Source organism: Nonomuraea sp. NPDC049028, assembly GCF_043197735.1.
Classification (GTDB): Bacteria; Actinomycetota; Actinomycetes; order Streptosporangiales; family Streptosporangiaceae; genus Nonomuraea.
In genome coordinates, this window is sequence record NZ_JBICTR010000007.1 from 500,292 (window position 1) to 555,425 (window position 55,134).

General features: G+C 70.5%; 55 protein-coding genes (2 of these 55 running past the window's edge). 37 read left to right on the forward strand and 18 right to left on the reverse strand.

Going from position 1 to position 55,134, the window contains the following annotated elements:
* Together ACGFJ2_RS29585 and ACGFJ2_RS29590 are read left to right on the forward strand one after the other, a co-directional pair.
* Positions 1–2,327: the 3' portion of an FtsX-like permease family protein gene (locus ACGFJ2_RS29585; RefSeq protein ID WP_393473675.1), read on the forward strand. 1,003 nt of this gene lie to the left of the window's left edge; only the last 2,327 of its 3,330 coding nucleotides appear in the window; its start codon lies off the left edge, out of view; it ends in the stop codon at positions 2,325–2,327.
* A 5-nt stretch (positions 2,328–2,332) separates the two neighbouring features.
* Positions 2,333–5,206 (forward strand): FtsX-like permease family protein, encoded by a 2,874-nt coding sequence (locus ACGFJ2_RS29590; RefSeq protein WP_393473678.1) that lies wholly within the window; start codon positions 2,333–2,335, stop codon positions 5,204–5,206.
* 68 nt (positions 5,207–5,274) lie between these two features.
* Here ACGFJ2_RS29590 and ACGFJ2_RS29595 read toward each other — a convergent pair whose 3' ends face one another.
* From ACGFJ2_RS29595 to ACGFJ2_RS29605, 3 genes are all read right to left on the reverse strand, one after another.
* A complete protein-coding gene (locus ACGFJ2_RS29595) occupies positions 5,275–6,147 on the reverse strand; it encodes an SDR family NAD(P)-dependent oxidoreductase (protein WP_393473682.1) in 873 nt (290 codons plus the stop codon).
* A 99-nt stretch (positions 6,148–6,246) separates the two neighbouring features.
* Positions 6,247–6,828 carry a TetR/AcrR family transcriptional regulator gene (locus ACGFJ2_RS29600; RefSeq protein ID WP_393473685.1) on the reverse strand — a complete coding sequence of 194 codons (582 nt, stop codon included), beginning with the start codon at positions 6,826–6,828 and terminating at the stop codon, positions 6,247–6,249.
* A gap of 28 nt (positions 6,829–6,856) precedes the next feature.
* Positions 6,857–7,498, reverse strand: coding sequence for a TetR/AcrR family transcriptional regulator (locus tag ACGFJ2_RS29605; protein WP_393473688.1), 642 nt, complete (start codon positions 7,496–7,498; stop codon positions 6,857–6,859).
* Between the two features lie 241 nt (positions 7,499–7,739).
* Between ACGFJ2_RS29605 and ACGFJ2_RS29610 the strand changes: the two genes are divergently transcribed.
* The 3 genes from ACGFJ2_RS29610 to ACGFJ2_RS29620 are packed head-to-tail and all read left to right on the forward strand — an operon-like array spanning position 7,740 to position 10,394.
* Positions 7,740–8,312, forward strand: coding sequence for an RNA polymerase sigma factor (locus ACGFJ2_RS29610; RefSeq protein WP_357654898.1), 573 nt, complete (start codon positions 7,740–7,742; stop codon positions 8,310–8,312).
* Positions 8,305–9,492, forward strand: a complete 1,188-nt coding sequence (locus tag ACGFJ2_RS29615; protein ID WP_393473691.1) for a CU044_5270 family protein — start codon at positions 8,305–8,307, stop codon at positions 9,490–9,492. Before ACGFJ2_RS29610 ends, ACGFJ2_RS29615 begins: the two co-directional genes overlap by 8 nt.
* Positions 9,493–9,512: 20 nt before the next feature.
* Positions 9,513–10,394, forward strand: coding sequence for a CDP-alcohol phosphatidyltransferase family protein (locus ACGFJ2_RS29620; RefSeq protein ID WP_393473694.1), 882 nt, complete (start codon positions 9,513–9,515; stop codon positions 10,392–10,394).
* A 317-nt stretch (positions 10,395–10,711) separates the two neighbouring features.
* Here the strand turns inward: ACGFJ2_RS29620 and ACGFJ2_RS29625 are convergent, their stop codons facing one another.
* Positions 10,712–11,746, reverse strand: a complete 1,035-nt coding sequence (locus ACGFJ2_RS29625; protein ID WP_393473697.1) for a hypothetical protein — start codon at positions 11,744–11,746, stop codon at positions 10,712–10,714.
* A gap of 146 nt (positions 11,747–11,892) precedes the next feature.
* The gene (locus tag ACGFJ2_RS29630; RefSeq protein ID WP_393473700.1) at positions 11,893–12,825 is read right to left on the reverse strand and encodes an NBR1-Ig-like domain-containing protein; all 933 of its coding nucleotides are present in this window, start codon (positions 12,823–12,825) and stop codon (positions 11,893–11,895) included.
* A gap of 425 nt (positions 12,826–13,250) precedes the next feature.
* Between ACGFJ2_RS29630 and ACGFJ2_RS29635 the strand changes: the two genes are divergently transcribed.
* Together ACGFJ2_RS29635 and ACGFJ2_RS29640 are read left to right on the forward strand one after the other, a co-directional pair.
* Positions 13,251–13,595 carry a hypothetical protein gene (locus ACGFJ2_RS29635; protein ID WP_357954786.1) on the forward strand — a complete coding sequence of 115 codons (345 nt, stop codon included), beginning with the start codon at positions 13,251–13,253 and terminating at the stop codon, positions 13,593–13,595.
* A 159-nt stretch (positions 13,596–13,754) separates the two neighbouring features.
* Positions 13,755–14,474 carry a DUF2306 domain-containing protein gene (locus ACGFJ2_RS29640; RefSeq protein WP_393473705.1) on the forward strand — a complete coding sequence of 240 codons (720 nt, stop codon included), beginning with the start codon at positions 13,755–13,757 and terminating at the stop codon, positions 14,472–14,474.
* On the opposite strand, the gene ACGFJ2_RS29645 is transcribed toward ACGFJ2_RS29640, so the two are convergent.
* From ACGFJ2_RS29645 to ACGFJ2_RS29655, 3 genes are all read right to left on the reverse strand, one after another.
* Positions 14,464–15,120, reverse strand: coding sequence for a response regulator transcription factor (locus tag ACGFJ2_RS29645; RefSeq protein ID WP_357954790.1), 657 nt, complete (start codon positions 15,118–15,120; stop codon positions 14,464–14,466). The two genes, ACGFJ2_RS29640 and ACGFJ2_RS29645, sit on opposite strands and share 11 nt — an antisense overlap.
* Positions 15,117–16,256 (reverse strand): sensor histidine kinase, encoded by a 1,140-nt coding sequence (locus tag ACGFJ2_RS29650; protein ID WP_393473709.1) that lies wholly within the window; start codon positions 16,254–16,256, stop codon positions 15,117–15,119. The genes ACGFJ2_RS29645 and ACGFJ2_RS29650 overlap by 4 nt, the downstream gene beginning before the upstream one ends.
* Positions 16,257–16,361: 105 nt before the next feature.
* The gene (locus ACGFJ2_RS29655; RefSeq protein WP_357954794.1) at positions 16,362–16,928 is read right to left on the reverse strand and encodes a helix-turn-helix domain-containing protein; all 567 of its coding nucleotides are present in this window, start codon (positions 16,926–16,928) and stop codon (positions 16,362–16,364) included.
* 80 nt (positions 16,929–17,008) lie between these two features.
* Here ACGFJ2_RS29655 and ACGFJ2_RS29660 point away from each other — a divergent pair, with 80 nt between their 5' ends.
* The gene (locus tag ACGFJ2_RS29660; RefSeq protein WP_393473713.1) at positions 17,009–18,439 is read left to right on the forward strand and encodes an alpha/beta hydrolase family protein; all 1,431 of its coding nucleotides are present in this window, start codon (positions 17,009–17,011) and stop codon (positions 18,437–18,439) included.
* Here ACGFJ2_RS29660 and ACGFJ2_RS29665 read toward each other — a convergent pair.
* From ACGFJ2_RS29665 to ACGFJ2_RS29675, 3 genes are all read right to left on the reverse strand, one after another.
* On the reverse strand, positions 18,415–19,725 hold the full coding sequence (locus tag ACGFJ2_RS29665) for a hypothetical protein (RefSeq protein WP_393473716.1): 1,311 nt from the start codon (positions 19,723–19,725) through the stop codon (positions 18,415–18,417). The genes ACGFJ2_RS29660 and ACGFJ2_RS29665 overlap by 25 nt on opposite strands.
* A 130-nt stretch (positions 19,726–19,855) precedes the next feature.
* The gene (locus tag ACGFJ2_RS29670; RefSeq protein ID WP_393473719.1) at positions 19,856–21,958 is read right to left on the reverse strand and encodes a prolyl oligopeptidase family serine peptidase; all 2,103 of its coding nucleotides are present in this window, start codon (positions 21,956–21,958) and stop codon (positions 19,856–19,858) included.
* 115 nt (positions 21,959–22,073) lie between these two features.
* Positions 22,074–23,018 carry an SDR family NAD(P)-dependent oxidoreductase gene (locus ACGFJ2_RS29675; RefSeq protein WP_393473722.1) on the reverse strand — a complete coding sequence of 315 codons (945 nt, stop codon included), beginning with the start codon at positions 23,016–23,018 and terminating at the stop codon, positions 22,074–22,076.
* Between the two features lie 141 nt (positions 23,019–23,159).
* Here ACGFJ2_RS29675 and ACGFJ2_RS29680 point away from each other — a divergent pair, with 141 nt between their 5' ends.
* Complete coding sequence (locus ACGFJ2_RS29680; protein WP_357954804.1) at positions 23,160–23,729, forward strand: helix-turn-helix domain-containing protein; 570 nt, start codon at positions 23,160–23,162, stop codon at positions 23,727–23,729.
* A gap of 7 nt (positions 23,730–23,736) precedes the next feature.
* Here ACGFJ2_RS29680 and ACGFJ2_RS29685 read toward each other — a convergent pair whose 3' ends face one another.
* Complete coding sequence (locus ACGFJ2_RS29685; protein ID WP_357955005.1) at positions 23,737–24,117, reverse strand: cupredoxin domain-containing protein; 381 nt, start codon at positions 24,115–24,117, stop codon at positions 23,737–23,739.
* A gap of 162 nt (positions 24,118–24,279) precedes the next feature.
* Here ACGFJ2_RS29685 and ACGFJ2_RS29690 point away from each other — a divergent pair, with 162 nt between their 5' ends.
* Positions 24,280–24,669 (forward strand): YybH family protein, encoded by a 390-nt coding sequence (locus tag ACGFJ2_RS29690; protein WP_393473727.1) that lies wholly within the window; start codon positions 24,280–24,282, stop codon positions 24,667–24,669.
* Positions 24,670–24,674: 5 nt separating this feature from the next.
* Here the strand turns inward: ACGFJ2_RS29690 and ACGFJ2_RS29695 are convergent, their stop codons facing one another.
* Together ACGFJ2_RS29695 and ACGFJ2_RS29700 are read right to left on the reverse strand one after the other, a co-directional pair.
* On the reverse strand, positions 24,675–25,253 hold the full coding sequence (locus ACGFJ2_RS29695; protein ID WP_393473730.1) for a TetR/AcrR family transcriptional regulator: 579 nt from the start codon (positions 25,251–25,253) through the stop codon (positions 24,675–24,677).
* A gap of 42 nt (positions 25,254–25,295) precedes the next feature.
* Positions 25,296–26,111: an SRPBCC family protein gene (locus ACGFJ2_RS29700; RefSeq protein WP_393473733.1), complete on the reverse strand. Its 816-nt coding sequence runs from the start codon at positions 26,109–26,111 to the stop codon at positions 25,296–25,298.
* A gap of 130 nt (positions 26,112–26,241) precedes the next feature.
* Between ACGFJ2_RS29700 and ACGFJ2_RS29705 the strand changes: the two genes are divergently transcribed.
* The 12 genes from ACGFJ2_RS29705 to rfbD all read left to right on the forward strand — a co-directional run bounded on the left by ACGFJ2_RS29705 (position 26,242) and on the right by rfbD (position 35,847).
* Positions 26,242–26,661 (forward strand): VOC family protein, encoded by a 420-nt coding sequence (locus ACGFJ2_RS29705; protein WP_357954812.1) that lies wholly within the window; start codon positions 26,242–26,244, stop codon positions 26,659–26,661.
* A gap of 54 nt (positions 26,662–26,715) precedes the next feature.
* On the forward strand, positions 26,716–27,075 hold the full coding sequence (locus ACGFJ2_RS29710; protein WP_357954814.1) for an MmcQ/YjbR family DNA-binding protein: 360 nt from the start codon (positions 26,716–26,718) through the stop codon (positions 27,073–27,075).
* A 49-nt stretch (positions 27,076–27,124) separates the two neighbouring features.
* Complete coding sequence (locus ACGFJ2_RS29715) at positions 27,125–27,607, forward strand: GNAT family protein (RefSeq protein WP_357955007.1); 483 nt, start codon at positions 27,125–27,127, stop codon at positions 27,605–27,607.
* Positions 27,608–27,771: 164 nt separating this feature from the next.
* Positions 27,772–28,149 carry a hypothetical protein gene (locus tag ACGFJ2_RS29720; RefSeq protein ID WP_357954816.1) on the forward strand — a complete coding sequence of 126 codons (378 nt, stop codon included), beginning with the start codon at positions 27,772–27,774 and terminating at the stop codon, positions 28,147–28,149.
* Positions 28,150–28,168: 19 nt separating this feature from the next.
* Complete coding sequence (locus ACGFJ2_RS29725; RefSeq protein ID WP_393473738.1) at positions 28,169–29,155, forward strand: DMT family transporter; 987 nt, start codon at positions 28,169–28,171, stop codon at positions 29,153–29,155.
* A gap of 18 nt (positions 29,156–29,173) precedes the next feature.
* Entirely contained in the window at positions 29,174–29,827 is a 654-nt protein-coding gene (locus tag ACGFJ2_RS29730; protein WP_393473741.1) for a GntR family transcriptional regulator, read from the forward strand.
* 116 nt (positions 29,828–29,943) lie between these two features.
* The gene (locus tag ACGFJ2_RS29735) at positions 29,944–30,294 is read left to right on the forward strand and encodes a hypothetical protein (protein ID WP_225298795.1); all 351 of its coding nucleotides are present in this window, start codon (positions 29,944–29,946) and stop codon (positions 30,292–30,294) included.
* 271 nt (positions 30,295–30,565) lie between these two features.
* The gene (locus ACGFJ2_RS29740) at positions 30,566–32,020 is read left to right on the forward strand and encodes a sugar transferase (protein WP_357954822.1); all 1,455 of its coding nucleotides are present in this window, start codon (positions 30,566–30,568) and stop codon (positions 32,018–32,020) included.
* A gap of 2 nt (positions 32,021–32,022) precedes the next feature.
* A complete protein-coding gene (locus ACGFJ2_RS29745; RefSeq protein WP_393473745.1) occupies positions 32,023–33,090 on the forward strand; it encodes a glucose-1-phosphate thymidylyltransferase in 1,068 nt (355 codons plus the stop codon).
* Positions 33,087–34,013, forward strand: coding sequence for a dTDP-glucose 4,6-dehydratase (gene rfbB / locus ACGFJ2_RS29750; protein ID WP_393473748.1), 927 nt, complete (start codon positions 33,087–33,089; stop codon positions 34,011–34,013). Before ACGFJ2_RS29745 ends, rfbB begins: the two co-directional genes overlap by 4 nt.
* Positions 34,010–34,954, forward strand: a complete 945-nt coding sequence (locus tag ACGFJ2_RS29755) for an endonuclease/exonuclease/phosphatase family protein (RefSeq protein ID WP_358180561.1) — start codon at positions 34,010–34,012, stop codon at positions 34,952–34,954. The genes rfbB and ACGFJ2_RS29755 overlap by 4 nt, the downstream gene beginning before the upstream one ends.
* Entirely contained in the window at positions 34,951–35,847 is an 897-nt protein-coding gene (rfbD, locus tag ACGFJ2_RS29760) for a dTDP-4-dehydrorhamnose reductase (RefSeq protein WP_393473753.1), read from the forward strand. Before ACGFJ2_RS29755 ends, rfbD begins: the two co-directional genes overlap by 4 nt.
* On the opposite strand, the gene ACGFJ2_RS29765 is transcribed toward rfbD, so the two are convergent.
* Complete coding sequence (locus ACGFJ2_RS29765) at positions 35,767–36,375, reverse strand: dTDP-4-dehydrorhamnose 3,5-epimerase (RefSeq protein WP_357954833.1); 609 nt, start codon at positions 36,373–36,375, stop codon at positions 35,767–35,769. The genes rfbD and ACGFJ2_RS29765 overlap by 81 nt on opposite strands.
* A 234-nt stretch (positions 36,376–36,609) precedes the next feature.
* On the opposite strand from ACGFJ2_RS29765, the gene ACGFJ2_RS29770 reads away from it, so the two are divergent.
* From ACGFJ2_RS29770 to ACGFJ2_RS29805, 8 genes are all read left to right on the forward strand, one after another.
* The gene (locus ACGFJ2_RS29770; protein WP_357954835.1) at positions 36,610–37,527 is read left to right on the forward strand and encodes a hypothetical protein; all 918 of its coding nucleotides are present in this window, start codon (positions 36,610–36,612) and stop codon (positions 37,525–37,527) included.
* A 61-nt stretch (positions 37,528–37,588) separates the two neighbouring features.
* Positions 37,589–38,806: a class I SAM-dependent methyltransferase gene (locus ACGFJ2_RS29775; protein ID WP_357954837.1), complete on the forward strand. Its 1,218-nt coding sequence runs from the start codon at positions 37,589–37,591 to the stop codon at positions 38,804–38,806.
* On the forward strand, positions 38,803–39,576 hold the full coding sequence (locus ACGFJ2_RS29780; RefSeq protein WP_393473757.1) for a sugar phosphate nucleotidyltransferase: 774 nt from the start codon (positions 38,803–38,805) through the stop codon (positions 39,574–39,576). The genes ACGFJ2_RS29775 and ACGFJ2_RS29780 overlap by 4 nt, the downstream gene beginning before the upstream one ends.
* Positions 39,573–40,223 (forward strand): PIG-L deacetylase family protein, encoded by a 651-nt coding sequence (locus ACGFJ2_RS29785; protein ID WP_357954841.1) that lies wholly within the window; start codon positions 39,573–39,575, stop codon positions 40,221–40,223. Before ACGFJ2_RS29780 ends, ACGFJ2_RS29785 begins: the two co-directional genes overlap by 4 nt.
* Positions 40,224–40,229: 6 nt before the next feature.
* Positions 40,230–41,252, forward strand: a complete 1,023-nt coding sequence (locus ACGFJ2_RS29790; protein ID WP_393473761.1) for an NAD-dependent epimerase/dehydratase family protein — start codon at positions 40,230–40,232, stop codon at positions 41,250–41,252.
* 17 nt (positions 41,253–41,269) lie between these two features.
* Positions 41,270–42,550 carry a DUF4910 domain-containing protein gene (locus ACGFJ2_RS29795; RefSeq protein ID WP_393473764.1) on the forward strand — a complete coding sequence of 427 codons (1,281 nt, stop codon included), beginning with the start codon at positions 41,270–41,272 and terminating at the stop codon, positions 42,548–42,550.
* Complete coding sequence (locus ACGFJ2_RS29800) at positions 42,547–43,518, forward strand: hypothetical protein (RefSeq protein WP_393473767.1); 972 nt, start codon at positions 42,547–42,549, stop codon at positions 43,516–43,518. The genes ACGFJ2_RS29795 and ACGFJ2_RS29800 overlap by 4 nt, the downstream gene beginning before the upstream one ends.
* Positions 43,511–44,974 (forward strand): oligosaccharide flippase family protein, encoded by a 1,464-nt coding sequence (locus ACGFJ2_RS29805; protein WP_393473770.1) that lies wholly within the window; start codon positions 43,511–43,513, stop codon positions 44,972–44,974. Before ACGFJ2_RS29800 ends, ACGFJ2_RS29805 begins: the two co-directional genes overlap by 8 nt.
* Here ACGFJ2_RS29805 and ACGFJ2_RS29810 read toward each other — a convergent pair.
* The gene (locus ACGFJ2_RS29810) at positions 44,943–45,911 is read right to left on the reverse strand and encodes a glycosyltransferase family 2 protein (RefSeq protein ID WP_393473773.1); all 969 of its coding nucleotides are present in this window, start codon (positions 45,909–45,911) and stop codon (positions 44,943–44,945) included. The two genes, ACGFJ2_RS29805 and ACGFJ2_RS29810, sit on opposite strands and share 32 nt — an antisense overlap.
* Positions 45,912–46,190: 279 nt before the next feature.
* Here ACGFJ2_RS29810 and ACGFJ2_RS29815 point away from each other — a divergent pair, with 279 nt between their 5' ends.
* Entirely contained in the window at positions 46,191–46,997 is an 807-nt protein-coding gene (locus ACGFJ2_RS29815; RefSeq protein ID WP_393473776.1) for a hypothetical protein, read from the forward strand.
* A 22-nt stretch (positions 46,998–47,019) separates the two neighbouring features.
* Here ACGFJ2_RS29815 and ACGFJ2_RS29820 read toward each other — a convergent pair whose 3' ends face one another.
* Positions 47,020–47,916: a DUF6492 family protein gene (locus tag ACGFJ2_RS29820; RefSeq protein WP_357954855.1), complete on the reverse strand. Its 897-nt coding sequence runs from the start codon at positions 47,914–47,916 to the stop codon at positions 47,020–47,022.
* 107 nt (positions 47,917–48,023) lie between these two features.
* Here ACGFJ2_RS29820 and ACGFJ2_RS29825 point away from each other — a divergent pair, with 107 nt between their 5' ends.
* Entirely contained in the window at positions 48,024–48,749 is a 726-nt protein-coding gene (locus ACGFJ2_RS29825; RefSeq protein WP_393473779.1) for a hypothetical protein, read from the forward strand.
* Between the two features lie 2 nt (positions 48,750–48,751).
* Positions 48,752–50,152: an O-antigen ligase family protein gene (locus ACGFJ2_RS29830; RefSeq protein WP_393473997.1), complete on the forward strand. Its 1,401-nt coding sequence runs from the start codon at positions 48,752–48,754 to the stop codon at positions 50,150–50,152.
* Here the strand turns inward: ACGFJ2_RS29830 and ACGFJ2_RS29835 are convergent.
* Positions 50,091–50,636, reverse strand: coding sequence for a dTDP-4-dehydrorhamnose 3,5-epimerase family protein (locus tag ACGFJ2_RS29835; RefSeq protein WP_393473782.1), 546 nt, complete (start codon positions 50,634–50,636; stop codon positions 50,091–50,093). The genes ACGFJ2_RS29830 and ACGFJ2_RS29835 overlap by 62 nt on opposite strands.
* A 107-nt stretch (positions 50,637–50,743) precedes the next feature.
* Here ACGFJ2_RS29835 and ACGFJ2_RS29840 point away from each other — a divergent pair, with 107 nt between their 5' ends.
* The 4 genes in view from ACGFJ2_RS29840 to ACGFJ2_RS29855 are tightly spaced (at most 20 nt apart) and all read left to right on the forward strand, a layout consistent with a single transcriptional unit that may run on beyond the window.
* Positions 50,744–51,565 (forward strand): WecB/TagA/CpsF family glycosyltransferase, encoded by an 822-nt coding sequence (locus ACGFJ2_RS29840; RefSeq protein ID WP_393473785.1) that lies wholly within the window; start codon positions 50,744–50,746, stop codon positions 51,563–51,565.
* A gap of 20 nt (positions 51,566–51,585) precedes the next feature.
* Positions 51,586–53,685 (forward strand): glycosyltransferase, encoded by a 2,100-nt coding sequence (locus ACGFJ2_RS29845; RefSeq protein ID WP_393473788.1) that lies wholly within the window; start codon positions 51,586–51,588, stop codon positions 53,683–53,685.
* A gap of 11 nt (positions 53,686–53,696) precedes the next feature.
* Positions 53,697–54,983, forward strand: coding sequence for a hypothetical protein (locus ACGFJ2_RS29850; RefSeq protein ID WP_393473791.1), 1,287 nt, complete (start codon positions 53,697–53,699; stop codon positions 54,981–54,983).
* Between the two features lie 11 nt (positions 54,984–54,994).
* Positions 54,995–55,134, forward strand: partial view of a hypothetical protein gene (locus ACGFJ2_RS29855; protein ID WP_393473793.1) — the 5' end (the start) only. Its footprint extends 1,156 nt past the window's final position; the window shows 140 of its 1,296 coding nt (coding positions 1–140); the start codon lies at positions 54,995–54,997; its stop codon lies off the right edge, out of view.

Below are 55,134 nucleotides of genomic sequence, written 5' to 3' on the forward strand. Positions count from 1 at the left end.
CGACCGCCCTCGCCCTCGCCGGGCGGCTCACCGCCGGCGTGCGCGCTGACGAGACCGCTCTGCTGTCGGCGCTGGGCGTCAGCCGCGGGCAGTTCGCCGCCGCCGCCGTCGTCGAGGCCGGCGCACTTGCCGTTCTGGCCGCCGCGCTCGCGATCCCCGCCTCTTCTGTCCTGCACGCCGGTCTGACTCACCTGCCGCCGCTGGCGGAGGCCGGGCTCGCCGTCCATCCGGTCGTGACCGGCGTCCATGTGCTCGCGGTCGCCGGTGGCGCGCTGGCGCTCGCGGCGGTGCTCGTCGCTCTCTCGGTGCGGCCCACGCCCGTGGTCGGCGACCGTCGCCACCGGCGCGAACTGCTGGCCCGCTCCGGGGCCGATGTGCTGCTCGTGGCGTTCGCGGTCGCCGGCTGGTGGCAGCTGCGCGATCAGCCCACCGGCTCCGGGTCCTCCGTCGACGCCATCCGCGTGCTCACTCCCGCGCTGCTGCTCACCGCCGGCTCCGCGCTGGCGCTGCGCCTGGTGGTGCCCGCGCTGCGCGGCGTCGAGCGGCTGGCGCGCCGCGCCCGTGGGCTGACGCTCCCGCTGGCCGCGTTCGAAGCCGCCCGTCGGCCGCAGGCGGTGGCCGCGGGGCTGCTGATCGGCCTGGCCTGCGCGGCCGCCACGTTCGGGGTCGGCTTCGACGCCACGTGGCAGCGCTCCCAGCATGACCAGGCCGACTTGGCCGTCGGCACCGATCTCGCTCTCACCCTCTCCGCGCAGCCGGAGGCCGGACAGGGCGCGGCTGTCGGCGCGGCCACCGGAGGCGCGGTGAGCCCGGCCACCAACCGTGGCGTCGCGGTCGGGCAGTGGCTCGGCAACGCCGGCGACGTACCGCGGCTGGTCGCCGTCGACACCACCCGCGCCGAGTACTTGCTGCGCGGTCGGCTGAACGATGGCCGCAGGTGGACTGACGTGGGCGCCGCGCTCGCGCCGCCGACCCGCGCCACCGGCGTCCCCGTCCCGAAAGGCGCCGTGCTCACCCTCGCCGGAAAGGCGACCGGCGGTGGGAAGGCGACCGGCACTGGAAAGGCGACCGGCACTGGAAAGGCGACCGGCACGACCCCGCTCACCGTCACCCCGCGGCTGCTGCTGCAGGACGCCACCGGCTTACGGACACCCTGCGACGGCGCGCCCATCCCGCTCGACGGCAAGGCGCATCAGCTGCCGGCCTGCGCGACCATCGAAGGGCTGCGACTGGTCGCGGTGTCCCTCCCGTTCGCGCCCGATCTGGGGAACGTCGGCTTCGGCTACTCCGATGCCTTGGCCGAGCTGCCGGCCGGGGCCGGCGACAGCCGCGTCGCCGTCACCCTCACCGTGCCCGAGGCCCCAGCCTCCACCGGTGTGGCGTCCGGGTCACCGTGGAGCGTCACCTCCGTCGAGCCCGCCCCAGGCCAACTCGGCGATCCGGCCGTCGCCCTCGCCCGTACCCCGGCCGGTGTTCAGCTGAAAATGACGACCACCGTCGGACTCAAAGGCCCCCCGGACGCCGCCCGAACCCTGGTCGCCACCGCCTTCCCGGCCACGGGGCCGGTGCCCGTCGCCGTCTCCACCCGTTTCGCCGACGAGGTCGGTGCCCGTCGCGGCTCCCGGCTCAATCTCACCGTCGGACTCACCCCCGTCCCGGTCAGGGTGACCGAGGTGCTGCCCACGGTTCCAGCCGCCCCGGGCGCCGCGGCGATCCTGGCCGACTCGGACGTCCTCTCCCGCGCCCTCGTCGTCAGCGGCAACCTCGACTTCCCCGTGGACGCCTGGTGGGTCGGCAACCCCACCCGGGCCGATGCCGCCGTACGCGTCGCCGCCCTCCGCCTCGGCGCCGTCATCACGCGCGCGTCCGAGACCGCCCGCCTCACCGGGGGCCCCCTGCGCGCCGGACTGCCGGCCGCGCTGCGGCTGCTCGTCCCGGCCACGGTCCTGTTGCTGCTCGCCGGCGTCGTCCTGCATGTTACTTTCGACCTCCGGACCCGCGCGCTCGAGGTGGCGCGGCTGCGGGGCCTGGGGATGACCCGGCGCGAGGTACGTGCCGTACTGCTCGGCCAGCACGTCGGCGTCCTGCTGCCCCTGCTCGCGGCAGGCGCGGCCGTCGGCGCACTCGCCACCCGCGTCGTCGCGCCTCTGCTCGTCCGCTCCGAGACAGGCGCCGTCCCCGTGCCTGCCGCCCTGCCCGTCTGGCCGTGGGTCGCCGAGGCCGGCTTGCTCGCCCTCCTGCTGGCCGGGTGCACGCTCGCGGTGACCGCCGTGGTGGTCGTACAGGCCCGCCGCGTCGACGTCGCGTACCTGCGGGTGGTGTCATGAGGCGCATGCGGGCACGGCCTCGGGAGGCATCCGCGAGTGGTGCCGTGGGGTGGCGCGCCGGCCTGTGGCCGGTCGGTCGCTGGTGGCCGCCCGCCCTGCACTGGCCCAGCGTCCGTGGGCGTGCCCGTGCCGACATCGGGTCGCTGCTCCTGGCCGCCGCGGTCGTGGCGGCCGTCACTCTGCTCGCCGGCGTCGTACCGCCGCTGCTGCGCGCGACCGCCGACGAGGCCGTTCAGGACGGGGTCCGCCGCGCCGGCGGCGACGGCGACGTCCTTGTTGAGGCCCGTATGGAACGCGATGACGGGCCCAACGGCGGACGCGTCCGCGCTCCCCGGCTCGCCGAGGAGGTCGGCGACTTCCGCGACAGGGCGACGGACGAACTCGGACCCGGCCTGCGGGCCGCGCTGCGTCCGCCCGTCGCCACCGTCATCAGCCCTACGCTCAAGATCACTGATGGCAGCGTGCTGCGCACCTTCCAGCTCGCCTACCTGGCGAAGGGCGGTGGCGCCGACGGCGGCCCGCACCGGAACGGCATCGGCGGCGGGCCGCAGGTGACCTGGATCGCGGGCGGTCCGCCCCGGTCCGTCGTCCGCGAGGCGGACAACCACGCCGAGGTTCCCGTCACGGGGGCGCCCTGGCCGGTGCAGGTCGGTCTCTCGGAAGCGGACGCCGACGCGCTCAAGCTGCGTCCCGGCGCGCGCATCCCACTCAAGGACGACGCGGGAGCCGTCAAGAAGGTCCTGGTCAGCGGCATCTTCCGGGCGACGGACAGCACCGATCCCGCCTGGCGGACGGCTCCCGCGCTGCTGCGTCCCGTCTCCGGCGCGGATGGTGTGGGCTCCACCCGATTCGCCGGCCTGTTGTCACCCGAATCCCTGCCCGACGCCCGCCTCGCCTTCGACCAGGACGCGCTACGGCGCGTCGTCCGGTTCACCCCCGACCCGAACCGGATCACCTGGGACTCCGCCCAGGCGGTCTCCGCGAAGGTGGTCGCGCTCAAGGCGACCTCCGGCTCCTCCGGCGCCCTCGACGGCTCCCTGAAGTGGGAGACGGGGCTCGACGGCGTACTGCGGAACATCCGAACCCAGGTCGGCGCCGCGTCCGCGCAGGCGTCGGTCCTGCTCACCGGCGTGCTGGCCGTCGCGGTCCTGGTCCTGCTGCTCGCCGCCGACCTGCTGGTGCGCCGCCGCGCCCCGGCACTGGAGGCCGCACGGCAACGGGGGGCGGCCCTGCCGACGCTCGGTGCCGAGCTGCTGGTCGAGTCCGCCGTGGTGGCGCTGACGGCCGCCGCGTCCGGGCTCGCGCTGTCCCGCGCGGTCGTCCCGGGCGCCTCCTGGGAGTGGGTGGTCCCCGTGGTGCTCACCGCCGTCGTCGCCGGCCCGGGGTTCGGTACGCTCGCCGCCGCCCGCGCCACCCGCGACCGGCGGGTCCCGGCCAACCGGACCGCGCGCCGCTGGGCCCGTCACACCGTCCAACTGCGCCGCGCCGCCCTTGAGGCCGCGGTACTGATCGCCGCGGTGGCCGCCTTCGTGGCGCTGCACCAGCGCGGGATCCTCCCGGCCGCCCCCGCTCCCGGCGGCGACGTGGCCGGTCCGGGGCTCGGGCTGGGGGATGGCGGGCCGCTGCCCGCGAGCGCGCCCGTTCTTGGCGTTCTCGCCGGCACGCTCGTCCTGCTGCGGCTGCTCCCCGCAGGGCTGGGCCTGGTGCTCAAGCGGGCCTTGCGCTCACGCCGTCCGTTGGCGGTGTTCGGCACCGCGCGGGCGGTCGCGACGTCCGCGCGTACGCTGCCGCTTCTGGTCCTGGTGACCTCCGCCGCCTTGGCGTCGTTCGCGTTCACCCTGGACGCCACCGCCGGCGACGGCCTGGCCGAGGGCGCGTGGCGTACCGTCGGCGCCGATGCCCGCCTCGACGTCGTCCCCGCCGCGGCGGCCTCCACGCCCGCCCTGTCCCGGCGCATCGCCGCCGCTCCGGGAGTCCGGCAGGCCGTCGCCGCGCAGGTCACCGACCGGGCGCGGGTCGTCGCCGACTCACTGGTCGTCGCTCCGCGTCTGGTGATCGTGGACGCCTCCGCGTTCCGGCGGCTGCTCGCCGCCACCCCGCTGCCGGACGCGCCGGCGCTCGCCCGGCTCGGGGCGACCGGTCACGGGGACGTGCCCGCCCTGGTGCGCTCCGGCGACGGCGGTCTGCGGCCAGGCATGCGGCTGGAATTGCTCCGGGACGGTGCTCCGGCCATCCGGCTCACCGCCGTCGGTACGGCACCCGCCATCGGCGACGCCGGTGACGTCGTCCTCGTGGACGCCGCTACCCTCCAGGCCGCGGGCATGCCCTCCGTACCGAACACGGTGTGGGTGACCGGCCCGGGAGCGGCGCGGGCGGTCGCCGCGAGCGGCGTCGACGCGGACACCGTGCTGCGCGAGGACGTGCTGCGCGCCCGCCGCGCGGCGCCGCTGACGTCAGGGCTGCTGGCGTTGGCGTGGGTCTCGGCCGCGACCCTGCTGGCCCTGGGGCTGCTGGGTCTGGCTCTCGGCGCTTCCGCGAGCGCGCCGGAGCGATGGCAGACCCTGACCCGGCTGCGCACCCTCGGTCTGCGGCCACGGGACGCCCGGTGGATCGCCGCGGGGGAGTTGCTGCCGCCGGTTATGGTCGCCGCCGTGGCCGGTCCACTGCTCGGGGTGCTGCTCGCCCGCCTGATGCTCGGCTCGCTCGCGCTGCGGCTGCTCACGGGGCAGGCTGCCGACCCGGCCCTGGTGTTGCCGTGGTGGCGGCTCGGCCTGGTGGCCATGGCGTTGCTGGTGGCGGTCGCCGTCGTGGTGCCCATCGAGTCGGCGCTGCGGCGCCGTCGGCGGCTGAGCGAGGTGCTGCGCGCGGGCGACGGATAGCCGGCGCCCGCAGTCTGGCAGGACGTCCTTTGCCAGACGAGTTCGGCGGAGGGGCAAGGTCGCGAAGCTCAGGTGAGGGGAGCCAGTTGCCGGCTGAGTCTGAGGACGGCCTGGACTGTCCGGGGGTCGCGGCTGGCGCGGAAGGGGGCGACGGGTCGGGTGTCGGGTCCGATCACCAGGCCTGTCTGCCCGTCTAGTGAGGCGTCGGTCGCGGCGAGGATCGATGGCCGGGCCGCCACGGACGCGGGGCCGGAGGTGGCGCGTTCGAAGGTGCGGCGGACCAGCGGCCAGAGCAGGCGCAGGCCCGGCGAGACGATCTTGGGTGAGCTCATGGTGCCGTCGGTCATGTCGGTGGCGGCGCCGCCGGGGTCGGCCGCGAAGACCGAGACGCCCGTGCCTCGCAGTCGCTCGGCCAGATCCAGCGTGTACGCGAGGTTGGCGAGCTTCGCCCGGCCGTACCAGTGAAAGCCGTAGTAGCCGCCAGGCGGCTCGACCGCCGCGAAGGTGCGCTTGGCGACCCTGATCGAGCCGGAGGTGACGTTCACGATTCGGCTCGGCCCGCCGGCCTGGAGTGGTGCCAGCAGCAGCTCGGTCAGCAGGTAGGGGGAGAGGTGGTTGACGGCGAACGTCGCTTCGATCCGGTCCGTCGTCTGCTGCCGGTCGGCGAACATCGCCCCGACGTTGTTGATCAGAACGCTCAGCGGTCCCTCCGCCGCCAGTCGGGCGGCGAGCGCTCGTACGGCGTCGAGCGATGCGAGGTCGGCCGCCACGAACCTCGCCTCCGCTCCGGGCGCCGCGGCGCCGATTCGCTTGATCGCTTGGGCGCCGCGCTCGGCGCTCCGGCCGACCATCGTGACCGTGTAACCGGCCGCCGCCAGCCCGATCGCGGTTTCCAAGCCGATTCCGCCGGTCCCCGCCGTCACTACCGCCCGTCGGTCCACGGTCCCACCCCTCATCGCCTAATCGGATAGCTATCCGGTTCTCTTCGCGTACCGTAGCACAAACGGATAGTTATCCGATTAGGGGAGGGGAACGGGCCGTCAGCGTGACGGGCGCAGGCCCTGGAGGAGGACGTCGAGGTAGAGCTCGGCGTACTTGGGGTCGCCGTCACCGGAGCGGACCGCGTGCTGGACGCCGCAGAGCAGGCGGCGGATGTCGTCCGCCGCCAGGCCATGCCGGACGGCGCCGGCGGCGCGGGCGCGATCGAGCAGTTCCTCAAGGGCCCGGTCAAGCTCGATCTTCATCTCCGAGGTCTGTGCTCCGGCGTCGCCGGCGGATTCGAGCACGGCCGCGAACCCGGCGTCGTCCAGCGCGCGTCCAAGAGTGAACCGCAGCAAGCGGTGCAGGCCTGCGAGGACATCCTCGTCGGCCGCCGCGTTCTGCGCTTCGGTGACGAGTTGCTGGAAGCGTTCGGCCGACAGCGCCTCCAGCAGCGCGTGCCGGTTGGGGAAATGCCGGTACACGGTCCCGACGCCCACCCCCGCGAGCCGGGCGATGGTGTTGAGCTGAAGTGAGTCGTCACCTGCGGCCAGTTGCTCGCGGGCGACTCGCAGCACCCGTGCGCGATTGCGCGCGGCGTCCGCGCGCAACGCTGTCCCCTGTCCGGCGGCCTTCGGTGTCACACGGTCAGCCTAATGAGCTTCGGCCGGATCAGCTGTCGGACGGTGACTCGGCGGAAGGCGTGAGGTCGAGAAGGCGGTCGAGCAGCTGGTGCATGTGAGCGCGGAAGCGCCGCAGTGCGTCGGGGTCGTCGGGGTGGCGGCGTTGTCCTGTCGTGTCGAGGATCCCGCTCACTGAGAACCCCTGGATGCACCAGACCATCGTGTACATGGTGAGCTGCGCGTCGGCGTGCACGGGCGCCGCCAGGGCGGTGATGCTGTCGACGGCGTACTGGGCCAGCGGCTGAGCGGAGAGTGACTCCAGCTCTTCGATGTCGCTGGCGTCGGAGAGCCATCGGTGCATCCACAGCGCGGGAACCTCGGGATGCTCGACGCACAGGTCGATGTAACCGTCGATGAACCGGTGGAGGGCGGCCGGCCGCTCCTCGGGTGCGGCGGCCTTCAGCTCGCCGGCTCTCTTGTAGATGACGGCCGAGAGGAGCTGCTGAGCGCGCTCCATGACCGCCAGATAGAGGTGGCGTTTGGTGGGGAAAAGCGGGGTGATGGCGGCCGTGGTCAGCCCGGCGGCCTCACCGATTTGACCGATGGAGACGCCGTCGTGGCCGAGCGCGGCGAACAGCCTGGTCGCCACCCGCAGGATCAGCTCCCGCTCGTTCTCTTCAGGAGAGGCCATGGACGCGACCATAGGACCGCGCTGTCGCCCGGCCTACCGCTCGATCGGCAAGCGCGGGTAAAAGTCCGAGCTGCGGAGCGGGGCGCCCGCCGTACAGGCATTTAAGGGACGCCAGGGGATATTTCGGGAAACTTCGTGTTGATTTTGAAAGAAGTGTGAAGAGGAGGCGGGGCTTCGGCGGAATAGAGGTGTACCCCACAGAAGGGACACCATGCGAATGGCCGCTCCCCCGGACGTGCCCGTGACAGACGATGACGCCGCGCTCATCGAGCGGTCATGGCACCACCCGGAAGCGTTCGCCGTGCTCTACGACCGCTACTTCGAAGAGATACACCGGTACGTCTCCGGACGGCTCGGCACTCAGATCGCGGATGATCTGGCCGCCGAGACGTTCCTGGTGGCGTTCAGGAAACGGCAGACGTTCGACTCCGCTCGCGGTGCCGTACGGCCTTGGCTGTACGGGATCGCCACCAACCTGCTCGCTCAGCATCGAAGGAGCGAAACGCGCAGGCTGGAGGCTTTTCAGCGGGCACCTGCCGGCGAAGTGGCAGACGACGGGCACGAGGACAGGGTGACGGCGAGAGTGGCCGCCGCGAACGCACAGGGGCGGCTCGCGACGGCGCTTGGACGTCTCTCCGCCGGTGACCGCGACGTGCTCCTCCTCGTCGCGCTCGCTGACCTCACCTATGAGGAGGTCGCGCAGACGCTCGACATTCCGTTCGGGACCGTCGGCTCTCGGCTCAACCGGGTGCGTAAGAAGCTCCGCAGAGCCCTGGGCGGCGTCAATCCGATGATCGGAGGGTTCGATGGATGAGCTGAACGACCGCCCGGATGAGCTGGCCGCCGTACGCGATCTCCTTTCGATGCCCGGGCCTTCCTCCGAGGTCGTCGACTCGGGCCGGGCCAGGCTGCAGGCGGCGCTGGCCGCGCCACCTCAAGCCCCTCAGCGCGTACCGGAAGCTCCGCAACGCCTACCGGTTCGAACTACGCGAAGAGCAGGACGGTCGCGGTGGTGGGCGCCGGTCCGTAACGGGTTGATCGGGGCGGCGTCGGCGGTCGCGCTGGCGCTCGCCGTGGCCGTGCCTTCGAACTCGCTGATCGACCTCTCGCCCGTTCCCGCCGTGTCCGCCTCCGCTCCGCCGACCGCCAGGCAGATCCTGCTCGCCGCCGCGATCGCGATGGCCACGGCACCCTCCGACGGCGCCTACTGGCGCACCAGCGTCGTGACCGGGCAGCTGATCCTCTCTCCCGATCGCCGGTACGTCGTCAAGCGCCAGTCCACCCGTCAGACCTGGCTCACCAGGAAGAACAGCGCGCAGGATCGCTGGACCGGCCGGTACCTCGGCGCGCGACCGGCGACACCCCAGGACGAGGCCGCGTGGCGAACCGCCGGGTCGCCGAGCCGCTGGCAATACCCGGCGGACGTGACCGGTCTGGGCCGCGTCTCCCCCCAGGCATTGGTGGAGGCGGCGCCCGGTCCGCCGCAGGGCGGACCGCACCGCGTCGGGTGGCGGAACGCGGACGGCATCCTGACCAAGCAACTGGTCAGCTGGACGGCCCTGAGTACGATCCCGAGCGACCCCACGGCGCTGCGCGCCTTCCTCGTGACCCACATCGCCCGGGAGAACGGCGCGTATGTCGGGCGCGAGATGGAGGCCGAGCTGCGCGAGAGCTGCCTGGAGATCATCACCGGGCTGCCGGTCTCGCCCGAGGTGCGCGCCTCGGCGTACCAGATCCTGGCCTCGATGCCCGGCATGAAGCCGGAGGGCGCGGTCACCGACCCGCTCGGCCGGGCCGGTCAGGCCCTGAGCTACCAGGTGATGAGGGACGGCCGCCTCAGCGACGAACGGCTCGTCATCGACGCGGAGAGCGGGCTGCCGCTGGCCACGGAGACGAGGAGCGTCAGCCGGGTGGCCGACGGCCGGGACGTCGAAATTGGCTCTTTCATCGCATATCAGCAAATCGGATGGACAGACGAAGGGCCCGCACAGTGACAACCTTCACTTTGGACGACGTGCGCACGCTGACCTACAAGGCGCGGGACGCCTGGTGGACGGTGTTCCTGGTCGATCCGCTCGCCGGTCGTCTGGTGGTCGGCCTGGCGAACCGTACCGCCATCACGCCGAACCAGATCACCTGGGGCGCCTTCTTACTCGGGCTCGGCTCGGCGGGCTGCTTCCTGATGGCCGACGGTTGGGCATGGCTGGCCGCCGGCGCCGTCCTGTATCACCTGAGCTTCGTGCTGGACTGCGTGGACGGCAAGATCGCCCGGCTCAAGGGCACCGGCACCGTGCTGGGCGGCTGGCTCGACTACGTCTTCGACCGCATCCGGGTGCTCACCTGCGCCCTGGCGCTCATGTGGGGGCGCTTCGAGAGCACCGGCGAGGAGTTCTACCTCGTCCTCGGCATGCTCGTCGTCTTCCTCGACATGCTCCGGTACGTTGACGCGCTCCAGATCGCGAAGGTACGCCGCCAGATGCGCCGCAAACTGGACGACGCGATCGAGCAGGTCACCGGCGTCCCGGCCGTCCGCTTGGAGAGTCCGGACCTGGAGGAGACGGGTCTCGAATCGGGAGAGATCCGCTCCGCCGACTCGGTCGACCTGCAGCAGAACTTCCGCGCGCACTTCGCCTGGTACATCCGCATCCGCGACTGGCTGCGCGACCACCGCGTCCGAGCTCATCTGATCAGCGGCATCGAGTTCCAGATGGCGGTGTTCATCGTCGGCCCGCTCACCGGGTGGATCGTGCCGGTGACCGTCGGCACGGCGGCCCTCCTACTGGTCTTCGAGGCCGCGATCATGTTCAAGCTCTACCTGTCCTCGCGGGACCTCACCCGGGCACTGGCGAAGATCCGCTCTCGGCCCACAACGCCGGTGGCTCAGCCGCAGGGCTAGCGCGTGAACCCCCGCCCCCGATCGCCCGATGCCGGTGTCCCTCGGTCGGCGTCGACTCGTCTGTGCGGCATGGGATGTGGGCCGCGTGGGATGCCGCCGGTTGGGGCATCCGTGGACGGAGTCGACACCTCGGTCGGGACACTCGATCGGGCAGTTATCGGGTGCGGGGGGAGGTGCGGGCCGTGGGATGAACCGGCCCGCTCAGAAAGGGGTACGGCGGCGCGGGGCTCGTAGGTTCATCCAGCCACCGGAAAAGTCGGAAAGTGCCGGTTCGGGGGCGGCGATGCGGAAGGCGGGGCATCCCTTCCACCACGGAATCATGATTCGGCCAGTGCGACCGCCCTTTCCAGGACGCGCCGGGCATCCTGCGGCGAACGTCTGCCCAGGCCACAGGCGGGGGAGACGTCCACCGTACGAGACAGGATGCTCTCCACCATGCGGAGGATCTTCCGCTGGTCGTCCACTTCCTGAGCCTCGTGGACGAGGCCGGCGGCGAACCTGGTGTCCGGAGGCAACGCGGCGAGGGATTCCAGATCTTGGTAGAAGCCAGGTTCCAGCGGCGGCGGCTGGTCGCCCGCCGCGAGCGGGACGTGGACGTACTCCAGCGGGCGGCCTTGCGGCCAGGCCCGTAGAAGCGCGTTGAGTATGGACACCACCGGCGTCACGGTGGGTAATCGCTTCAGCGCCTTGTTGTTGAGGTCGCCGACGCACAGGTGGACGCCGAAGCGAGCGTTAGGCGGCGCGGTAGCGACCTGCTTCACCATGCCGTGGACCAGCGAGCGCGCGGTCGCCGTCCGCAGCGGCTTCGGAACGCCCGCCACCATGACCAGCTCCACGGGCACCTCAAGCTGGAACAGTACGTCGTGGCCGCCCCACCCGGTGATCTCCCGGATCTCACGGGCGAGCGCCTCCCGGAAAGGCCGGCGGCGGGTGAACGCCCTCGCCGGGCCGAAGGCGAAGAGCGCGAGGTCCAGGTCGCCGGGGATCCCGACCTGGAACGACACACCGTCAAGACGGTGTGACGCGCGGATCTCCTTGAACACCTCGTAGCCTTCCCCAGCGGCGGCCGCGTGGCCGAGGCGCATAGAGCCGGAGGTGAGCCGGTGTCCGCGCTTCACCCTGAAGACAGGGCGGTTGTCGTAGCCGGACCAGTTGCCGTCGGTCCGCAGTTCGATGTCCGGATGCTCGCGGAGGCCGTCGATGATGTGCGTGATCCAGTTGCGGCGGGCACCGACCTCCCCGTCCGCCAACGCCCGTAGATACGGGCCCGCCACGTCCGCCACGATCGTCATGGCCTGGCGCGTGTCGGCTGCCGGATAGCTGCCGACGAGATGGATGTGGCGGCTTGGCATGCGTCTCTCCTCACCGGCGCCGCCATGGGGCAGCGGCCTCGAAACCGTGTTCCACGTCAGAGCGCGCACCCCGAGTGTGATGAGTATCGACCGTCCGGTCGAGTGGCAGCCGGTCGACGGCTGAGAGCGCCTTACCGGCAGGTCGGTCAGGGCGCGCTCACCCGAACGTCCAGGAACACCGGCCGCTTGTCCGGGAACAGCTCCTGGCCCTGCGCATCGGTCATCTTCCAGTAGATGCGGCAGTTGCCGGGTTTGTCCGGAGCGCGGACCTGTACCGAGATGTCCGCGGTTTGGCCCGGTGCGGTCGGCGGGATGGGCACCGTTTCGGGGGATCGGCAGGGCCCGGTGTTGATACGAGCCAGACGCCTGCCCGCCCAGGACGTGGTCCCGATGTTGCGGATCCGCCATACCTTCTTGAACGACGAGCCCGGCCGCACTTCCGAGCCGTCCGGGTACGTGATGTCACCCACGAATGCGGAGTCATCCTTCGCGGGCGTGCGCGCCGGGGGATCATCCTGGCCCGTGGTCGTCGCCAGGTAGAAGCCGGTCAGGCCGACCAAGATGATCGCAGCCGCGATCATGGCACTGACGAGGACGCGGTTCCGCCGCGCGGACGGCGCCGGAGCTTTGACGGCTTCGGCTGCGGTGGTCGGCGGCGCTGGCGCGGGCTCGTCGTTGTGCGCTGTGCCAGCCATTGCTCCGTCGTCGTCCGCCGTGCCGACCGTCGCTCCGTCGTCGTGCGCCGTGCCGGCCTCCGCTGTGTCGTCGTGCGCCATGGGGGCCGCCGCTCCGTCGACGGTGTCGGTGTCGGTGTCGTCAGGCGAAGGGACCGCCTTCGCGCGCTCCCAGAGCTCCCGCCACTCCCGTTCGGTCTCCTCGGGATCACGCCCCAGTCGATCAACCGCGAGGACCCGGACGAACTCCCACGCGGTCTCCCAACTCGGCAACTTCCGCCCCTGGGCCGCGCTGGCCAGCGACGACTTCGAGGCCGCCGCGCCGAGCCGAGCGGACATCTCGGCGTACGAGGGATCGCCGGCTTCCTCTTTCAGCTTCAGGAGCCGGTCGGCGAAGGCGCCCACCGCACCCGAATCCGGATCAGGACGTATCGGCTGCCGTCCTCGACGCTTACGATCCTGAGCCTGCACCCCGGCCCCACTTCCCCCCGTTCACTCTTCCCTCCGTTCACTCGTGACACTGCCGATTCCTCCGCATCTGGCAGTGCCCTCCCAAATTATCTGACGCGACAAGTCAACGATCAGTTCAGATCACCGCAGGTCGACGTCCGGGCGTGATTTGTCCAATGTCCAGCGTCGGCCCCGTGGAGCAGCCTTGGACAAAGATCGCTGGCTGGCCCCGTCCCCCTGATGGCATCGTGGCGGAGGTTCCTCGGCGAACACACCCGCGCGGCACCGGCGCCCCCCAAGCGCATCTCTCCTAAGCGCGTCGTCCTCAGCTGCCTCGCCTCAGCGAAGTGACCGCATCACTCCAGAGGAGGAGATTTCTCATGTCCACCAGTTCTCGTATGGCGAGCCTGCGTACCCGAGTCGCCGTCGTCGCCGCCTCATCCGTCGTCGTCGCCGGACTCGGCGTCGGCCTTGGCGCCGCTCCGGCTGCGGCGGACGTCCATCGCGGTGTCAGTGGCTGCTTCGCCTGGTCCTGGGGAGACGGCAACACCTCCGTGACGGTGTACTGGCACAACCGGTGCGGCAACAAGCGCAAGTTGAAGATCAAGTACAGCCTCGGCTGGACATACAAGAACTACACAGCGGTGGTCAAGTCCGATGGGAAGGGCCACAAGAGGTTCCAGACCGCTTCGATCGTGTCCATCAAGGACGGGGGCCGCGCCTAGCCTGCGGGGGCAGGCGCTTGGGGGTGCGGCGCGGACACGTGCCGCACCCCGGGCCCGCCAATCAGCCGAAAGTACGCCTGATTTCCGGACGATCGGCCAGCTCAGAACGGGCCGTTCTATCGATGAGCCGCCACCGCCTCAGTCCGCACAATCGGGGTTATGAGCGACGAGATCACGACGGTACGCCCCCCGTTCCGGCAATCCTCTCAAGGCAGCAGGCCGACGGATGATCGGCGCAGAGCCAGGCGGGCAGGATGGCTCGTGCCCGCCGGGCTGATCTTGCTCAGCGCCATTCCCATAGCCGCCGGTGCCTTCCGCCTGACCCAGTTGGCCGGCGGTGCGGCGATCACATCGGAGAACGCTCGGTTCTTCGCGATGCCCCTGCCCGTGGTGCTGCACATCATCAGCGTCAGTGTGTACAGCCTTCTGGGGGCTTTCCAGTTCGCCTCCGGGTTCCGCCGCCGGAGGCCGGGATGGCATCGCGTCGCCGGGCGGGTGCTGGTGCCATGCGGATTCGTCGTAGCGCTGACGGGCCTGTGGATGACCCTGTTCTATCCCCGCCCTGCGGGGGATGGCGATCTCGTCACCGGCTTCCGGCTCGTGTTCGGCACGGCCATGTTCCTGTGCCTCAGCCTCGGCCTCGCCGCGATCCGGCGGCGGGACTTCGCCCGGCACCGCGCCTGGATGATACGCGGGTATGCGATCGCCCTGGGCGCGGGGACGCAGGTGCTGACCCACTTGCCGTGGTTCCTGTTCTTCGGCACACCTGGCGAGCTGCCCAGAGGGCTGCTCATGGGCGCTGGGTGGGTGATCAACGTCGCCGTGGCCGAATGGATCATCCGTAGGCGACCGGCCGATCCACGCCGAGTTAGTTCTTGATGCGGTTGGTCTCATACGCCCACATGGCGATCTCGACGCGATTGCGGGCGCCGAGTTTGGCCATCAGGCTAGCGATGTGGGATTTGACGGTGCTGAGGGAAATATGCAGCTGGTCGGCGATCTCGCTGTTGGTCCGGCCACGTGCCACGGTGGTCAGGATCTGTTCTTCTCGCTCGGTGAGCGCCTCGATGGGGTGGACCGGTGGTGCGGCGGGCCCGGCGCGGGTGAAGGCTCCGAGCAGTCGTGCGGTGATGCTCGGGGCGATGAGCGCGTCGCCGTTGGCGGCGGCGTGAACGGCCTGGGAGAGCAGGTCGGCGCCGGCGTTCTTGAGCAGAAAACCCCGGGCACCGGCTCTCAGGGCGGCGTAGACGTACTCGTCCAGGTCGAACGTGGTGATGACGACGACCGCCAGGGGGTCCTCGACGGTCGGGCCGGCCAGGGACCGGGTGGCTTCGATGCCGTCAAGGACGGGCATGCGGATGTCGAACAAGCACACGTCAGGGCGTAGGCGCCGGGCGAGCTCGACGGCTCGCCGCCCGTCGGCGGCCTGGCCGATGACCTCGATGTCCGGCTGGGCGTCGAGGATCATCATGAGGCCGGTGCGGACGATCTCCTGGTCGTCGGCGACGATCACGCGGATGCTCATGGGGCCGATCCGGTTCGAGGGAGTACGGCGGTCACGCTCCAGCCCCGATCGGGGTTCGGGCCGGCGACGCAGGTGCCGCCGAGCAGGTCGGCGCGTTCGATCATGCCGATGAGTCCGTAACCCGGCGACGCGGCCGGGCGGATGAGGCTGCCGTCGCCGTCGTCGCTGACGCGCAGGTGCACCGAGGTGTCGTCGGCGGTCAGGCGGACCTGGATGCGGGTGGCGTGACGCGCGTGGCGCCGGGCGTTGGTGACCGACTCCTGGGCCAGGCGGTAGATCGCGGCACCGACCGAGGGGGGCAGATCGTCGACATCGCCCGAGATCTCCACGTCAACGGAGGGACCGGAGCCGCCTTGGCCGGCGAGCTGTCGGAGATCGGCGACGCGCCGCCCGGGCGCCAGGCCGGCCGGCTGGTCGCGGCGTAAGACGCGCACCATGGCGCTCATCTCGGCCAAGGCGCGCGCCGCCTCCGCCTCGATCACCTGCAGCGCCTCGGTCGCGGCGCTCGGCCGCGACGCCGAGGTGGCCAGGCCGGCCTGCGCGCGGATGGCCATCGCCGAGACGTGATGAGCGATGGTGTCGTGCAGGTCGCGGGCCAGCTGTTCGCGTTCGAGCAGCTTGACCTGGTCGAGCTCGCGCATCCTGGCCTTGGCCCGATAGCGGAAGGCCACGCCCAGGGCGCCGACCAGGAACACCACGGTGACCCCGCCGACGGCATCGCTGGGACCGGGGTAGTCGGAGACCATCGAGAAGCAGATCTTGACCAGGATGATCGTCGACCCGATCACCGCCTCGCGTCCGGACCCCCACCGGAACAACGAGTAGGCCAGCAACAGCAGAAACGCCATGGTGTACGTCTCTGGCGAGTAGCCGCCCGTCAGTAAGGGGACCGGGGTCATGGCACCGAAAGCGATCACGATCGTCAGCAACGGTCTGCTGCGGCGCCACAACAACGTCGTCGCCAGCCCGACAGTGACGATCACCGAGAGGGCCCGCCACGGAAGATCCGGCCGCAGCACTCCTTCGAGCACCGCGACCGCCACCAACACCCCTACCAGCGCCCAGTCCCGCCACCCCCGCGGCGCGGGGTTGGGAGGGCGGGGCTCGTCCCACACCGAACGAATGAGACCGCGCACAGGGTCATGGTACGAGAGCCGGTGCCACTCCGGATCAGCCCCAGGTACGACAAGCACATGTCGCGACGTCGTGCCCGCAGGTGAGTTGTCTTGGCGAGGGCTTGGTCAATCCTCGTCTGCGGGGAGGGCGAAGAGGCGGATGTACAGAGGGCGGGCGTCTGGGGGTGCGTCCTCGGCGCGGTGGCTGTACCTCAGGAGCAGGGCTATGTACTCCTCGTAGAACTCGGCGAATTCCTGCTTCGTCATTCGGCCCAGGCCGCGTGATGCCTTCGCCCAGTCCGGGTCGCGTTGGTAGGCGGCGGGGAAGCGTTCGAAGAGCACGCGGTCCTCGTCCATGCCGATCCGGTGGAATTCGGCCAGCACCGGGCGGTCCTCGGGGGCGAGTTGGTCCGAAGTGGGCACGCGCATGTCCCTCGGGGCGTCGGGGGCGCGGCGCCACCAGCGCTCCCGGCCGGTCGAGCGTTCGGGGATCTCCTCGATGAAGCCGTACTTCTCCAGCTGGCGCAGGTGGTAGCTGGTCGTGCCGGTCTTGGCGTCGAGGAGCTCGCCGAGGGTGGTCGAGGTGGCGGGGCCGTGCACGTTGAGGTGGCGCAGCATGAGCCGGCGCATCGGATGGGCGAGGGCCTTGAGCCTCGCCGGGTCGTCGAGCGTGAACGCCTCGTCATCCTTCATGAGGAGCAGCCTATCCTCCTGCCGAACGATATCTGCAGAGAAACCTTTGCCGAGATGTCTCTGCAGAGTAGATTCGGCATATGAGACGGATTCTTGCTGGAGCGGCGGCAGCGGCCATGGCCCTGTGCCTGCTCGTCCCGCCGGCTGTCGCGGTGGCCGAACCATCCCCGCTCGCCGTACCCCCTGATCTGAGCGCGGCCGAGGTGAGCTTCCGGGGTGGCGGCGGGCTCGCCTTGCACGGCACGGTGCTGACCCCGGCTGGGGCGAAGGCCGACCGGCCGGGGATCGTGCTGGTGCACGGCGCGGGCACCGGAACGCCCCGCAAGCAGCTCCTGGGTGAGGCGGTCGAGTTCGCCCGCCGGGGGCTGTCCGTGCTGATCTACGACAAGCGGTCCGAGGGCTACTCGCTCTTCACCCGGTCCTACTCGCAGTTGGCCGACGACGCGCTCGGCGCCGTGGCCGCGCTGCGTACGCGGCCGGGTGTGGATCCGGCGAAAGTCGGGCTGTGGGGGCTCAGCGAGGGCGGCTGGGTGGTGCCGATCGCGGCCTCTCGCTCGAAGGAGGTCGCCTTCATCGTGCTCGTGGGCGCCAACGGGCTGGCGCCGTTGCGGCAGCAGACCTGGGCGGTGGCGGCCGGGCTGCGGAAGGCGGGGGTGTCGGGGTCGCTCGTCGAGCGGGCCGAGCCCAAGCTGTACACGGTGATCGCCGACGGCGGCATGTTTCCCGAGCCCTACTACGATCCCGCGCCGACCATCGCCAAGGTAGGCCAGCCCGTCCTCGGCATCTGGGGCACGAACGACCTGCTGACCCCGCCCAAGGAGACCCCGCCGGTGTTCGCCAGGGCGCTCGAAGCGGGCGGGAATCGGCACTACACCTTCCAGTTCTTCCCCGATGCCGATCATGCCGCCCACCAGACCCCTGACGGCGGCGTCACCCGGCTGAAGGAGCTCGCCCCCGGCTACGCCGATCTGGTCGGCTCCTGGATAAAGGACGTGACCGGCGGCAAGCTGCCCACAGCTCAGACGAATGGACCAGCCCCCACGCAGGCGTCGCTGACCATTCCGATGGATCCTCCGGCCTGGTGGGAGTCGGCCTTTATGCAGGTCGTGGCCTTGCTGGTATTCCTGGTCGGGTTCGGCGCCTATCCGGTGGTCGCGCTGGTGCGGCGGCTTCGCCGGGCTTCCCAGGCGCCGGTCTCCAGGGCCGCCCGGCTGGTGAGCGCGGGCGGGTTCGGGGTGGTGCTCGGGGCGTTCTCCTACCTGTTCTACGTGGTCATGACCGGTGGCAAGCTGGCCGCTCCCGGGCCCATGGTCGCGGGTCACCCGGTGATCTGGCTGGTGCTGCAGCTTCTCGCGGTGGCCTGCGTGGTCGCCACCGTCCGTACGGCGCTGGCCTGGCGCCGGGCCCGCGCCACTGTGGCGAGAGGAGAGAGGGTACGGCTCGGACTCCTGCTCGCCGGTGGGGCGGTGTTCCTCCCGTGGGCCCTCTACTGGGGGCTGCTGCTTCCGTGAGGGGCGGTTCGCCATTCGATGTCCTGTTCCGCACCGCGTACCCAGGTCACGTAAAGCGATGGGCGGCCGGGCCGGGTCACCTCGAACAGATAGGCGTCCGGCACGTCGACCCGCCGGACGCTCTCCGCTCCGTCGAGGCGTGCGGCCAGCTCGGCGAAGGCGTCCGCGCTCGGATGACGGGCACCGAGCGTCTCGCCGTCGGACTCCAGCAGCACGAACTTCGAGAACATCAACTGCAGCAACTCGAGATGGTCCGCGGGCTCGTACGGGTCGGGGCCGAGCTGCCAGCAGACCGTGCGCCGCACGCCGCAGGACATCGCCAGGAGGTTGCGCACCACGAGGTCCCGCGCGTTGATCCGATGCCGCTCGGCCTCCAGCTCCGGCGGGCAGCCCGTCATGAACATCTGCAGGGTGGGCGGCAGTTCGCTCATCCGCGCGTACAGCCGCTCCATCGCCTCACGGGCGGGCGCGGCCGACACCCGGCCTGACCTGAAGTCCTCGGTCGTGAACGTGTGCCAAGGGGTCATGGCGCCGGAGTTCATGACGTCGGCCAGGTGCTCCATCACCTCCGGATATTGGAGGAGGAGGGGGCCGTTGTACTCGCCGGCCAGGATGGGCTTCTCGGGGCCGTACGAGCGCATCACGGTGCGGATGTCGTCGATGGTGTCGGGAATCAGGTACGGGTCGCCGTACAGATGGATGTCGAAGACGTCGTAAGCGCCCTCGGCGACGAGCCGCAGGAAGAAGTCCCGCTCCTCGTCGGGGGTCTCGGGGGCGGGGAAGACGCCGGGCGGGCAGCCGCCGAGCACGACGTCGGCCCGTGGGTCGGCGCTCTTGACCGCCCGGTGGAAGAGGGCCAGCAGGTCGAGATATTCGGTGGCGGTGCCGCCCCAGAACAGCGGGATGCACGGCTCGTTCTCGCACTGCCAATAGCGCACGCGGCCCGCGCAGTGCGTCACCAGGGCGCGCAGCATCGCCTCGTACGCGGCGGGGTCGGCGGGCGGTGAGCCGGGGAGCAGGTCGGTCGATCTGGTCGAGCCCCAGGGTGAGGCCGCGCAGAGCATGAACCACAGCTCGGTGTCGTTGTCGACCTGGTCCAGGACCGCGTCCACCGCGCTCCAGTCGTACTGGCCCGGTTCGGGTTCGAGCTGGGACCAGTAGAAGAACACGCGCAGCAGTCCGGCGCCGAGGTCGCGGGCCTGCGGGGCGAACGTGTCGGGCTTGGCGACCAGGCCGTACTGGATGCTGCGGACCACGCCCATCCGGATGCTGTCGGTCGATGTCATGAGCTGTCCTTTCGGAGGAAGTCGTCCTCCGACGATGGCCCCGCCCGCTGGTAGGTCGCTGTTGTCCCGCTGTCACGTCACTGGTGGCGGGCCCGCGGCCGGGCTTCGGACCCGGCCGCAGGTCGTGCGGTCAGGCGGAAGAGACGTTCAACGCCGTACGCAGGAACTCCAGCTGGTGCCGCAGCAGCCCCTCCACAGCCGCCTCGGCGGTCGGCATGTGCGTGGCCCCCGACAGCGGGAGCACCTGGTGCGGGCGGCCCGCCGCCAGCAGCGCCGCCGACATCCGCAGGGTGTGCGCGGCCACCACGTTGTCGTCCGCCAGGCCGTGCACCAGCAGCAACGGGCGGCGCAGCCGGGCCGCGTCGCCGATGGGCGAGGAGCGCTCGTAGTTCTCCGGTTCCTTGTCCGGGTGGCCCAGGAACCGCTCCCGCCAGTGGGTGTCGTACAGCCGCTGGTCGCTCGGCGCCGCCCCCGAGACGGCGGCGTGGAACACCTCCGGCATGCGCAACACGGCCGCCGCCGCGAGCGTGCCACCGTAGCTCCAGCCGCGGATGCCCACCCGGCCCAGGTCGAGGTCGGGGCAGTGCTCGGCGGCCGCCCGCAGCGCCACGACCTGGTCTTCGAGCGGCGCGGTGAGCGTGTCGCCGTGGACGGTCTTGTCCCAGGCGGGACCGCGTCCCGGAGTGCCACGGCCGTCCGCCGTCACCACCGCGAACCCGTGCTCGGCGAACCACTGCGACTCGGCCAGCCACCAGTGCCGGGCCCGGGTCACCAACTGCATCGCCGGTCCCGCGTACGGCGCCATCAGCACCGGCAGCGGACCGGAGCCCGGCCGGTGCCAGGAGGGCAGCAGCAACGCGGTACGGATCTCCCGCTCACCCGCCCGCAACCACGTGACGCGCGGGACGATCAGCGGCTCGGCCTGGAGCGAGGCGATCTCCACGTCGGGCCGCCCGTCACGCACCACGCGGAACGAGTGACCGGCCTCGGTATGGGAAGCGAGCACCAGCGCGCCGCCCGTCTCCACACCGGCCGGCGCGCCGCTCGCCCGCCGGCCGGTGTGCAGCCCTGGCCCGTCGCTCAGCCGTACGGGACCGCGCTCCGCGTCATACGTCCACAGGTGTTGTTCGGTGGGCTCGTCATTCGCGGTGAAGAGCATAGATTCGCCGGAGACGTCCACGACCGAGCGGATCTGCAGCCCTTCGGGGGTGACCGGACGGCCGTCCACGAGCAGCCGCCGGGTCCCGTCCAGGTCGGCGGTGTGCACCAGCGCGCCGGACGCCGTCCGTGCGGGAGTGCCCGCGATGAGCTGGACCCAGGCGGCATCGCGCTGCTCGTGGAGCGGCTTCGTCCGGCCCGTGTCCGGATCGGCGGCCAGCACCAGCAGCGTGCGCTGGTCCCGGCTCTGCACGCCGATCAGCGGGCCGTGCGCGTCCCAGCCGGCGGTGGCCACGTACTCGTACGCGGCCCGGTCCCAGCACACCTCCACGGAGCCGCCGTCGAGATCGAGCACGTGCAGCGTGACCTCGGCGTTGGCCGTACCGGCCGCCGGGTAGGCGATCTCGCGCGGCGGCCGGGACGGGTTGGCGGGATCGGCGATCCACCATCGCTGTACGGGACGGTTGTCGACCCTGGCGGCCAGCAGCCGGGTGCCGTCGGGCGACCACCAGTAGCCGCGCGTCCTGTTCATTGATTCGGCCGCCACATGCTCGGCCAGCCCCCAGACCACCTCCGGGTGCTCGGGTACGGCCAGCCGCCGGTCACGCCCGTCGGCCAGTTCGACGACGTGCAGCGCGCCACCGGTCACGTAGGCGACCCGGCTCCCGGTGGGGTCGGGCCGGGGATCGACCACCGGCCCGGCGGTGGGCACGGGCCGCGCCTCGCCGCCGTCGATGTGCACCGCCCACAGCCGCCCGTCAACGGCGAAGGCGATGGTACGTACGGCGGCATCGGCCGCATAGGCGACGACCCCGGTCGCCCGCTCCCGAGCCCGTTCCCGCCGAATCCGCTCCGCCTCCGGAACGGCCCCGTCCGCGCCGAGCGTCTCCGGCGCCACGACCAGCCGCTCACCCGTCTCGTCGGCGACCCACAGACAGCTGCCCCGATCCTCACCCCCGCGAGTCCGGAGGAACACGACCCGACGGCCATCGGGCGACAGAGTGAAGGCCCGGGGCACCCCGAGCGAGAACCGCTGGGTACGGGCGAATTGACGTGGAAATCCCTTGGTATCCATAAAAGGGACTCTGCACCGGACTACCAGGAACAGTGGGGGAGTGAAGTGCGCGGGGAGACTCACCGGCGCCGGGGATCGATCGATCCAGTAGATACTTTAGCAGGCGGGATCCAGGTCAGGCGTTGACGGAGAGCTCCCACAGACGCGCCGCGGCCGCCGGGTCGAGGGCATAGGAGGCGACTCCGTGGCGGGCCGAGTGCGTGTCGTTCGGCAGCGCCTCGTTGCAGTCCTCGAAGTAGCGGCCGGTGACGCCGTCGAGCAGCGGCGACGCGGCGGCGAGCACCGAGGTGGCCGCCCCCTGCTCCGTCGTCTTCCACGTGACGTCCGCGCCGGAGGTAGCGGCGGCGGCGCGCAGCCGGTCGAGCTCCTCGTCGGAGACGTACCGCTGGAGGTTCGTGCGGATGCCGCCCGGCATCAGCGCGTTGACGGTGATCCCGTCGTCCGCCCAGCGCCGCGCCGCCTCCACCGCGAACAGCACGTTCGCCGTCTTGGACTGCCCGTACGCCGACCACGGCTCATAGGCGCGCTCACGGAAGTTGATGTCCTCGAAGACGACCGGGGAGCGCAGGTGCGCGGTGGAGCTGACCGAGACCACCCGGGCGCCGTCGGCCGCCGCGAGCGCGGCGTGCAGGCCGGTGGCCAGGGCGAAGTGGCCGAGATGGTTCGTGGCGAACTGGAGCTCCCAGCCGTCCGGGGTGTGCGCCTCGGGGCAGGCCATCACGCCGGCGTTGTTGACCAGCATGTGCAGCGGGCCTTCCCAGGCGGTCACGAACGACGTGACCGTGGCGCGGTCGGCGAGGTCCAGCGGGGCGACGAAGATCTGCTTGTTGCCGGTGGTCGCGGTGATGTCGGCGGCGGTCGCGGCGCCCGCGTCGAGGTTACGCACGGCGAGGGTCACCTCCGCGCCCGCCGCGGCGAGCGCGCGGGCGGTCTCGACGCCGATGCCGGACGCCCCGCCGGTGACGATGGCCCGCCGGCCGCTGAGATCGACGCCTTCCAGCACCTCGGCCGCGGTGGATCGGGCGGTGAACGGGGTGGTGATGCGGGTGTTCGCAGTCATGATTCCCAGTCCTGTCAGGGATGCGGTAGGAGAGCCCCAAACGGTAAGATGTGAAACGGAGGAGCCTCCAATTAACTCCGACTGTATTCGGAGTCTCCTCCGTTTGGCAAATCTCGCCCCCGAAAATCCACAGGAGTCACCGTGCAGGCCGGATCCCGACCGCTGCGCGCCGACGCGCGCCGCAACCGCGATCGGCTGCTCGACGCCGCCGTACGCGCCTTCTCGAATGAAGGCCCCGAGGTGACGCTCGACGCGATCGCCAAGGACGCGGGCGTCGGCATCGGTACGCTTTACCGGCATTTCCCCACCCGCGAGGCGCTCGTCGAGGCCGCGTACCGCAACGAGCTCACCAGGCTGTGCGAGGCCGCGGCGAGCCTGCTGCGTACGATGCCGCCCGACCAGGCGACCCGCGCCTGGATGGATCGCTTCGTCGACTACATGACGACCAAGCGCGGCATGGCCGACGCGCTGCGCGCGGTCATCGCGTCCGGCGGCAACCCGTTCTCGGAGAGCCGTGACCGGATGGTCGGCGCGATCGGGTCGCTGCTGGCCGCCGGGGCCGCCGCGGGGACCGTGCGTTCGGACGTCGAGCCGGACGACGTGCTCGCCAGCCTGGGCGGCGTGGCGCTGGTCGTTGGCGAGCACGAGCAGCGCGACCGGACGGGCCGCCTGCTCGACCTGCTGATGGACGGCCTGCGCTACCGCCGCTAGGGGCTTGCTATTTCACGCTGATCTTCGTCATCATTCCCATCGCGCGGTGATTGTCCACCGGGCACCACAGGTCGTACGTTCCCTTCTTCAGCGTGACGGAGAGCTTCGTCGTCTTTCCGGCTGGGACGATGCTGGAGGTCGAGTCGACCCCGGGCCCCTTGATCGACAGGCCATGCGAAGCGGTCCCCGCATTGTGGATCGTGAAGGTGTAGGCCCCTGCCTTGAAGTCGGTCGTCGAGAGCGTGAGAGAGAACTCCCGCTCGGTCACGGTGACAGACGTATCGCGAGCCGCAGTCGTACCCGCGCCGACCGTTGTCAGCGTCAGCGCGGCGGCCACGAGCCCGATCACCAGACGGGGCGCACTTCTGGAACGAATCGCAGCGGACATGATCGCCAACCCTTCATCGCGGCATCGATGTCAGCCATGGCAGTCTCCGTATTCCCGGACCCGCGTAACGCCAGACCCGCGGGCGTGCCGCCATCATTTGACCTTGTCACCAGCGTCAACGTTTATCGTCGATCCCCGACCGCCGACGAACGGACGCCTCGCATGAGCACGGACCGCGACACTCTTCTCGAGTACGACCAGAGCTTCTTCGACGCCTTGGTGGCCAACGACCTCGACCGGCTGACGGAGTTGCTGGCGGACGACTTCCTCCTGGTGGGGGTCGAAGATGGGGCGGTCGCCACCAAGCAGGTCATCCTCGACCTGGTGGCGTCCGGTTCCGTCCGGTTTCCGCGGATCGACTCGTTTCCCGGCGAGGCGATCGTCCGTTTCCATGGGGAGGTGGGCATCGTCGTCGGACGTACCGGCATGAACTTCACCAGCCCCGAAGGCGCCACGTTCAGTGCCGGGAGCCGCTACACCCACGTGTACGCCACCGACTCCCACGGTTCCTGGCGCCTCACCTCCGCCCAGGGCACCGCGATCAAGGGCTGACCCGGCTACCCCACAAGCGTGGCGGCGCAGCTGGTGACGAGGTCCTCCGCGTAGGCGGGAATCGGGCGGCCCGAGCTCTGGTGGCGGCGGACCGTGGCGTACGGCAGGTCGACCGTGGCCAGGAACAACTGCTCGACCTCCTGCGGCTCGCGCCTGTCCAGCCGTTCGGCCAGGGCGCGGACGGCGTTGCGGACCCGGCGGTCGCTGCGTTCCAGACGTTCGCGGGCCTCCGACGGCCAGTTGGGTTCGTCGAAGTCCGCCGGGCCGTACAGCAGGATGTGAGCTTCGTGCGGATGCGCCCGGCTCCAGGCGACCACGTGGCGCGCGGCGGCGGGGGCGGCCCGCGCGGCGGGCTCGGTGTTGAGCGCGGACAGGAAGCCGTCCTGGAAGCGGTCGACCGTGCGCAGCCACAGGGTGGCGAGCATGGAGGAGCGGCTGGGGAAGCGGTGGTAGATCGAGCCGCTCGGCGCGCGGGCGGCACGGGCGACCGCCGCCACGGTCACGGTGCTCGGGCCGCTCGCGGCCACCAGTTCGGCGGCCGCGTCGAGCAATCGGTCAACGTCATGGCGAGGCGGTCGTCCCATGCCGTCGAGCGTATAGGGACAGACTGAAGGGTTTCTGGACGGTTAATCAGCTTCTGTCTTGGTCATCGCCCTGATGGTCTCGGCCATGTGCGTCCGCAGCTGGGCCAGCCGCCCCTCGATGATGGCGCTCGCGTCCCCCGGATTGTTGAGTACGGCCTGACGCAGCCCACTGTTCCCGTACGCGTGGACGAACGTGTGCTTGATGATGGTTTGTCCGGAGTCGGGGGTCAGGTCGTAGCTCCACAACGAGGCCCGCCACCCCTCACCGTCGAGCACCGCCCAGGCGAACCGCCTGCCCGGCTCCACCTCCGTGACCTCGCACGTCACAACCCCCGTCTGGCCGTTGGGGAACCGGTTACGCCCCTCGAACCTCCTCCCGACCGCGGGGCCGTCCCCGTCGTCGAGCCAGGTCGCGCCCGTGCATTCCGGGCTCCACTCGCCGATGCGCGAGACGTCCGTGATCAGCTCCCACACCTCCTCAGGCGAGTTGTCGACCCGGACCACGACCTCCGTGGTGGCTCCCGTCACGGCGTAATCGGCCTGGAACGCCCGCACTTCCACGGTCCCGAACCTGGCCGCCGGATGCTTGGCCGCCACTTCCACCGCCTCCTCCAGGCTCGCGCACTCGAGGATGTCGAAGCCGCCGACCTGCTCCTTCGTCTCCACGAACGGCCCGTCGCCGACGAGTACGCGCCCATCGCGCACGCGTACGGACCGCCCTTCCGAAGCGGGCCGCAGCGCGTGTCCTTCCAGCCGGATCCGGCGCCGGTCCATCTCCTCGACCCACTCTTCGGCCCCGCCCTCGTCCGCGCTCACCTCGATGGACGGATCCGCGCAGATCAGCAGCAGATATTTCACCAGATGACTCCTTCTGCTCGTCGTTTTCACCCCACCGACGAACGGCTCTCTCACAAACCGACAAGTGGACAGCGATATAGCGGGCAACTCATATTGGACGGGGTTAACATCCCCCACACCGGAGGTCTGTATGGACGTGCGTCTGGACCATCTCGTCTGCTGGGTCTCGGACCAGCTTCGCGCGCTCGACTTCTACGAGCAGGTCATCGGCCTGCCGGGGGTACGTGCTGAGGAGTTCAGGGACGGCAAGGCGCCGTTCCCCAGCGTACGGGTCTCCGGTGACACGATCATCGACCTGATGCCCCAGAACGCGGCGAACCGCGTCGACGAGGGCACCGGCGTCAGCGGCAGCGCCGGTCATCCCATCAACCACTTCTGCCTGGCGCTCGGCCGGGACGACTTCGACGCGCTCGAAGCCAGGCTGACCCGCAACGGCGTGGAGGTCACCGGCACCGGCTCCAACTCGTTCGGCGCCAGGGGCATCGCGCCGGGCGTGATCTACTTCTCCGACCTCGACGGGAACGTGATCGAAGCCCGCTACTACAACTGAGGCTAGGACGGGACCGGGCGCAAACTGTCGGCGCGATTTGCTACACAAGACGGCATGGGTGTGAGCGTCGACGAGTTCCTCAAGCTGCTGGACCGGTTGCCCGAGGCGCGCTTGGGCGATCACGGTGGCACCTGGGTCAGCCTCAAGGTGCGTGACAAGGGCTTCGGTTATCTGTGGGAAGAGACCGAGACCGTTGGGCTCAAGGCGACGATCGAGGAGCAGATGGCGCTCGTCGCCGAACGGCCCGATGTGTTCGAGATCCAGTTCACCGCCGGCCGGTTCGGGTGGGTGGTGGTGCACCTGAAGCGGATCGACGCTGACGAGCTGTTCGAGCTGGTCGCCGAGGCATGGTGCTTGACGGCACCCAAGGAACTGGTCGCCCCCTTCGAGGCTGCTCATAAAATCGGGCAATAGGGCGTAAAACAGTTGGAAGTCGCGGTTAGGATCAGGCACCGTGACAGATATGGACATCGAGCTGCGCGAGTGGTGCGCGGACGACGCTCCTATCGTGCTGCGCGCGTTCCAGGCGCCGGACATGGCCGGTCAGGCGTCGTGGCCGATCGTCTCACTCCAGGACGCGGTGGGCTGGATCGCGTCCTGGCCCGGTGCGGGCCACGCGTTCGCCGTCACGCTCTCCGGCCAGGTCGTGGGCAACGTCGCGGTGACGGGCATCGACGGCCACGACAACGGCTGGGTCTCCTACTGGACAGTGCCCGAGGCCAGGGGTCGTGGTGTCGCGGCGGCGGCTGTGGTCGAGCTGACTCGCTGGGCCTTCCGCGAGCGCGGCCTCTACCGGCTGGAGCTGGGCCACCGCATCAACAACCCGGCCTCATGCCGCGTGGCCACCAAGGCGGGCTTCCGTCCGGAGGGCATCGAACGCCAGAAGCTCCGCTATGACGGCCGCCGCTACGACGTCGAACGCCACGCCCGCCTCGCCACCGACTGACCTCCCGCCAACGCCGATGCGGTACGGTCGCTGACCTGTTGCGGGACTGACCTGCCAACTGACTGTCTGCCATCACCCATTGCGGACGGCTGGGTATGTGGGACGGAGAGTGCCGAACAGCTCGCGCCTGGTCATGGGTGGGCGAGCTGATCTAGGCTCGGGGGGTGGACAGCGAGAGCTCGGCCGCGGCCGGCCTGCTGGCGGCACTGAGCCGGGCGGCGGAGATTCTCGCCGATTTACAGCACCCGTTCGTCCGGAGCCAGCCCTTCTCCTATTTCTTTCCGCCCGCCGGCGTACGTACCGGGACCGCGTTCACCCTCCCCGACGGCCGTGAGCTCAGCTTCGCCGTCTCCATCTCCGCCGCCAACGGCGAGTTCCACGTCGACGGGGTGATCTCCGTCGAGGGTGACGTACTGCTGGGGCTGCCGCGCAAGACCACGTCCAGCATCCACGACGGGCTCGCCGTGCTCGACGACTATGCGGGCGAGCTGGCCGCCCCGGCCGGGCAGCTCATCGACCAGCAGTTGGACAATATTGTCTAACTGTCTGACAATGATAGGCATGAAGAACGGACCTTTCGCCGTCATCGGTGCCTCCGTGCTCTGGGGGACGGCCGGTACGGCGGGGCTGCTCGTCTCGGCCGACTCGATCGCCTTGGCCGCCGCCCGGCTGGTCATCGGCGGCACAGCGCTCGCCCTGGTCGGCCTCTTCGCCGGATCGGGAGCCGGATCGGGAGTTGGGCGGGGCCCGTTGGTCACCCCCAGGCTGCCTCTGGCCCTCAGGTTTCCGGTGACTCCCGCGTTGCCGGCCGCCGCCGTTGCCGTCGCCATGTACCAGTTGTGCTTCTTCGCCGCGGTCGCCCGCACCGGCGTGGCCATCGGCACAGTCGTCGCGATCGGCAGCGGGCCCGTCTTCACCGGGGTGCTCTCCTGGTTGCTGCACGGTGAGCGGCCGAGCCGGCGGTGGGCCATGGCCACCGCCGCCGCGGTCTGCGGGTGCGCCGCCCTGATCGTGGGTGGTGGTGCGCAGGCGGGTGGGCAGATGGTGTCCGGGGTGCTGTTCGCGCTGCTCGGTGGGCTGCTGTACGCGTTCTACGCCGTCACCGCCGCTCGGGCGATCAGCACGGGCTCCTCGTCGAACGCGGTCATGGGCGTGCTGTTCGGCGGCGCCGCCGTCATCATGGTGCCGGTCCTGCTCTGGCGGGGTACCGAGTGGTTGGCCGAGCCGCGCGGGCTGCTCGCCGCCCTGTATCTCGGCGTCGGCGCCACCGCTCTGTCCTACTTCCTGTACGGCCGAGGACTGCGCACCACACCCGTGGCCACGGCCGCCACGCTCGCCCTGGCCGAGCCGGCGGTCGCCGCGCTGCTCGGGCTGGTGGTGCTCGGTGAGCGACTGACCCCGGTGTCCATCGCCGGTCTCGTCCTGCTGGCGATCAGTCTGGTGGTCGTGGCCGTACCAGAAAAGCGGCCATCCGAAAGGCCGCTCGCGGAGAGGTCGGCGTCTGAGGAGGCGCGGGCGGTCGCGGGGGGAAACGGTGTGTCCCGATGAGGCGTTAGAGTCGCAGCCGTGACGTTGCCGCTCAGACCCGTCTCCGCGGTCGGCGCGCTCGCCGACGCGCTGCGCCGCAGGGTGCTCTCCGGCGAGATCGGGCCGGGTACGGCGCTGCCCGAGCAGGAGCTCGCCGCCACCTACGGGGTGGCCAGGCCCACGGTCCGGGAGGCCCTGGCTGTGCTGGTGCACGAAGGGCTGCTCAGGCGTGAGCGTAATCGCAGCGCCTATGTCCCCGAGGTGACGATCGCGGACCTCGACGATCTCATGTACGTACGCCGGCCGCTGGAGGGTCTGATGGCCACGGCGGTGGCGGGGCGGCGGGTGCCGGAGGCGGAGGCGGCGCTGGCCCGGATGGACGCGCTGCCCGCCGACGCCCCGTGGTCGGAGTCGGTGGCCGAGCACATGGCGCTGCACCAGGCGCTGATCGAGGCCGTGGGCAGCCCGCGGCTCGAACGGCTCTACGGCGCGCTGGCCGCGGAGACCCGGCTCGGCCTCGTCCGGCTGCGTGAGGTCTACGAGGACAGGGACGTGCTCGTACACGAGCATCGGGAGCTGCTTGACGCCATCGCCGACGGCCCGGCCGATGCGGCGCGGGCCGCGGTGGCCGCCCACCTCGGCCACACGTGGGGCGGCGACGCATCCCCCCGAGCCGAGACCGACCGCCCGTAACGAGACCGCTCCCGAGCCCCTCCTGACCCTCTGCCGCGCCGATCTCGCGATGGAGATCCGCACCCAATATCGCGAACCCTTGCGGCGGGACCCCAGGAGTCGCAAGAATCGCGGCCATGCACGGCAACCCGATGCCGGACTCCTACGTGTACGTCACGGAAGAGGGCGTGACCCGTCACTATGCGGACGGGAGCGTCGAAGCCCTTGCCTGGGAGGACGTGGTCGAGGTCCGTGTGGTGACCGAGTCAGGAGAGGACGTCCTCTATATCCTGCTCGACCGCGACGGCGAAGGCTGCGTGGTACCCAGGTCGGCCACCGACGCCACGTTTCTGGCGCGTCTGCGCTATCTGCCCGACTTCGACCTCGACCGGTTGCACATCGCCGCCGAGTCGGCACATGACGGAGTCGTGGTCGTCTGGCGGAGCCCCGACCCGCCATCCGCACTGCCGGATCTGGAATATGACTAGCGGCGTAATATTCCGGCAACCTGCTGAAATGTTGCCATAAACCTCACATTTGCCGACATGTCGATCAGCACTTTTGGATCGTTCCGTCAACCCCTTCCCCGCCCCGAGTTCCGTCCGGTTGTGGACATTTAACGGTATATCGCTTGTCGGAGTGGATCTTTACTCTTTAGTGGGGGCCGCCGCCCTTGATTGTGCATGGGGGACTTGTCAACCCATGAGGTTCAAGGAACGTCATGTTCTTGCGGTGCACAAAAGTTTTCAGGGTGGTGCTATGAGGGTGGGGACTGAGGAGTCCGATGTCGTACTCCTCAAGGCTGTACCACGTCACGCGTCAAGTATCTGGACGCGTGCGTACTTACGGCTTCTGTGGGGTGGCGACACGGCGTGCGCGCTGGTCGCGTGCGTTTGCGTGCTGGGCATCCGCCTTTTGTCCGGCGCGTACGTTCCGTTGGCCGAATTCGTTCTAGGAGTGAGCCTGGTCATCGCCTGGCCCTTCGCGTTGGCGATGGGTGGCGCGTACCGGCAGCGCGCGCACGGCGAGGGCACTGAGGAGTTCAGGGCCGTCTTCAACGGTGGCGCCGGGTTGATGGCCACGGTCGCGATCGGCGCCTACGCCACGCAGACCGTCGTCGCGCGCAGCTTCGTGATGGCGATGCTGCCGCTGGCGCTTCTGTCCGCGTTGTACTTCCGCTACAAGCTGCGAAAACGGCTGCACAGCCGGAGAGTGGTCGGCGACTACATGCGCGAGGTCATCGCCGTCGGCCATCGCGAATCCATCCTCGACCTGGTCATGCAGTTCCGCCGTCAGCCGTACCACGGCATGCGGGTCATAGGCGCCTGCCTGCCGCCGGACCGGATGGACGTCGACCTCGACGGCATCCCGGTGCTGGGCTCGTTCGGTGACGTCGCCGAGGTGGTGTACCGGATGGGAGCCGACGCGGTCGCCGTCACGGCCTGCCCGGAGTTCGACGGGTCGGCGCTGCGGCGGCTGGCGTGGAGCCTGGAGACCGCGCGCACCGACCTGTTCGTCGCGCCCGCGCTCATGGAGGTCGCCGGCCCGCGGATCAGCATCAGGCCGGTGGCGGGGATGCCGCTCCTGCACGTGGGGCATCCCGAGTTCGACGGTGCCAGGCAGATCGTCAAGACCGTCTTCGACCGGCTCGTAGCGGGAGCCGCGTTGCTGCTCATGGCCGTGCCGCTGCTGGCGATCGTGCTGCTGATCCGCCTCACCAGTCCGGGCCCCGCGCTGTTCACCCAGACCCGGGTCGGTAAACGCGGCAAAGAGTTCCGTGTCCTGAAATTTCGGACCATGGTGGAGGACGCCGAGAAGCTCAGAGGCGCGCTCCTCGATGCCAACGAACTGGACGGGGTGCTCTTCAAAATTAGGAACGATCCAAGGATCACGCCGGTAGGCGCTTTCCTCCGCAAATACTCGCTGGACGAGCTCCCCCAACTGGTCAATGTCATGCGCGGCGACATGTCGCTCGTCGGCCCCCGGCCGCCGCTCCCGGAGGAGGTCGCCAAGTACGGCAGCGACGTCCGCCGCCGCCTGGTCGTCAAGCCGGGCATGACGGGACTCTGGCAGGTCAGCGGTCGCTCGAACCTGAGCTGGGAAGAGTCTGTACGCCTCGACCTGAGGTACGTAGAGAACTGGTCCCTCATCCTCGACCTCCAGATCCTCTGGAAGACCTGGTCCGTCGTCACCCGTGGAGAAGGGGCTTATTAGCGGTGAAAGCACTCGTGCTGGCCGGAGGGTCGGGCACACGGCTACGGCCCATCACCCACACCTCGGCCAAGCAACTCGTGCCCGTCGCCAACAAGCCGGTGCTGTTCTACGGCCTGGAGGCGATCGCCGAGGCGGGGATCAGGGAGCTCGGACTGGTCGTGGGCGACACGCAGGCCGAGATCGAGGCGGCCGTCGGCGACGGCTCGGCGTTCGGGCTGCAGGTGACCTACCTGCGCCAGGAGGCGCCGCTGGGCCTGGCCCACGGCGTGCTGATCGCCCGCGACTTCCTCGGTGACGACGACTTCGTCATGTACCTGGGCGACAACTTCATCGTGGGCGGCATCAACGGCCTGGTGGACCGGTTCGCCAGGGAGCGGCCCACCGCCCAGATCATGCTCACCAGGGTCGGCGATCCGCGCCAGTTCGGGGTCGCCGAGCTCGACGCCGCCGGCCGGGTGGTCGGCCTGGAGGAGAAGCCCGACTGGCCCAAGAGCGATCTCGCGCTGGTCGGCGTCTATCTCTTCAGCCCGGCCATCCATGCCGCCGTGGCCGAGCTCAAGCCGTCAGGGCGCGGCGAGCTGGAGATCACCGACGCGATCCAATGGCTGATCGAGGCGGGGCTGCGCGTCGAGTCCTCGGTGATCTCCGGCTACTGGAAGGACACCGGCAACGTCACCGACATGCTGGAGGTGAACAGGCTCGTGCTGGAGTCGCTCGACCGTCGGGTGAGTGGTCAGGTCGACCAGGCCAGCGAGCTGATCGGGCGGGTCGTGGTGGAGCCGGGCGCCGTGGTCGAACGCTCGCGCGTCGTGGGCCCGGTGATCATCGGCCCCGGCGCGCGGGTACAGGACAGCTATGTCGGCCCGTTCACCTCGATCGGCGCCGACTGCGCGATCGGCCGCAGCGAGATCGAATACTCGATCGTGCTGCCCCGAGCCTCCATCCAGGGTGTCGGCCGGATCGAGTCGTCGCTCATCGGCCACGACGTCGAGGTGACCCCCGCTCCGGACACCCCCAAAGCCCACCGCCTCGTGCTGGGCGATCACAGCAAGGTGCAGATCAGTTCATGACAAGGATTCTGGTGACGGGTGGGGCCGGCTTCATCGGCTCGCACTTCGTCCACGGGCTGGCCGACGCGGACGTGACCGTGCTCGACAAGCTCACCTATGCCGGCAACCGGGCCAACCTTGAAGGGAGGCCGCACACCTTCGTCCACGGTGACATCTGCGACGCCGAGCTGCTCGGCGAGGTGGTGCCTGGCCACGACCTGGTGGTCAACTTCGCCGCCGAGTCGCACGTCGACCGGTCGATCGGCGGCCCGGCCGAGTTCACGCGCACCAACGTGCTCGGCACCCAGACGCTCTTGCAGGCGTGCCTGGAGGCCGGGGTGCCGAAGGTGGTGCACGTGTCGACCGACGAGGTCTATGGCTCCATCGACCACGGCTCATGGGACGAGTCCGCGCCGATCCTGCCGCGCTCCCCGTACGCCGCGTCGAAGGCGGGCGGCGACCTGGTCGCCCGCGCGTACGCGATCACGTACGGCCTCGACGTGTCGATCACCCGGTGCGGCAACAACTACGGCCCGAGGCAGTACCCGGAGAAGGTCATCCCGCTGTTCGTCACGAACCTGCTGCGCGGCGAGCGGGTCCCGCTCTACGGCGACGGCGGGAACGTCCGCGACTGGATCCACGTCGGCGACCACTGCGCGGGCATCCGCCTGGTGGCCGAGAAGGGCGCGCCGGGCGAGGTCTACCACATCGCGGGCACCGCCGAGCTGACCAACAGGGAGCTGACCGAGCGGCTTCTTGAGGCGTGCGGCCGGGACTGGAGCATGGTCGAGCCCGTCGAGGACCGCAAGGGCCATGACCGCCGCTACTCGCTCGACGACACCAAGCTGCGCGCGCTCGGCTACCGGCCGGAGATCCCGTTCGAGCAGGGGCTCAAGGACACCGTCAGCTGGTACGCGAGCAACGCGGCGTGGTGGAGAGCTTGAAGCAGAACACCTTGCTCACCTCCGCGCTCTGGGCACTGCTGTCGCCGTTCGCCGGCTGGGCGGTGCTCCGCGTGGCCGGTTGGGAGCCCAAGCTCAGGTGGTCCCAGCTCGTGTCGTTCACCCCCTACGCCGCCGCGGGTTCGCTGGTGCCGCTGGCGCTCGCTCTGGCGCTGCGCAACCGGCCCGCCACGTACGCCGCGCTGGTGGTGGGCGGGCTGCTGGCCTCGGTGGTGCTGCCGCGCGCGGTGCCGAAGGGCGCGCCCGAAGCGGAGGGGCAGCCGCTGCGCGTGATGACCGCGAACCTGCGCGTGGGCTCGGTGCCCGCCGAGGCCCTGATCGGCGCGGTCGAGCGGAGCCGCCCCGACGTGCTCACCCTCCAGGAGCTCACGCCGGACCTCGCTGCGCGACTCGACCGGGGCGGCCTGCGCGCTCTGCTGCCGTACCACCTGGAACAGCTGGGCACGGCCGTCTACTCGCGCTTCCCGCTGCGTCCGGGGCTCGGCTTCGCGGCGGGCCAGTGGCAGCACGTCGGCGGCCTGCTGACGCTGCCCGACGGTTCGGAGGTGGACGTCGTCGGCGTGCACGCCTGCGCGCCGGCCGGCGGCTGGCTGGCGGGGTGCTGGGCGCAGAGCATCCGGGTCCTGCCGCCTGCGGTGGCCAAGCGGCCGCGCGTCCTGGCCGGCGACTTCAACTCCACGCTCGACCACGCGGTGCTGAGGGAGCTGATCGCCACCGGCTATCAGGACGCCGCGTCCGTCACCGGGAAGGGACTTGTCATGACCTGGCCGTACTACGGGCGCTCCGCCCTCGTCCCCAAGGTCGCCATCGACCACGTGCTGGCCTCCGAGGGGGTGGCCGTGCGCTCGTTCGAGACGCTCGCCCTCCCGCGGACCGACCATCGCGCCACGGTCACCGACCTGGTGTTGAGGCGGCGCGCATGAGGTGGGTGATCACGGGTGCGGGCGGCATGCTCGGCACCGACCTGACGGAGCTGCTGCGGACCATGCCGGGCATGCGGGTCCGCCCGTTCACCCGGTCCGAGCTGGACCTGTGCGACGCCGGTGCCGTCGCCTGGGTGCTGCGCGCGGCCAGGCCCGACGTGGTGGTCAACTGTGCCGCGTGGACGGCCGTCGACGACGCCGAGACGCGCGAGGAGGAGGCCCTGGCGATCAACGGGACGGCCGTGTCCGTCCTCGCCCGGGTCGCCGCCGATCTGGGTGCCCGGCTGATCCAGCTCTCCACCGACTACGTCTTCGACGGTGCCGGGGTCGGGCCGTACCGGGAGAACGCCCCGACCGGGCCCATCAACGCCTACGGCAGGACCAAGCTCGCGGGCGAGCTCGCCGCCCTGGAGCACGGTCACCACGTGGTGCGTACGGCCTGGCTCTACGGCGCCCACGGCCGCAGCTTCGCCCGCACGATGGTCGGCCTCGAAGCCTCCCGGACGACCGTCTCCGTGGTCGACGACCAGTTCGGCCAGCCCACCTGGACCGGTGACCTGGCCGAGCGGATCGTCCAGCTCGGCCGGGCGGACGCCCCGCCCGGCGTCTACCACGGGACGAGCGCCGGGCGGACCAGCTGGTATGACTACGCGAGAGAGCTCTTCTCCCTGCTCGGGGCCGATCCCGGCCGGGTCGAGCCCATCCCGAGCACGGCCCTGCGCCGGCCCGCCCCACGCCCCGCCAACAGCGTGCTGGCGCACGGGAACTGGCAGGCCGCCGGGCTGCCGCCGATGCGGGAGTGGTCCATCGCCCTACACGCGGCCTGGCCGGCTCTGCTGAGCGCCTGGGGAGCTCGCGTAGTGGGCCAGGCAGTCGGCGTAGGAGGGGAGTAGACCTTGTTCGGTGGCTTCCGCCAGCGTGGGTGCCGCGGCGTCCTTGTCCGAGAGGATCGGCTCGATGCCCTCCGGCCAGACGATGCCGAGGGCCGGGTCCAGCGGGTGGATGCCGTGCTCGCGCCGCGGGGCGTACGAGGTGGAGCACAGGTAGATCACGGTGGCCGACTCGCTGAGCGTGAAGAACGCGTGGCCGAGCCCTTCGGCCACGTAGACCGCCTGCCGCGAGACGTCGTCCAGTTGCACCGCCGCCCACTGGCCGAAGGTGGGCGAGCCGGTTCTGAGGTCCACCGCGACGTCGAGGACGCTGCCGGAGACACAGGTGACGTACTTGGCCTGACCGGGCGGCACGTCCGCGTAGTGGAGGCCGCGCAGCACGCCCCTGGCCGAGACCGAGCAGTTGGCCTGGGCGAGGTCCAGCGGGCGGTCGAGCTCGTCGCTCCTGAACCACTCCAGGAACTGCCCGCGACCGTCCTTGTGGATACGCGGGCTGAACAACCAGGCGCCGTCGAAACCGAGGGGATCCATGAGCCGGATCCTGACATAGCAGGAACGTTCCCACCAGAGCGTGTAACGCGGGATATGGCAGTCGCGAAATGCCAGTTGATTGAGGCAGGTGATCCCGAGCGGGGTCAGGATCACCGTCCCCATCAGTACGTTTCCGGGAGCCTGCAACCCATCCCGCCCCACGCACGGCCTCGCAAGACCTACGAGGGGAGATCGGTTCGACTCGCACCATGCACGTGTAAGGGGCAAGCCCAGATGACCACGGTATTCACCGGCAGCACGATGAACGACGAGGCGCGACGCGAGAGGATCTTCCAGGGCGACGTCTTCGTCTACACGGCCTCGCCCGCGTCCCGCGAGCTCGTGTCCTTCGCCCGCGAACTGGTCGCCGAGACCTTCGGCGGCGCCGATCCCACGACCGCCCAGCACAGCATGCCGGTCGAGCGGTTCGCCGCGCTGCTGGCCGACGTCAAGCCGCGCTTCATCCATCATCCGAGGTGCAAGGAGCTCATCGCCGTCCTGCTGGACGAGCTGGGATTCGCGCCGGACGAGACCTACTTCGACGTGCCGCGGTTACGGACCTCGACCTCCGACGGCTACCTCGACTCGGGCATCTCCTACGCCTACCACGCCCACCGCGACTGCTGGTACTCGGCGCCGTTCAACCAGGTGAACTGGTGGATCCCCGTCTACGACGTGGTGCCGGAGAACGTCTTCGCCCTGCACCCGGAGTACTTCACCCAGGCCGTGCGCAACGGCAGCGGCCGCTACGACTACGCCTCGTGGGTCAGGACGGAGCGCCCGTCGGCCGCCCAGCACATCTACAGCGACACGCGCGAGCAGCCGAAGCCGGAAGAGGACCTCGATCTGTCCGGCGAGCTCAGGTTCGTCATGGAGCCGGGCGGGGTGCTCCTCTTCTCGGGCGCCCAGCTGCACTCGACCGTACGCAACACCTCGGGCGTGACGCGCTTCAGCATCGACTTCCGCACCGTCCACATCGACGACGTCAGATCACGCAAGGGCGCGCCCAACGTGGACGCGGCGTGCCTGGGCACCACTCTGCGCGACTTCATGCGCGCCGGGGACCTGGCACGCATCCCGGAGGAGCTGTCGGCGGAGTACGAGAAGGAGGCCGTGGCTCACGTGGAGCGAGCCAACGGTAGTTCGTACTGAATTTCACACATCGGGAGGGGACCATGGCTCGTTGGTTACAGCGCGGAAGAGGCCGAGGCCGGTGACCGTCTGCCGGCTCTGCGGCTCGGGCGAACTGGCGAGCGTGGTCGACCTCGGTGCCACGCCGCCCTGCGAGCTGTTCCTCACCAGGGAGCGGCTCGACGAGCCCGAGCTCACCTACCCCCTGCACCTGCGGGTCTGCACGAGCTGCTGGCTCGCCCAGATACCGCCGCTGATCCAGCCGGAGGAGACCTTCACGGAGTACGCGTACTTCTCCTCCTTCTCCACCTCCTGGGTGGAGCACGCCCGGGAGTTCGTGGCGGCGGCCGTGGACCGGTTCGCGCCGGGCTTCGTGGTCGAGGTGGCCAGCAATGACGGCTACCTGCTGCAGCACGTGGCGGAAAGAGGGGTGCGCTGCCTGGGCATCGAGCCCTCGGCCAACGTGGGCCAGGCGGCCAGGGACAAGGGCATCGCCACGCTTACGGCCTTCCTCGACCCGGAGACCGGGGCGGCGGTCCGCGCCGAGCACGGGCCGGCCGATCTGGTCGTGGCCAACAACGTGTACGCGCACATCCCCGACGTCGTCGGCTTCACCCGAGGGCTGCGCGCGCTCGTCGCCGACGACGGGTGGGTCTCCATCGAGGTGCAGCACCTGCTCACGCTCGTGGAGCTGAACCAGTACGACACGATCTACCACGAGCACTTCCAGTACTACACGGTCGCCTCCGCGCGGCGGGCCCTGGCCACCGGCGGCCTGGCCCTGGTCGACGTGGAGCTGCTGCCGACGCACGGCGGCTCGATCCGGCTCTGGGCCCGGCCCGAGGAGGCGGGCGGCGAGCCCACCGAGCGGGTGGCCGACGTGCTGGCCAGGGAGAAGGGGGCGGGGCTCGACGAGCTGGCCGGGTACGCGGAGTTCGCCGCCCGGGTGGCCAAGGTCCGCCGCGACCTGCTCCGCTTCCTCATCGACGCGGCCGAGGCGGGCAAGACCGTGGCCGGCTACGGCGCTCCGGGGAAGGGCAACACGCTGCTCAACCACTGTGGGATACGCGAGGACCTGCTGGCGTACACGGTGGACCGCAACCCGTACAAGCACGGCAGGTTCACGCCGGGCACCCGGATCCCCATCCTGCCGCCCGAGCGCCTGGCCGAGGACCGGCCGGACTACGTCCTGGTGCTGCCGTGGAACCTGCGAGAGGAACTCACCGAACAGCTCTCCTACGTCCGCGAATGGGGCGGGCAGCTGGTCTTTCCCATCCCGAGTCTGGAGATCGTGCCATGAAGGTCGTGCTCTTCTGCGGTGGGTACGGCACGCGGATGCGCACCGGAGCGCCGGGCGAGGTACCCAAGCCCATGCAGCTCGTCGGTCCCCGGCCGCTTATCTGGCATGTGATGCGCTACTACGCCCACTTCGGGCACACCGAGTTCATCCTCTGCCTCGGTTACGGCGCCCAGCACATCACGGAGTTCTTCCTGGACTACAAGGAGACCGCCTCCAACGACTTCCGGCTGCGCGGCGGCGAGGTGGAGCTGCTGTCGCAGGACATCTCGGACTGGTCGATCTCCTTCGTGCAGACCGGCGTCCAGTCGCCGATCGGCGAGCGGTTGCGCCGGGTCCGCGACCATCTGGACGGCGAGGAGGTGTTCCTGGCCAACTACGCCGACGTGCTCACCGACGCGCCGCTGCCGGAGATCGTCGACCGCTTCACGGCCGCCGACGTGGGGGCGTCCATGATGGTCGTGCCGCCGCCCGGCACCTTCCACTGCATCGACATCGACGACGACGGGCTGGCGAGGGACATCGCGCCGGTCACCCAGATGCCGATCTGGGTCAACGGCGGATATTTCGTGCTCCGTCAGGAAATTTTCGATCACATTCCGGAAAATGGGGATCTGGTGGGGGATGGCTGTGTGGAGCTGACCAAGCGCGGCCGGCTCATGACCTACCGGCACCGCGGCTACTGGCGGCCGACCGACACCGTCAACCAGCGGATCGAGCTGGACGACGCGTACTCGCGCGGCGACAGGCCCTGGGCGCTGTGGGAGGCATGATCCGCCTGACGGCCGCCCGGTTGGGCCGGATCGTCGCGCTGGGCGCGCACTGCGACGACATCGCGATCGGGGCGGGCGGCACGCTGCTCACCCTCTGCGCGGGCCGGCCCGGGCTCCAGGTCGACGCGCTGGTCCTGTCCGGCGGCGGCACCGAGCGAGAGGACGAGGAGCACGCGGCGCTCACCGCCTTCTGTCCCGGGGCCGATCTGCGGCTGACCGTGCTCAAGCTGCCCGACGGCCGGCTGCCCGCGCACTGGGAGCAGGCCAAGGAGGCGCTGGAGCTGTTGCGGGCCAGGACCGATCCCGACCTGATCCTCGGCCCGCATCCGGGAGACGCCCACCAGGACCACCGGGGCCTGGCCGAGCTCGTACCCACGGCCTTCCGCGACCACCTGACGCTCGGCTACGAGATCGTCAAGTGGGACGGCGACCTCGGCCGCCCCACCGCCTACCAGCCGCTGCGGCCGGAGGTGGCGGCGGAGAAGGTCGCCCTGCTGCGGCGGCACTACCCCTCGCAGCTCCGGCGTACCTGGTTCGACGACGAGGCCTTCCTCGGGCTCGCCCGCATCCGCGGGATCGAGTGCGGCGACAGGTACGCCGAAGCCTTCCACACCCGCAAACTGACCCTCGACCTCGCAGGAGACTAGCCGGATATGCGTGTACTGCTGACCGGGCACCAGGGCTACCTGGGCACCGTCATGTCCCCCGTACTCGCCGAAGCGGGACACGAGGTGACCGGCCTCGACTCGGGGCTGTTCGCCGACTGCGTTCTCGGGCCGCAGCCCGACGACCCCCAGGGGCTCGCCGTGGACCTGCGCGAGGTCCCGGCCGAGGCGCTGGCCGGATTCGACGCGGTCGTGCACCTGGCCGCCCTGTCCAACGACCCGCTCGGCTCGCTGGCGCCCGAGCTGACCTACGACATCAACTACCACGCCTCCGTACGGCTGGCCCGGCTGGCCCGAGAGGCAGGGGTGCGGCGCTTCCTGTACGCCTCCACCTGCTCGGTCTACGGAGCCGCCGGCGGGGACGACCTGGTCACGGAGGAGGCGCCCCTGCGTCCCGTGACCCCCTACGCCGAGTCCAAGGTACGCGTGGAGGACGAGGTGCTGAAGCTGGCCGACGCCGACTTCACGCCGGTCTTCCTGCGCAACGCGACGGCCTTCGGCTTCTCGCCCCGGCTGCGCGCGGACATCGTGCTCAACAACCTGGTGGGGCACGCGCATCTGTCGGGCGAGGTGCGCGTGCTGTCCGACGGCACGCCGTGGCGGCCCCTGGTGCACGCGCTGGACATCGCGGACGCGTTCGCCGCCGCCCTGGTCGCGCCGCGCGAGGCCGTACACGCCGAGGCGTTCAACGTGGGCACCGAGCAGAACAACGTCACCGTGGCCGGGATCGCGGCGACCGTGGTGGAGGCGGTGCCCGGCGCCACGCTGGCCATCACGGGGGAGACGGGCGCCGACCCGCGCTCCTACCGGGTCGACTTCTCGCGGATCCGCGCCGCGCTGCCCGGATACGAGGCGCGCCGCTCGGTGAAGGAGGGCGCGCTCGAACTCATCGACGCCTACCGGCGGCACGGGCTGACCAGGGAGGGCTTCGAGCGCCGCTTCACCCGCCTGGCCCGCCTGTCGGACCGGCAGGCCGCGGGCACGGTCGACGGGCGGCTGATGCCCTCGTGACCGGCTCAGGAAAGGAGATGCACGAGCTCGTCGAGCGTCTCTACCCGCTGTGCCGGAGCATCACGGGAGACGGCGTCCGCCGCACCCTGGAGATCGTCGGCGAGCACCTCGCGCTGAACGTGCACGAGGTGCCCACCGGCACGCAGGTGCTCGACTGGAACGTGCCCAAAGAGTGGAACATCCGCGACGCCTACATCAAGGACCCCACGGGCGCCAAGGTCGTCGACTTCGCCGAGTCCAACCTGCACGTGGTCGGCTACAGCGTGCCGGTGTCGGCCCGGATGCCGCTGGCCGAGCTCCGCGGCCACCTGCACACGCTCCCGGACCAGCCGGGGCTCATCCCGTACCGGACCAGTTACTACGCCGAGGACTGGGGGTTCTGCCTGCGTCACGAGACGCTGGAGGGCCTCCGGGAGGGCGAGTACGAGGTCGTGGTGGACTCCACGCTGGCGGACGGCCACCTCACGTACGCCGAGCACGTCGTGCCCGGCCGGACGAACGAAGAGGTGCTGATCTCCTGCCACACCTGCCACCCGTCGCTGGCCAACGACAACCTGGCGGGCATCGCGGTGGCCGTCCAGCTGGCCCGGCGGCTGGCGGCGGCGTCGCCGCGCTACACCTACCGCTTCCTGTTCGCGCCCGGCACGATCGGGTCGATCACCTGGCTGGCCCGCAACCGGGACGCGGTCGAGCGGGTCAGGCACGGGCTGGTGCTCGCGTGCGCGGGGGACGGCGGCGCGCTCACGTACAAGCGAAGCAGGCGCGGCGACACGGAGATCGACCGGGCGGTGGGGCACGTGCTGCGCTCCTCCGGGCGCCCGCACCGCACGCTCGACTTCTCCCCGTACGGCTACGACGAGCGGCAGTACTGCTCGCCCGGCTTCGACCTGCCGGTCGGCTGCCTGACCAGATCGACGTACGCGGGCTATCCGGAGTACCACACCTCGGGGGACGACCCGGCGTTCGTGCTCCCCGAGGCAATGGAGGACACCCTGGAGACCTGCTGGGAGGTGACCCGGGTGCTGGAGGGAGACCGGCGCCTGGAGAACCTCAGCCCCTACGGCGAGCCGCAGCTGGGCCGGCGCGGCCTGTACGGGGCGCTGGGCGGCAGGAGCGACACCAAGCAGGCCCAGATGGCCATGCTCTGGGTGCTGAACCTCTCGGACGGCACGCACTCACTCCTGGACATCGCCGAACGGGCCGGCCTCCCGTTCCAGGCAGTGGCGGAAGCGGCGGCGAGCCTCGAAGACGCCGATTTGGTGAGGGAAGCGGAGTTGGTGAGGGAATGGAAACCATGAGCTTGCGGGTCGGCGACCTGGTGGAGATCCGTAGCGAGGCCGAGATCCTGGCCACGCTGGACGAGCGCGGTGAGCTGGACGGCCTGCCGTTCATGCCGGAGATGCTGAAGTTCTGCGGTCAGCGTCTCACCGTGCACAAGGTGGCGCACAAGCTGTGCGACACGCTGACCAAGACGGGCCTGCGGCGTATGGACAGCGCCGTGCACCTGCTCGGCGCCCGGTGCGACGGCTCGGCGCACGGCGGCTGCCAGACGGCCTGCTCCATGTACTGGAAACAGGCGTGGATCAAGCGCGTCGCGGCGGACGAGCTGCCCCCGAACGCCGTGCCGGACTCCCGGCTGCTGCCGCTGCTGGAGATCAACAGCCGCAAGCCGCCGGGCGAGGACGGCACCGAACGCTACTCCTGCCAGGCCACCGAGCTGCTGAGAGCGGCGCCCGTACCGCTGCCGATGGCCGATCTGGGACAGTTCGTGGCCGACGTACGGACACGGAACGTCGGCGTGCTCAGGACCCTGAAGGCCACCGGAATCGGGCTGTACAACCGGTTCCAGCACCTGAGCAGGAGAAAGCTGCCCCGCGCGCTGCGCATCAAGGGCGGCCGGCCGTGGGGCACGATGAAGGGCCAGGTCAGAGGCCGCACGCCGGTCCAGACGCTCGACCTCCAGCCGGGCGAGCTGGTCCGCGTACGGTCCAAGCAGGAGATCCTGGCCACCGTCAACGAGGACCTGTCCAACCGCGGCATGAACTTCGACGCCGAGCTGGCCCGCCACTGCGGCCGCACCGCGCGGGTCCGCGCCCGGGTGGACCGCTGCATCGACGAGCCCACGGGACGGATGCTGGAGATGAAGACGCCCTGCATCGTGCTGCAGGACGTGGTGTGCGAGGGCGTCCACTCGCTGAACTGCCCCCGCGAGTTCTTCCCCTTCTGGCGCGAGATCTGGCTCGAACGGGTGCCGGACGGTGAGTGAACCGGTAGTGAGCGAGCCCGTCAGCGATCATCGGGCCGGATCGGCGGGCAGGGGACTGCGTTGGGGGCTGCTGGCGCGGGGCGGGTCGAAGGTGGCCACCTTCACCCTGAGCCTCGTGCTGGCCCGCCTGCTCGCCCCGGAGGACTTCGGGTTGTACGCGGTCGCGCTGGCCGCCAACCAGTTCCTCTTCTACATCAACGACGCCGGCATCGTGGCGGCCGTCGTGCAGTGGCGGGGCAAGCTGGAGGACATGGTGGTCACCGCGACCACCGTGGTCCTCACCCTCAGCGTAACCATCTACGCCGCGTTCTGGGTGGCGGCGCCCTACTTCACCGGGCTGGCGGGCAATGTCTCCGCCACGCCGGTGGTGCGGCTGCTCACCGTGATCATCGTGATCGACGGATTCGTCAACGTACGCAGCGCGGTCATGCTCCGTGCCTTCCAGCAGGACAAGATAGCCAAGGCGAACATGGCCGGCATCGCCGTCCAGGTGCCGGTGGCGATCACGCTGGCGGTCATGGGCGCGGGCGTCTACAGCTTCGTCATCGGCGCGGTCGCCAACTCCCTGGTGAGCGGCATCCTGGTCTTCATCTGGGCCAAGATGCCGCTGCGGCTGGGCTTCGAGCGGGCCATCGCCCGCAAGCTGCTGGGCTTCGGCGTGCCCCTGGCGGTCAGCCTGGCCATCGAGGCGCTGGTGCTCAACGCCGACGCGATCATCATCGGCCGGCTCCTGGGCGCGACCACGCTCGGCTTCTACATGATCGCGCTGAACGTGTCGAGCTGGGTGCCGGGGTTGGTCGGCGAGGCCCTGCGCCACGTCACGCTGCCCGGCTTCTCACGGGTGGCCGAGGAGCGCCCGGAGGCGTTCTCCGCGCGCGTCCAGCAGATCGTGCCGATGCTGATCACGCTGGTGCTGCCCGTCGCGGTTCTCTTCGGCGTGCTGGCGCCCCTGGTGGTGCCCTTCCTGTACGGCGAGCGCTGGCTGCCCGCCGCCCAGGCGCTGTCCTTCCTCATGGCGCTGATGGTGGTGCGGATGCTCACCGCGCTGGCCTTCGACATCCTGACCTCGCTCGGCGCGACCAGGCTCGTCGTCTGGATGAACCTGAGCTGGGCCCTGGCCCTGCTGCCCGCCCTGTACGCGGGCGCCCGCCTGGACGGCATCCGGGGCGTGGCCATCGCGCACGCGGCCGTCGCGCTGCTGATCGCCCTGCCCGTGACGGCGCTGCAACTGCGCCGCTCGGGCGTCGTGCTCGGACCGGTCCTGCCCGGGATCCTCCGGCTGCTCCTCGGCGGCCTGCTGGCCGGCCTGGCCGCCTGGCTGGTGTCCAGGCTGACCGAGGGCGCCTTCGACGTCGTCCGGCTCTGCGCCGCCGGAGGAGCCGGGCTGATCGTGTACGTGGTGACCGGGCTCTCGCGAGACCGGATCAGGAAGATTCGCGAGGTGGTGACGAGCTGAGCGGCCCCCGCATGCCGCGGGCCACGTCGATGGCCGAGTGGGCGACGTTGCGGGCCATGGGCACGGCGTTGCGCCGCAGCCAGGGCCGCAGCGCCGCGTAGGCGCGCAGCCGCTGGCCGCGGGTCAATGGAGCGTTCCTGATGACCCGCAGCAGCGCGCGGCCCTCCTCCACGTTGGGCAGGAAGAAGCGCTGGTCTCCGGGCATCTCGCGGGCGCGGAAGGCCCGCGCGTGGTTGACCTGGCTGTTGCTGCCCGGGTGGTTGCGGTGCCGCAGCAGCAGCTCGTCCACCACGACCAGCGGCCCGAGCAGCGCCAGGCCCGAGATCATCACCCGGTCGGCCGGCAGGATGGCCTCCAGCGGCCGGGCCCGCAGCAGCGTCTCCCTGCGCATGAGCCCGTAGAAGTGCATGGTCTCGTCGTAGTTGTCCAGCCGGTGGCGCAGACGCGTCACCGGGTCGGGCTGGTCGGTGGGGGCGGTGTCGCGCCAGGTGCCGATGGTCTGTCCCGTCTCGTCGATCTCCTCGACGCCCGAGACGGCCGCCGCCGCCGACGGGTGGCGGCGCAGCGCCGCCGAGAGCAGGGCCAGGCGGTCCTCGTGGTACTCGTCGTCGGAGGTGGCGTAGGAGAAGAACTCACCGCGGGTCTCGTGGACGACCTTGTTGTGGTTGGCCGTGATGCCGACGTTGCGCTCGCGCCGCAGGTAGCGGACGCGGGGATCGGTCCTGGCCAGCTCGCGGCAGAGCTCCTCGGTGCCGTCCGTCGAGCAGTTGTCGGCGATCACCAGCTCGAAGTCGACCCCCTTCTGGGAGAGGACCGAGCGCAGGGCGCCCTCCAGGTACGGCTCGCCGTTGTAGACGGGCATGCCGACCCCGATGGGTGGTTCGGCGCGGCCGACGAGTGAAGCGGAGGAGCGTACATTCGGTGATCTGGACGTCATCCGGGCAGCCCTTCTAGCGGAAGCTGAGGTGAGGCTGAGGTACGGTCGCGCCGATGTTCTCGCGAAGTAGGGCGAACGGCAACCAAGTCCGGTGATTCGTAACATCGACTCGGCCGGTCACGATAAGCAATCTGTACCATTTTTTATGGCCAGGGCATTGGCCCATACTGGCGGGGGCTTGGGCGGGTAAATATGGCTTTTTGGAACGATCTGTTAGGCCTTATCCGAAACAAGCGTGTTGGACCTCCCATCATCGCCCTCGCCCTCCTCCTGGCGTTGGTGGCGTTCTTCGTGGGGTCACCGCGTTACGAGACCGAGTCGTCGCTCATCCTGACCGCGCCGCCGTCCGGTGGCACCCTGTCGATGGATCCCACCAAGCCGGTCGGCCTGACCAACCCGCTGCTGCAGTACAACGACGGGCTGCGGACGGTCGCGGGCATCCTCATCCTCGCGCTCAACAGCAAGGACGAGCTGCGCAAGCTCGGGATCGAGGAGAACGGCAGCACCGAGATCGTCATCGACGACGGCCGGTCCAACGCGGACCTGCTGGGCGTCGTGACGCAGGGCCCGTTCATCCACATCAAGGTCGTGAGCCGGACGGCGGAGACGGCGAAGGGCATCCTCGAACGGGCCGAGCGGCGCCTGCGTGAGGAGCTGACCAGCTACCAGACCTCGCTGGGCGCGCCGAAGAGCACGTTCATCGCGGTCAACAATGTGGCGCTGATCCCGGTCGAGTACGACGGCGGGGGCAAGCTCCAGCTGGCCGTGGAGGTGCTGGTCGTCGCCCTGCTCTTCGGCTTCGGCGCCGCCTACCTGATGTGGATCCGCCGCGTCCGTGGCCGTACCGCCCCGGCGGAGCCGGCCAAGGACGAAGCGGACGTCCCCGAACCCGCCGCCGAGCCGGAAGCGGCGAAGCCCCTTAATGGCCGCCCAACGGTCATGTCTTCCGGAGGATCCGACGACGACCCGTCCACGGACCGCGACAACGACGGCCCCCCGACGGAGGAGTTCGCCCGGATCAACGGCGAGTTCCTGGGGATCGCCCCCGACCCGCGAAAGCCCGACCAGGACGGCCGCGCGGGCTAGGCAACCGGGTTCGCCAATCGGGTCAGGCGACCCGGTTGGCGACCTCGGCGCAGCGCTCGATGGCCGCCTGCCGCACCTCTCGCGGGGTGCCCGACTTGGCGGAGATCATCATCCCGATCGCCCCGTCCCCGAGCCGATCGGCGAAGGCCAGGGCGGTCGGCAGGTCCATCGGCGACTCGTCGGGGGTCTTGTGGCACAGGCCGGTGTCCGACGGCGGGCGCCCGTCCGGCGCGCTGAGCACTTCGTCCACGAACAGGCCGTAGAGCATGAACTCCGACACGTGCAGCCGGGAGCCGAAGGCGTCGGCCCAGTGCCGGCCGGTGTTCTCGGTGAGCCGCCGCTGGAGCCCGCGCACGATGGCGGGATCCCAGAAGGTGAGCGGGCTCATGTAGTCGGGCAGCGGCGGCTCGGGCGCCGGTGGCAGTTTCAGCAGCTCGCGGGCGACCTGGTGCCACAGCACGTGCCGCGTCATGAGCGGGTGCACCCCGTCCTCCAGCCGGTGCAGCAGCGGCCGGCCGCCGACCAGGGAGCGCTGGGCGGTCGTCGGCCGGACGAGCACCACGTCGGAGTCGGCCACCAGGACCACGTCCGCGTCCATCGCCGCCGTGGCCGCCAGCTTGACGATCTGCTGCATCACCCAGCCGCGTACGGGCGGCCACGGGCGCAGGGCGTTGACCCACATGCCCAGCCGGGGCACCTTGACGTAGCGCTTCGGCAGCAGCTCTCCCACGGTCCTGACCCGGCAGCGGGGCCCTTCGTGGGCGGCGAACAGACGCCGGTCGGCGCGCGGCACGAAGACGTGGTGGACGGTGTCTTCTGGGGTGTACTCCAGTACGGAGCGGTGCAGATCGGCGAACTGATCCGCGTCGGGTCCATAGCTGGGGGTGACGACAGCAAGCGAGGCCATGGGCTTGGTCACTCACCCTCATCGGAGTGAAGCTTTGGCACGTTACACGTGATAAGTAACGCTGGTCGCAGCCTCGCCGATGCTCTGAAGTACGGCTGGAACATGCCTGGGGGGCTGTGTTGGACTTCTGGAGCGCGATCACCGTCCTCCTGCGTCGCTGGTACATCGCGGCTCCCGCGTTCCTGCTGACGCTGACCGCCGCCTACGGCGTCTACACCCAGATCCCCGTCCAGTACTCCTCGACGACGGTCATGGTGCTCACGGTGCCGCCGAGCGGGTCGTACCGGCCGCCGAACCCCAAGAACCCCAACCCGATCATCAACCCGCTGCTCAACTTCGACGGCGGGCTGAACATGTCGGCCTCCATCCTGGTGCAGATACTCAACACCGCGGAGGTGGCCGGCCAGATGGGCATCCGGCCGGACGGCAAGACCACCTACAAGGTCAACAACGGCCACCCCAATCCCGAGCTGCTCATCAGCGCGCCCTTCGTGGTCATCGAGGGCAAGAGCCTGGCGCCCCAGGACGCGCGGGCGATCGTGGTCCGGGTGGCCGAGCGGGCCAAGGTCGAGCTGAAACGGCGCCAGGAAGTGCTGAAGGCCCCGCCGGAGACGTACATCAACCTGAACGAGATGGTCTCCCCGACCGAGCCGCAGCCGGAGCGCGGCGGGAAGATCCGCAGCGCCGCGGCCGTGTTCGCGCTGGGCGTGGCCGCCGCGCTCGGCGCCTCCTTCTGCGCCGAGAGCGTCATGACCGGGCTGCGGCGCAGGAGGGACGAGCGGGACGGGCCGGAACCGGCGCCCGAGGCGGACGTCAGGACCGAGGAAGCGGTGTTGCAGCGTTGAACGTGGCCATCGAGCGGTCCATCGTCCGGCCGGTGCCCCACCGGGCCGACGCCGCCACCCTGTGCGCGATCTTCACCGTGGTCCTCATGCTGGTGCCCGCCCGTCAGGTGATCGGCGGCCTGCCGTTCGACCTCACCTACGCGGAGGCCATCGGGCTGTTCGCCGCCGTCTGGTGGTTCTGCGCGCACCTCACCAGTACGCTCGGCGCGGCCAAGGGGCCGTCGGCGGTGCGGTACGCGATCTACTTCTACGCGCTCGCCTTCCTCGCGACCTACGCCTACGCCTCCGCCGGGTGGCTGCCCTCGTACGAGCAGGACCTGTCCGACCACGTGCTGGTCATCGCGGTCGCGATGGTGGGCATCGCGCTGATCGGCGTGGACGGCGTGCCCAGCCGCGAGCGGATCGACCTGGTGCTGAAGACGCTGGTGGTGGTCGGCGCCATCATGGGGGTGATCGGCGCGATCCAGTTCCTGCTGTCGTTCGACGTGACCCAGTACATGCAGATCCCCGGCAGCCGCCTGCGGGCGGTGGAAGTGACGATCCTGGAGCGCAACGGGCTCAACCGGGTGGCCTCGACCGCGGGACACCCCATCGAGTTCGGCGTCGTGTCCGCGATGGTGCTGCCGGTCGCCCTCCACTACGCTTTCGGCGCGCGCGAACACGGTGAGCCGCAGCGGCGCTGGTGGACCCTGGTAGCGCTGATCGCCTGCGGGATGGCCTTCTCCGCCTCACGCTCGACGGTGCTGGGCCTGGCCGCCTCCGGGGCGGTGCTGTTCCTCGGCTGGCCCAACGCCCGGCGCGTCAGGGCGGCCGTCGCGCTCGCCGGTTTCCTGGTCGTCATGAAGCTGCTCGTCCCCGGCCTGATCGGGGCCATCGCCGGGCTGTTCACCAATCTGGACAACGACGAGAGCCTGCGCTGGCGGACCAACGACTACACCACGGCGATCTCGGAGTTCTCGCAGCATCCCCTGCTGGGCCGGGGCAACGGCACCTGGTTCCCGCCGCACCACCCGGTCTTCGACAACCAGTATCTGCTGACGGCCGTGCAGGGCGGCGCGATCGGCGTGCTGGCGTTCGTCGGCCTGTTCGTCGTCGGGATGTGGTCGGCGGTTCGGGTCAGGAGCATCAGCGTGGACGACCGCACCCGTGACCTCGGGCTGACGCTGGCCGCCTGCCTGATCGTGCCGGTGGTGGGCTCGGCCACGTTCGACCTGAACTCCTTCAGCACCGCCACCGCGCTGTCGTTCCTGCTCATCGGCCTGGCCGGGGCGTTGATGCGGGCCGCGCGCCGGGAGGTGCGGGCGCGCGGGGACGCTGAAAGGGCAGTCGCGCGCCGCGAGGTCAGCTCTCCAGTCGCCGCCGTGCCTCTTTCCACGAGCCGGCCGCCAGATCCCGCGCGCTGATCGCCGATACCGGGAGCGGCCAGTCGATCGCCAGGTCGGGGTCGTCGTAGCGGACGGAGATGTCCTCGGCCGGGTCGTGCGGCCGGTCGATCCGGTAGCAGACGTCGGCGTCGCTGAGCGCCTGGTAGCCGTGGAGCAGGCCGGGCGGCACGTACAGGTGCGTGAAGGTCTCGTCGTCGAGGAGCACCGACATTTGCTCGCCGAAGGTGGGCGAGCCGGGCCGGGCGTCCACGAGGACGTCGTACACCGCGCCGCGCGCGCACCTGACGAGCTTGGCCTCGCCCCGGCCGGAGCGGCCGTGCATGGCCCTGATCGCGCCCTTGACCGTGCGGGACTGGCTGTCCTGGACGAACGCCGCAGGGTCCAGGCCGTGCTCGGCCGCGATCTCGGCGTCGAACGTCCTGGTGAACAGGCCGCGCTCGTCACTGTGCGGGCTCGGGACGAACAGCAAGGTCCCCGCGAGCGCGCCTTGTTCGACTCTCATGGAGCCCATCCTGGCGGGTGTCTCCTCCGGTCGGCCACCGTGTAACGGATATAGCCCGATACCGATGTCCAAAGGGTGAGTCGGCTGACGGGGGGTGCGGCATTCCGATGGACCACTCGTCGGATGAGAACGGTCCAAAGAACCGCGCCTTACCCCTCGCGCCCCGCGCGCGGGTGGGCGCCGTCGGGATCGACGCCATCACCGAGCCGGAGGTCGCCGAGCACCTCGCGCGGGCCTGGCACGACGGCCTGGGCGGCATGATCGTGACCGCCAACGTGGACATCGTCCGCGCCGCCACCCGCGACCCCGAGCTCGCCGGGCTCGTGGCGGGCGCCGAACTCGTGGTCGCGGACGGCATGCCGGTGGTGTGGGCCGCCCGCCTCTGCGGACTGCGCGTATCCGACCGCGTCACCGGGGCCTCCCTGATCTTCACCCTCAGCGAGGTCGCCGCCCGCGAGGGACGGTCGGTGTTCCTGCTCGGCGGCGAGCCGGGGGTGGCGGAGGCCGCCGGTGAGGTATTGGTCCGGCGTTATCCCGGTTTACGGATCGCCGGAGTGTACGCACCGCCCTTCGGCTTCGAGCGGCTGGCCGGCGGGATGGGGGAGACCGTGGAGAAGGTCCGCGCGGCCGCGCCCGACCTCGTCTTCGTCGGCCTGGGCTTCCCCAAGCAGGAACGCGTCATAGCCGCGCTCCGCCCCGAACTCCCGCACGCCTGGTACATCGGCTGCGGCGCCGCCATCCCGATGGCCGCCGGGCAGTTCCGGCGGGCTCCGGACGGGATCCAGCGGGTGGGCGGCGAATGGCTGTTCAGGCTGGCCCTCGAGCCCCGTCGACTCATCCGCCGGTACCTACGTGACGACCTGCCCTTCGCGCTCAGGCTGCTGGCCGGGGCCGCGTGGCACCGGCTGGCCGCGGGCCGGCGCTCCTGATCCCCACAGATTGGTGCCTGATGACTGTTCCCGAGCGGTCGCCGCTTGCCATCGTGATCGTCACCTACCAGAGCGGGCAGGTCATCGAGGAGTGCCTGCACTCTTTGGACACCGTGCTGAGCGAAGGGGAGCCGGCCCGGATCATCGTCGTGGACAACGACTCCCCCGACGACACGGTGGAGCGGGTGCTCGCGACCGGAGTACCCGTCGAGCTGGTAGAGACCGGCCGCAACGGCGGGTTCTCGGCCGGCGTCAACGCGGGCATCGCCGCCGCCCCCGGCTGTGACGTCCTCATCCTCAACGCCGACATCCGGCTCAAACCCGACTCGGTGCGCCTGTTGCGCGAGGCGCTGGCCGTGCCCGGCACGGGCATCGCGGTGCCCCGGCTGCTGGGCGCCGACGGCATGCTGCAGCTGTCCCTGCGCCGGCGCCCCACAGTCCTGCGGGCCGTGGGAGAGGCGCTGCTCGGCGGGCTCAGAGCGGGCCGCCACGCACCGCTGGGTGAGCTCGTCGTCGACCCGCGCGCCTACGAGCGGCCGGGCACGCCCGACTGGGCGACGGGCGCCGCCTGGCTGGTCTCGCGCGCCTGCCTGGACGCCGTGGGACCGCTCGACGAGCGCTACTTCCTGTACTCGGAGGAGACCGAGTACATGCTCAAGATCCGCGATCACGGCTTCTCGATCCGCTACGAGCCAAGGGCGGTGGCCGTCCACCTCGGCGGCGAGCAGGCCAACTCCGCCCCGCTGTGGACACTCGCCGCCGCCAACCGGGTGCGGCTGCACCGGCAGCGGTACGGCAGGCCCCGCGCGCTGCTCATGCGCCTGGCGGTCGCCCTGAACGAGGCGCTGCGCGCCGTCACCCGTGGCCGGCGGGCAGGGGAGCGGCACCGGGCGGCGTTGCGCGAACTCGCGACGATGGACGAGTGGCCGACACCGCCGGGCGGTCGCCCGTTATCGCCGCCCGCGTACGTCTGCTTCTCCGCCCAGGACTGGTGGTACCACAATCGGGCCCACTCCGACTTCCAGCTCATGCGCCACCTCGCGGGATCGCGCAAGGTGCTGATCGTCAACAGCATCGGCATGCGGATGCCGCTGCCCGGCCGCTCCACCTTCGTGCTGCGGCGCATCGCCAGGAAGCTGCGCAGCGTGGCCAAGTTCGTCAGGCGGGTGGAGCCGAACCTGTGGGTGATGTCGCCGCTCCCGCTCCCCCTCTACGGCTCGCGCCTGGGCCGCGGGCTGAACGCCTGGCTGGTCAGGACGCAGGTACGGGCGGTCTGCGGGTGGCTGGGCCTGAAGGTGCCGGTGATCGTGGTGACCATCCCCACCGCCTGGGACGTGGTACGCCCGATGCGCCGCCGGGCGCTGATCTTCAACCGCTCGGACCGCCACTCCGCCTTCCCCGAGTCCGACACGAGGACGATCGAGACCCTCGAACGTGACCTTCTGGAACGTGCCGACCACGTGGTGTACGCCAGCCGAGGGCTCATGGCCGAGGAACGCCCGCTCGCGGGCACGCGGGCCCGCTTCCTCGACCACGGGGTCGACCTGGAGCACTTCAGCCGCGTACCGGCCGACCGGCAGCCCGCCGACCTGCGGGCCGTACCGGGGCCCAGGATCGGCTTCTTCGGTGCCCTGGACGACTTCGTGGTGGACTTCGACCTGCTGGAACGGGTCGCGCTCGGCCTGCCCGAGGCGTCGCTCGTGCTCGTCGGCGACGCGAACGGGCAGATCGAACGGCTCACCAAGCACCCCAACGTGCACTGGCTGGGCCTGCGCCCCTATTCGGTGATCCCCGCCTACGGCTCGGGCTTCGACGTGGCGATCATGCCGTGGCTGGACAACGAGTGGATCAAGCACGCGAACCCGATCAAGCTGAAGGAGTTCCTGGCGCTCGGCCTGCCCGTGGTCAGCACCGAGTTCGACGAGCTGGCCCATTACGCCGACCGCGTCAGGACCGCGACCACCCCTGAGCAGTTCATCGAGGCCATCCGCGTCTGCCTGGCCGAAGGCGGCCCGCAGTCGCCGGAGCGGCTGCGCGGCTCGCTGGCCGGCGCCTCCTGGTCGGCGCGGGCGGCCGACCTCATGGCGCTGGCCGAGCAGACACCCGACGCACGGAGTTGAAGAGGGCGGGCGTGAGAATACTGACAGTCACGCGGTGGGCGGCGCTGCTCACCGCCGCGACGGTGGCCGTCGGGGGCGGGCTGTGGCTGCGGTCCGTCCCGCCGAAGCCCGTCGCGAGCACGCTGCCCGCACCGGCGATGGCCTTGCGGGCGGTGCCCTGGGAAGGCGGGCCCGCCGCTTACCAGGGCTCGGCCGCCAGGGCGGGCTGGACCCGTCCCGGGTTCTTCCCCGTGGGGCTCTGGTTCGCCTCGGCGCGGACCGGCTGGGAGGTCGCGCTGGACCGGGCGGCGGGCATCAACACCTACGTCGAACTGGCCGACGGCAGCCGTCCTGAGCTGCTCAGGAAGTCCGGCATGACCGCGCTGACCAGCCGCCCGCTGCCCGGCGCGGGCGCCGAGACCGTGGGCTGGCTGATCGCCGACAAGGCCGACGTGTGGGCGGGACCGGGCAACGGGCGCTGGACGGGCGCCCGCGGTTTCACCAGCAAACCCGTCTGCGTCCCCGTACTCGTCACCTGCGGCTACACCGTCATGCGCACGCTCGCCGAGCGCCTGCCCAAGGGCGACCGGCTGCGGTACGCCTCCTTCGGCAAGGGCGTGGCCTACTGGGAGGAGGAGGCGCTGGCCGCCAAGTTCGTCAACGGCTACTCGGACGTGGTCGCGGCCGACGTCTCCTGGTACGGCGACCCCAACGTCTGCGCCGAGGCCACCCGGTGGCTGCAGCTGCCGGCGGCCCAGTGCCGCCTGGCGGCCAACTACGGCGCGACCGTCGAGCGGCTGCGCACCCTGGACGCCGCCGACGGCCGCCGGCAGCCGGTGTACGCGATCATCTCGCTCTCCGGCCTCACCCCCGAGCAGGTGGGCGGCGCGGCGATGAGCGCCCTGATCCACGGCGCCAGGGGGATCGTCTATGACGCGCACGGCACGGACCCCGCCTGCAAGGTGGACAACGTGCTCCGGCGCGCCTGCGGGAAGGCGGTCAGGCGCGGGGTCGCCGAGCTCGACCGCCGGATCGCGCGGCTCGCGCCGGTGCTCAACACCCAGTCATACGCCTACGACTTCGCGCCCGAGCTGGACACCATGCTGAAGCGCCACGACGGCGCCTACTACCTGTTCACGATGCTCGGCCGGGGCCAGGCTCCGGGGCCGCGCGTGCTGACCGTACCCAGCGATCTTTCGGCGGCGGGCCACATCGAGGAGATCTTCGAAGACCGGAGCATCCCGGTCGACAGGGAGGGACACTTCACCGAGACCTTCGACGCGGAGCACAGCTATCACGTCTACCGGATCGCCCCGTAGCTGGGAGGGCAATGACTTCTCGAACGACGAACAGACGGATCTTGCTCATCGCGGTCACCGCTCTGTTGGTGATCGCCGTGGGCTGGGTGTTCGCGCAGGCCAAGTCGACCCGTGACGACCTCGGCCTGCCGCGCGTCCCCTGGGAGGGCGG

Excerpts from the sequence above, each read along its gene's own strand:
- ACGFJ2_RS29590 (WP_393473678.1), top strand. The coding sequence starts at position 2,333 with ATGCGGGCACGGCCTCGGGAGGCATCCGCGAGTGGTGCCGTGGGGTGG.
- ACGFJ2_RS29605 (WP_393473688.1), bottom strand. The coding sequence starts at position 7,498 with ATGGCCTCTCCTGAAGAGAACGAGCGGGAGCTGATCCTGCGGGTGGCG.
- ACGFJ2_RS29615 (WP_393473691.1), top strand. The coding sequence starts at position 8,305 with ATGGATGAGCTGAACGACCGCCCGGATGAGCTGGCCGCCGTACGCGAT.
- ACGFJ2_RS29625 (WP_393473697.1), bottom strand. The coding sequence starts at position 11,746 with ATGCCAAGCCGCCACATCCATCTCGTCGGCAGCTATCCGGCAGCCGAC.
- ACGFJ2_RS29635 (WP_357954786.1), top strand. The coding sequence starts at position 13,251 with ATGTCCACCAGTTCTCGTATGGCGAGCCTGCGTACCCGAGTCGCCGTC.
- ACGFJ2_RS29640 (WP_393473705.1), top strand. The coding sequence starts at position 13,755 with ATGAGCGACGAGATCACGACGGTACGCCCCCCGTTCCGGCAATCCTCT.
- ACGFJ2_RS29645 (WP_357954790.1), bottom strand. The coding sequence starts at position 15,120 with ATGAGCATCCGCGTGATCGTCGCCGACGACCAGGAGATCGTCCGCACC.
- ACGFJ2_RS29655 (WP_357954794.1), bottom strand. The coding sequence starts at position 16,928 with ATGAAGGATGACGAGGCGTTCACGCTCGACGACCCGGCGAGGCTCAAG.
- ACGFJ2_RS29660 (WP_393473713.1), top strand. The coding sequence starts at position 17,009 with ATGAGACGGATTCTTGCTGGAGCGGCGGCAGCGGCCATGGCCCTGTGC.
- ACGFJ2_RS29665 (WP_393473716.1), bottom strand. The coding sequence starts at position 19,725 with ATGACATCGACCGACAGCATCCGGATGGGCGTGGTCCGCAGCATCCAG.
- ACGFJ2_RS29670 (WP_393473719.1), bottom strand. The coding sequence starts at position 21,958 with ATGGATACCAAGGGATTTCCACGTCAATTCGCCCGTACCCAGCGGTTC.
- ACGFJ2_RS29675 (WP_393473722.1), bottom strand. The coding sequence starts at position 23,018 with ATGACTGCGAACACCCGCATCACCACCCCGTTCACCGCCCGATCCACC.
- ACGFJ2_RS29685 (WP_357955005.1), bottom strand. The coding sequence starts at position 24,117 with ATGTCCGCTGCGATTCGTTCCAGAAGTGCGCCCCGTCTGGTGATCGGG.
- ACGFJ2_RS29690 (WP_393473727.1), top strand. The coding sequence starts at position 24,280 with ATGAGCACGGACCGCGACACTCTTCTCGAGTACGACCAGAGCTTCTTC.
- ACGFJ2_RS29695 (WP_393473730.1), bottom strand. The coding sequence starts at position 25,253 with ATGGGACGACCGCCTCGCCATGACGTTGACCGATTGCTCGACGCGGCC.
- ACGFJ2_RS29705 (WP_357954812.1), top strand. The coding sequence starts at position 26,242 with ATGGACGTGCGTCTGGACCATCTCGTCTGCTGGGTCTCGGACCAGCTT.
- ACGFJ2_RS29710 (WP_357954814.1), top strand. The coding sequence starts at position 26,716 with ATGGGTGTGAGCGTCGACGAGTTCCTCAAGCTGCTGGACCGGTTGCCC.
- ACGFJ2_RS29715 (WP_357955007.1), top strand. The coding sequence starts at position 27,125 with ATGGACATCGAGCTGCGCGAGTGGTGCGCGGACGACGCTCCTATCGTG.
- ACGFJ2_RS29725 (WP_393473738.1), top strand. The coding sequence starts at position 28,169 with ATGAAGAACGGACCTTTCGCCGTCATCGGTGCCTCCGTGCTCTGGGGG.
- ACGFJ2_RS29735 (WP_225298795.1), top strand. The coding sequence starts at position 29,944 with ATGCACGGCAACCCGATGCCGGACTCCTACGTGTACGTCACGGAAGAG.
- ACGFJ2_RS29740 (WP_357954822.1), top strand. The coding sequence starts at position 30,566 with ATGAGGGTGGGGACTGAGGAGTCCGATGTCGTACTCCTCAAGGCTGTA.
- rfbB (WP_393473748.1), top strand. The coding sequence starts at position 33,087 with ATGACAAGGATTCTGGTGACGGGTGGGGCCGGCTTCATCGGCTCGCAC.
- rfbD (WP_393473753.1), top strand. The coding sequence starts at position 34,951 with ATGAGGTGGGTGATCACGGGTGCGGGCGGCATGCTCGGCACCGACCTG.
- ACGFJ2_RS29765 (WP_357954833.1), bottom strand. The coding sequence starts at position 36,375 with ATGGATCCCCTCGGTTTCGACGGCGCCTGGTTGTTCAGCCCGCGTATC.
- ACGFJ2_RS29770 (WP_357954835.1), top strand. The coding sequence starts at position 36,610 with ATGACCACGGTATTCACCGGCAGCACGATGAACGACGAGGCGCGACGC.
- ACGFJ2_RS29780 (WP_393473757.1), top strand. The coding sequence starts at position 38,803 with ATGAAGGTCGTGCTCTTCTGCGGTGGGTACGGCACGCGGATGCGCACC.
- ACGFJ2_RS29785 (WP_357954841.1), top strand. The coding sequence starts at position 39,573 with ATGATCCGCCTGACGGCCGCCCGGTTGGGCCGGATCGTCGCGCTGGGC.
- ACGFJ2_RS29790 (WP_393473761.1), top strand. The coding sequence starts at position 40,230 with ATGCGTGTACTGCTGACCGGGCACCAGGGCTACCTGGGCACCGTCATG.
- ACGFJ2_RS29795 (WP_393473764.1), top strand. The coding sequence starts at position 41,270 with ATGCACGAGCTCGTCGAGCGTCTCTACCCGCTGTGCCGGAGCATCACG.
- ACGFJ2_RS29800 (WP_393473767.1), top strand. The coding sequence starts at position 42,547 with ATGAGCTTGCGGGTCGGCGACCTGGTGGAGATCCGTAGCGAGGCCGAG.
- ACGFJ2_RS29810 (WP_393473773.1), bottom strand. The coding sequence starts at position 45,911 with ATGACGTCCAGATCACCGAATGTACGCTCCTCCGCTTCACTCGTCGGC.
- ACGFJ2_RS29835 (WP_393473782.1), bottom strand. The coding sequence starts at position 50,636 with ATGAGAGTCGAACAAGGCGCGCTCGCGGGGACCTTGCTGTTCGTCCCG.
- ACGFJ2_RS29840 (WP_393473785.1), top strand. The coding sequence starts at position 50,744 with ATGGACCACTCGTCGGATGAGAACGGTCCAAAGAACCGCGCCTTACCC.
- ACGFJ2_RS29845 (WP_393473788.1), top strand. The coding sequence starts at position 51,586 with ATGACTGTTCCCGAGCGGTCGCCGCTTGCCATCGTGATCGTCACCTAC.